This is a genomic window from Nonomuraea cavernae (assembly GCF_040655715.1).
In the GTDB taxonomy this organism is placed as follows: Bacteria; Actinomycetota; Actinomycetes; order Streptosporangiales; family Streptosporangiaceae; genus Nonomuraea; species Nonomuraea cavernae_A.
On sequence record NZ_JBFAKL010000028.1, the window covers coordinates 1 to 56,755 of the forward strand.

Below are 56,755 nucleotides of genomic sequence, written 5' to 3' on the forward strand. Positions count from 1 at the left end.
ATGCCCGCAATGCTCCAGCAACGCCGCCTCCTGGGCAGGCGAGGGCTGAAGCCGGAAGCGGGACACGCCGACCAACCTACCGACCACCACCGACAGAAACAGGAAACACAAGTGCCCGACCATACCGCGTTCCCTCCCCACCCTGAAGGACGGGGCATCCACGCTGTAGGTGCTTGGTGACGGCTTGTTCGGAAAATCGCGCCGGGTGAGGTCATCTCTCCTCCTCTCTCGTTTCCACCATCCCACCCAGGTCATCGTGACCGGGTTCGGCGCCGCCGTGCTGGTGGGTACCCTGCTGCTGGCACTGCCGGTCGCGACCACGACGGGCGAGTCCGCGGGCTGGCTGACCGCGCTGTTCACCGCCACGTCCGCCGTGTGCGTGACCGGCCTGGTGATCGTGGACACCGAGGCGCACTGGTCGATGTTCGGCGAGGTCGTCATCGCCGGGCTGTTCCAGGCCGGCGGCCTGGGCATCATGACCCTGGCCACCGTCTTCGCCGTGCTGGTCGCCGGCCGGCTCGGCCTGCGCGCCCGCCTCGCGGCGCAGACCGAGACGCGCACGCTGAGCATGTCGGACGTGCGGCAGGTGCTGCGCAAGGTGCTGGTGTTCAGCCTGGTGTGCGAGACCGTGACGGCGGTGGTGCTCACCGTCCGGTTCATGACGGGCTACGGCGAGCCGTTCGGCCGTGCCGCCTACCTCGGGGCGTTCCACGCGGTGTCGGCGTTCAACAACGCCGGGTTCGCCCTGTGGCCCGACAGCCTGATGCGGTTCGTCGCGGACCCGTGGATCTGCCTGACGATCGCGGCGGCCGTGATCGTCGGCGGGCTCGGCTTCCCCGTGGTGTTCGAGCTGGCCAGGTCGTGGCGGCGGCCCAGCCGCTGGTCGGTGCTGACCCGGATCACCGTGTCCGTCACCGTGATCCTGCTCGCCGCGGGCACACTGGTGTTCCTCGGCGCCGAGTGGCACAACCCCAGGACGCTCGGGCCGCTCGACGACGGCAGCCGGCTGCTCGCCGCCTTCTTCGCCTCCGTCATGCCCCGTACGGCCGGCTTCAACAGCCTCGACATCACCGCGATGACCCCGTCCAGCTGGCTGGCCACGGACGTGCTGATGTTCATCGGCGGCGGCAGCGCGGGCTCGGCCGGCGGGATCAAGGTGACCACGTTCGGGCTGCTGGCGTTCGTCATCTGGGCCGAGCTGCGCGGCGAGAGCCGCGTCAACGTCGGCCACCGCCGCGTCCCCGAGTCGGCCCAGCGCCAGGCGTTGTCGATAGCCGCGATCAGCGTGTTCCTGGTGGCGACGTCGACCTACGTGCTGCTCGTGCTGACCCCGTACAGCCTGGACCAGGTGCTGTTCGAGGTGATCGCGGCGTTCAGCACGACGGGCCTGTCCACCGGGGTCACCGGCGAGCTGTCGCCGGTCGGGCACGTCCTGCTGCTGTTGCTCATGTTCGTGGGCCGGATCGGCCCGCTGACGCTCGGCTCCGCGCTCGCGTTGAAGGAGCGCCAGCGCCGCTACGAACTACCCGAGGAGCGGATCATCGTTGGCTGACAAGAGAAGCGACCCGGTCGTGGTGATCGGGATGGGCCGGTTCGGCACCTCGCTGGCGCTGGAGCTGGCCCGGCACGGCACCGAGGTGCTGGCCATCGACCAGCGTCCCAAGGTGGTGCAGTCGCTGGCGGGGCAGATCACGCAGATCGCCGTCGCCGACGCCACCGACATGGAGGTGCTGCGCCAGCTCGGCGTGCCCGACTTCTACCGCGCGGTCGTGGCCATCGGCGGCGATCTGGAGGCCAGCATCCTCACCGCGTCGCTGCTGGTGGAGCTGGAGATCGACGACATCTGGGCCAAGGCGGTCAGCAAGCAGCACGGCCGCATCCTCAGCCGGATCGGCGCCCACCACGTGGTGCTTCCCGAGCACGACATGGGCGAGCGGGTGGCGCACCTGGTGAGCGGGCGGATGCTCGACTACATGCAGGTCGACGCCAATTTCGCGCTGGCCAAGACGCGGCCGCCGAAGGATTACGTGGGCGCCCCCCTGGGCGAGTCCAACCTGCGCCGCAAGCACGGCATCACCGTCGTCGCGGTCAAGAGCCCCGACGAGGAGTTCACCTACGCCACGGCTGAGACGGAGCTCACGTACAACGACGTCATCATCGTGTCCGGCCGCACCGAGGACGTGGAACGCTTCGCTGAGCTGTAGGTCCGGCGCCTGCGGCGATCCGGAAAGAAATCCGACCAAGATGGTTGGGTCGCCCTGAGGCGGGAAGGGCAGGCAATTCATGTACGTCGACCGTGAGGAGGAGCCGTAGTGCTCACCCTGACCGCCAACGCAGCCCAGGCCATCCGTGACCTGACCGCGTCCGCACCTGAGCCTGAGCAGGGCGGCATCCGCATCTCGTCGCAGGGAGAGGGCTCGGGTTCGCTCACCCTTTCGCTGGCGACGCAGCCGGAACCCGCCGACGAAGTGGTCGAGACCGAAGGCGCCCGCGTCTATCTCGACCCTGTGGCCGCCACCGTCCTGGAGGACAAGTCCCTGGACGCCGGCGCCGACGACAAGGGGGCCGTGTCCTTCCTGGTGACCGAACAGAACGTCTGACCGCCGATCGCCGGGCCCGGCGCGGCGGAGGGGTCGTGCCGGGCCGGCGGCGACCGGCTGTCCGGATCAGCCGCCCGAGAGTAGCTTGCGCAGGTAGCGGAGCTGCTCCTCACGCTGGTATCCCGAGCCGCCCTCGTGGCCGTTCCAGGGCCAGACCGTGATCTCCTTCGGCCCCTGCCAGTGGTTGTAGGCGCCGAAGACCGTGGACGGCGGGCACACGTCGTCCATCAGCGCCACCGAGTACAACGCGGGCACCCGGCCGCGCGCGGCGAAGTTGAGCCCGTCGAAGTAGGCCAGCGTCGCGAACACCCGCTCGGCGCCGTCCCTGCGCGTGGCCAGGAAACGCACGATCTCCTGGTACGGGTCGCGGTCGGTGATCTCGACGGCCCGCCGGAAGTCGGTCAGGAACGGCACGTCGATGAGCGCCGCCTTGACCGAGGGGCGCAGCGCGGCCGTGGCCTGGGCGATGCCGCCGCCCTGGCTGACGCCCGACACCACGATGCGCGCGGCGTCGACGGCCGGATGGGCGGCGGCCGCGTCGACCGCCCGGACCGCGTCGGTGAAGACCCGGCGGTAGTAGTAGGTCTCGGGGTCGAGGATGCCGCGGGTCATCATGCCCGGCGCCTGGGCGTGATCGCCGCCGTGCGGGTCGCCCGTCACGCCGGGGCGCCCCGGGTTGGCGCCGCCGTGACCGCGCGTCTCCATGACGAACACCGCGTAGCCGGCGGCCGGCCAGAGCAGGTGGTCGTGCGGGAAGCCGCGGCCTCCGCTGTAGCCGATGTAGTGCATGACGCAGGGCAGTGGCCCGTCCGCGCCGCGCGGGGTCAGGAACCAGCCGTTGACGCGGTGCCCGCCCCATCCGGCGAACGACACGTCGTACACCTCGACGGCGGGCAGCGGCAGATCGTATGGGGTGAACGTGGCGGCCAGGTCGAACTCGCCCGCCTCGGCCAGGGTGCGTGACCAGAAGTCGTCGAAGTCGGCGGGGTCGTCCCGGTCGGGACGGTGGGCACGGAGCCGCTCGATCGGCAGGTCGAAAAGCGCCACGACACACTCCAGTCAGTCGATGAAATGCTGCCATTTCATCGCATGTCGTGATGTAAGCGCTATCCATTTCTCTGCGGCGCCCGCTCGTGGGTAGGTGCCGCAGCATGAACGATCAAGTGGTGCAGATCGCCCATCCCCGGCTTCACTCCGACCTGGTCATGGAGGTCCCGCCGGATCCCGGCGACTTCCTGCTGCTGTTCACCGACGGTTCCGAGTCCCGCGCGGCGGTGGTCGCCGACGAGACCGGCCGGCCGACGCTCAAGGCCGGCGCGTACATGACGCCCGACGGCGGGGTGGTCGACGCGTGCGTGTGGAGCGTGCGGGAGACCGTGCGGCAAGGCGAACGGGTCACCCTGCGGCTGGGCCGCCCGCTCACGTGATACCGCCCCCCGGGGAGAGCTTTGTACTAGTTTCGCCGTGTGCGTGTTCTCGCCCGGTGGGTCGTCCGGCTGCTGACCGGGCTCGTGGTGCTGGCGCTGGCGCCGGTCCTGGGCCTGGCGGCGCTGGCCGGGACGGCGATGCTCGGCACCGGCCCGGACGTCTTCACGACGGCCGGGCTGGCCGTGTTCGGCGCGGTGTTCTTCGTCGGCCTGCTGCGCTGCGTGCCCCGGCCCCAGGCCGCCTGGGGACGCTGGGTGCGCGCCGTGGCCGTCCTGGCCGTGGAGGCGGTGGTGGTCTGGCAGGTCACGGCCGCCCTCACCCACCCTCCCCCACCGGACGCCGCGCCGTCCCGGGTGTCCGGGCAGAAGGAGTGGCGGCTGGACACGGGGTCCCGGTTGGCGTACGTGCGGGTGATGCCCAAGCGGGTGACCCGGGCGGAGCCGGTCGTGTTCCTGCACGGCGGGCCAGGGCGGGCCGACCTGGCCGGCGACTCGGCCTTCTACGGCGGGCTCGCCGCCGACGGCTCCCAGGTGTACGTCTACGACCAGCTCGGAGCCGGCCGGTCGGCGCGGCTGGCCGACCCGCGAGGCTACGGCCTGGAGCGTGACACGGCCGACCTGGAGGCGGCCCGCCAGGCCATCGGGGCCGAGCGGCTCGTCCTGATCGGCCACGGCCACGGGGCCCGGCTCGCCGCCGCCTACCTCGCCGCGCATCCGGACCGGGTGGCCCGGGTGGTCTTCGCCGATCCGGCGAGCCTCGACTCCCCCGCCGCCGACCGGTCCGCCGCCCTGCTCGGCCCGGCCGGGACCGGCGCCGGGCCGCCCTCGACGCGCATGCTCGCCGTCTACACGCTGCTGCGGGTCGACCCGGCCGCCGCGCACGCCTTCGCCGGGGACGACGAGCTGGACGCCCGCCTCCCCCGGCCCGCCGGACCGCCCTGTCGCGCCACCTCGCCGCCGCCCGGTGACCTCGGTGGGTACGCGCACCTGGCCGCACGGCCCCTGCCCCGAGGTGTGCGGCCTGGTCTCGCCGGGCTGTCCGTGCCCGCCCTGGTCGTCAAGGGCGGCTGCGACGAGCAGAGCTGGTCGTCGGCCGTGGATTATCGGGGGGCGCTGCCCGGCGCACGGCTCGTCCACCTGGACGGCCCAGGTCTGGGCCGGCCGTACCTGAACGTCCTGCGGTCGTTCCTGACGGGCAAGCCGGTGCGGGAGTACGCCGCCGACACCCCGCCGCCCGGGGCGGCGCCGACCGCCTTGTCCTGATCGCCGTTGCCCCCGCTCACCCCGATCGCGCCCACGACCTGGCCCTCGTGCACGATCGGGAAGCCGCCCACGAAGACTGCGAACCTGCCGGGATGCATGTGGCTGATCCCGAAGGCCTCGTTGCCCGGGAGCGCGGGCCCGTCCGCAGAACGGATTCCTGATGACGTTCGCGATCCTGATCGTGGGCATCATCACCGGCCTGGACGGCTCGGGCTTCTCGGGCCTGCCGCTGACCGGCTCCCTGTCCGGCGCGCTCGGCCCGGCCGTCGGGATGGACCCGGCGACGCTGGCCGCCGTGAGCCAGATGGGCGCCATCTGGTCCGGCGGCGGGGTGCTCGTCGCCTGGTCCTCGCTGATCGCGGTGGCCGGGTTCGCCCGGGTGCCGGTGCTGGACCTGGCCCGCAAGGCGTTCATCCCGGTGATGGCGGGGCTGCTCGTGGCGGCCGTGTTCGCGGTCATCGTCTACTAGGGACGCCCCTGCCCGGGGCCGCCGCCGTCCGGGCGCCGGTCCCGGGCACGAGGCCGGGAGTACGGTGGTGCGCGAAGTCCCCGCATCCGGCCACAGGAGTTCATCACGGTGACACACCGGCCCGAGGTGCTCGTCGTCATGGCGGGCGAGACGTACCAGCGGTTGTTCGACGAGCCGCGCCGGGACCGGCTCGCGCGGCTGGCGGCGGTGCGCGACCCGGTCCAGGTGGCCGAGCTGGAGTCGGCGCCGGCGCGCGAACGGCTGGCCGAGGCCGAGGTGCTCATCACCGGATGGGGCTGCCCGCCTCTGACGGCCGGGGTGCTGGCCCGCGCGCCGCGGCTGCGGGCGGTCCTGCACGCGGCCGGCACCGTCAAGGGCCACATCACGCCCGCCTGCTGGGACCGGGGCCTCATCGTGACCTCGGCGGCGGCGGCCAACGCGATCCCCGTCGCCGAATACACGCTGGCGGCCGTGCTGATGGCCGGCAAGCGCGCCCACCGCTTCGCCGCGCTCTACACCGGCCACCCGGGCGTCTGGGGGCCGTGGCGCGACTCGCCGCCGAACCCGTCCAACTACCGGCGCACCATCGGCATCGTCGGCCTGTCCCACGTGGGCAGAAGGCTCGCCGCGCTGCTCCGACCGTTCGACGTCCGCGTGCTCGCCACCGATCCGCACGCCTCGGCCGCCGGCGCGTCCGCTCTGGGCGTCACGCTGGTGGAGCTGGAGACGCTGCTCGGCGGCAGCGACACGGTCACCCTGCACGCGCCGGAGCTGCCGGAGACGCGCCACCTGCTGGACGGCAGGCGGCTGGCCCTGCTGCCGGACGGCGCGACCGTGATCAACACCGCCCGCGGCAGCCTGGTCGACACCGCCGCGCTGACCGCCGAGTGCGTCGCCGGGCGGCTGGACGCGGTCCTCGACGTCACCGACCCCGAGCCGCTGCCCGCCGGGTCGCCGCTGTACACGCTGCCCAACGTCGTGCTGACCCCGCACATCGCCGGGGCGATGGGCACCGAGACGCACCGGCTGGCCGACGCCGCGCTGGACGAGCTGGAAAGCTTCGCCGAGGGGGTTCCGCAGCGGCACCCGGTCGCCGGTGGCGACCTGACGCGCATCGCCTGACCGGGTCACCGGCGCCGGGTTCGGGGGCCGGGTTCGGGGGCCGGGGCCTCGCGGTGGCGGCCGGGCTCGCGGCTGTGGCCGATCAGACCAACCCACGGCGGCCCCTTGGGCTGATTCGACGATGCACCGCCGCAGGCCCGGACGGACACTCGCGACATGATCCGACGCCTGTTATGCGCGCTGGCACTGGTGGCGGTGGGCGTGGTGGCACCCGCCTCGACCGCCCAGGCCACGGGCTACACCGCGACCATCCGCTACACCGAGTACGGCGTGCCGCACATCACGGCCACCGGCTACGGCGACGCCGGCTTCGGCCAGGGGTACGCCATGGCCAAGGACAACCTCTGCACCCTCGCCAACGGGTACGTGACCGTGCGCGGCGAGCGGTCGCTGTTCTTCGGCCCCGACGGCGACGCGTTCGGCGTGAACTCCGAGCCGCTGCGCGTGCCCGCCACCAACGTGTACTCCACGGCGAGCAGGAACATCGACAGCGACGTCTTCTTCCGCGGCCTGTTCGCCACCGGGAAGCTGGAGGAGGTGCTCGCCAAGCCGTACCCGCTGGGGCCCAGGGCCGAGGTCCTGGAGATCATCCGGGGCTACGTCGCCGGCTACAACAAGCTGCTCGCCGGCGGCGGCATCACGGACCCGCGCTGCGCGGGCAAGCCGTGGCTGCGGCCGATCACCGAGAACGACGCCTGGAAGTTCGTCTACGCCCGGCTCATGTACGGCGGCCTCGGCCAGTCGGCGGTGGGCATCGCGCAGGCCGACGCGGCACGCGGCACCTCGACCGAGGAGACGACCGAGGAGGAGGCCGTCGCCGCCGCCCGGAAGATGGTCTCCGAGCGGCAGCTCGGCAGCAACGCGGTCGCGGCCGGATCCGCCCTGTCGGCGAACGGCCGCGGCCTGCTGCTGGGCAACCCGCACTTCCCCTGGCACGACGGCCTGCGCTTCTGGCAGTCGCACCTGACCATCCCCGGCACGCTCGACGTGTCGGGCGGCTCGCTGCTCGGCCTGCCGGGCGTCCAGATCGGCTACACCTCCGGCGTGGCCTGGAGCCACACGGTGAGCGCGGCCTACCCGTTCGTCGTCTACGACCTGAAGACGGTGCCGGGCTCGCCCACCTCCTACCTGGTCGACGGGCAGATCGAGCAGATGACCAGCCGGTCCCTCGCGGTGCCCGTGCTGGGCGGCGGCACCGTGACCCGCAGGCTCTGGTACAGCCGCTACGGACCGGTCACCACCCAGGTGGGGCCGCTGCCGCTGCCGTGGGGGGCGATGCTGGCCTTCTCCGTCGCCGACGCCAACATCGACAACCTGCGGGCGGTCAACGCGTGGTTCGACATGGACCACGCGCGGAGCACCGCCGACATCGACCGGGCCCTGCGCACCAACCAGGGCATCCCGTGGGTGAACACGGTCGCGGCCGACTCCGCCGGCAACGCCTACTTCGCCGACATCCAGGTCGTGCCGAACGTCTCCGACGCCAAGGCCGCCGACTGCCTCACGGTGCTGGGCCAGGCCGTGGCCGGCTACTACCTGACCATCCTGGACGGCACGCGCTCCTCGTGCATGCCGGGCAACGACCCGGACGCCCTGGTGCCGGGCACGTTCGGCCCGGCCAACCAGCCGTCGAAGACGGTCCGGACGTACGTGCAGAACTCCAACGACAGCCCGTGGCTGGTCAACCACCACGCCGCCGACTGGTTCACCACCCTGCCCAGGGCCATGGTGAAGACGAACATCGCGCAGGACCTGCGCACCAGGTACGGGCTGACGGCGATCCCGGCCCTGGGCGGGTCGCTGACCCGGGCGTCGATGGAGGGGCTGGTCTTCTCCAACAGGTCCCACGCCGCCACCCTGACCCTCGCCGACACGGTCGCGATGTGCCGCAGCATGCCGCTGGGCTTCGCCCCGTCGAACGCCGGTCCGATCGCGGTGGGCGACTCCTGCGACGTGCTGGCGAACTGGGACGGGCGCAACGACGTGAACAGCCGCGGAGCGCTGTTGTTCCAGCGCTTCTGGGAGCGGGCCACGCTCGGGGCGACCCTGGTCGAGCAGGCCACGAAGAACCCGTGGAAGAACCCGTTCACGGCCACCGACCCGATCGGCACCCCCAACGGCATGGCGGCGGCGACCGGGCACCGCATCGACTTCGGCAACGCCCTGCGGGACCTGGCGTCGGCCGGGATCGCGTTCAACGCCAGGTTCGGCGACCACCACTACGCCACGCGGAACGGCACGAAGATCCCGATCCACGGCGGCGGCTCGACCGGCGGCATCTACAACGTGAACATCGCCCAGTGGGACCCTGCCAAGGGCTACACCGAGATGCTGCACGGCTCCAGCTACGTCCAGGCGGTGTCGTTCGACGGCGACTCCTGTCCTGACGTGCGCGGGTTCCTCACGTACTCGCAGTCGGAGAACCCGAACTCACCGCACTACGCGGACCAGACCGTGGAGTTCTCGGCCAAGCGCTGGATCACGCAGCGCTTCTGCGAGGCCGACATCCTGGCCTCACCGGCCCTCAGGACGGTGACCGTCACCGGCTGACCCGGCAAGGGGCCGGAGGCGTGCCGCCTCCGGCCCCTTGCGACGCGGCTCGGTCAGTCCTTGTTGAGGACGTAGGCCCGCCCCGGATCGATGGTGACGGTGACGTTGGTGCCCTCGGCGAGCAGGCGCCGCGGCTCCGGGCCGGGCACCGTCACCGCGAGCGTCCCGGCGTTCGTCTCCACCTCGTAGTCGACGCTGTGACCGTGGAAGGTGGAGCGCAGCACCGAGCCGACGCCGCCCTCGGGCGCGGCGGCCAGCGAGAGGGTCTCCGGCCGCACCATGAGGTACGCGGCGCCGTTGGCGCGCACATCCGGGTGGGCCGCGACCGTCATCTCCCGGCCCAGGGCGCTGATCACCGTGCCGTCCGCGTCCATCCGCTCCGGGACGACCTCGATGAAGTTGGCCCGGCCGATGAAGTCCGCGACGAACACGGTCGCCGGGCGGAAGTAGATGTCGGCGGGGGCGGCCGCCTGCTCGATCCGGCCCTTGTTCATCACCACCACCCGATCGGACATGGTCATCGCCTCGTCCTGGTCGTGTGTGACGTACAGGCTGGTGATGCCGAGCCGGCGCTGGATGCGGCGGATCTCGGCGCGCATGGCGCCGCGCAACTTGGCGTCGAGGTTGGACAGCGGCTCGTCGAAGAGCAGCACCTTGGGCTGGACGACGAGCGCGCGGGCCAGCGCGACGCGCTGCTGCTGGCCGCCGGACAGCTCGTGCGGGCTGCGGTTCTCCAGGCCGAGCAGGTTCATGCTGGTGAGGGCGATCTTGATGGCGGCCTCGGTCTCGTCCTTGCCGCGCCGCTGGGTACGCAGTCCGTAGGCGATGTTCTCGCTCACGGTGAGGTGCGGGAACAGGGCGTAGCTCTGGAACACCATGGCCATCGGGCGGCGTTGCGCCGGCAACGCGTCGATCACGTCGCCGTCGAGCCGGACGTGCCCGCCGGTGGCCTCCTCCAGCCCGGCCACGATGCGCAGCGTGGTGGTCTTGCCACAGCCGGAGGGGCCGAGCAGGGTGATGAACTCGCCGGGCGCCACGTCGAGCGTGACCGCGTCGACGGCGACGACGGGCGCCGTGCCGCGGCTCTCGAACGTCTTGGTCAGCCTGTCCAGATGGAGGCGGCCGGCGCTCTCGGAATCGGTGGTGACGCGCGTGGCGGTCAACGTTTGTGCCTTTCGGTGGAGCCGGCGACCCGGTGAAGTGTGGCGTTGCGTCCGACCAGCAGCCGGATGACCCCGAAGCCCGCGAGCACGATGGCGGTCAGCACCGTGCAGTAGGCGAACGCCACGCCGTACCGGCCGGTGCTCGCGGCGCTGAGGATCTGCGAGGTGATGATGCGGGTGCCCGGGGTGACCAGCAGGATGATCGTGGAGATCGAGGTCATGCACCGGGCGAAGCTGTAGCTGAGGCCGGTGAGCAGGGCGGGGCGGATCAGCGGCAGGGTGACCTTGCGGAACGTGCGCATCGGCCCGGCGCCGAGGTCGGTGGACGCCTCCTCCAGGCTCGGATGCAGCTGGGACAGCGCCGCCGTGCCGGTGCGCAGCCCGGCCGGGACCGAGCGGACGATGTACGCCAGCACGATGGCGATCGACCCGCCGGCGACCGCGCTGCCGCCGACCAGGCCGGGCAGCACCAGGAAGTCGCCGGCGTACCGGTCGGGCCGGTAGGCGAGCAGGTAGCCGATGCCGAGCACGGTGCCCGGCACGGCCACGCCGAGCGTGCCGGCGAAGTCGAGCCAGCCTCCGGCGCGCGGCAGGTGCCGGACCGCGAGCCAGGCGATGACCAGGCCGAACACGCTGGCGATGGGGGTGGCGACGATGGCCAGCGTGGCCGTGTCCGCGATCGCCTCCCGGCCGACGCCGAGCAGCACCTCGTGCAGGTGGGCGAAGGTGAGCGTGTAGTCCACGCCGAACACCCGGGTGACGCCGCCGGCGATGACGGTGCCGTACAGGGCCACGATGACCAGCGCCACCAGCACGGCCAGTCCGTAGACGGGCCAGCGGACCCAGCCGGTGATCAGGTGCACGCTGCCCGAGGGCTTGCCGGTGATGGTGGTGCGGACCTTGCGGCTCAGCCAGTAGCGCTGCGCCAGGAAGACCCCGATGGACGGCACCAGCAGGATCAGGCTGTAGACCGAGGCGCTGGTGGTGTCGTACTCGCCGGTGATGGCCAGGTAGGCGCGGCTGGCCAGCACCGTGTAGTCGCCGCCGACCACGAGCGGGTTGGCCAGGTCGGCGATGGCCTCGACGAACAACAGCAGGAACGGCGCGGCCAGACCGGGCGCCAGCAGCGGCAGCATCACGGTGCGGAAGATCCGCCAGCGGGACGCGCCCAGGGTCATGGCGGCCTCCTCCATGGCCGGGTCCAGGCCGCGCATCATGCCGAGCAGGCCCAGGTAGGCCACCGGGAACAGGGACAGCGCCAGCACGAACACCAGGCCGTCCAGCCCGTAGATGTCGTACTCCAGGCCGAGCAGGTCGTGGGTGATCAGTCCCCGTCGTCCGAACAGCACGATGGTGGCGGTGGCCACCGCGAACGGCGGGCTGATCACCGGCACGAGCGCGATGAGGTGCAGCACCCGCTTGCCCGGCACGTCCAGCCGGGTCTGCACGAAGGCGAACAGGAAGCCGATCGCGGTGCCGGCCAGCCCGACCAGCAGGCCGAGGACGAGGGTGTTCCACAGGATGCGCAGATCCACCGCCGAGGTGAAGAACTCCGCGTAGCGTGGCATCGCCTCCGCCGAGAACGCCGACGCCAGGACCGCGCCGATGGGGAAGACGGTGCCGATGGTGACGAGCACGACGCAGGCGGCGATCGCCAGCAGCACGCTCAGTTCGCGGCGCCGGCGACGGGGCCGGCGTCCCGGGCCGGGCGGGCCGGGCGGGCCGGCGGCGCCGGTGAGCGGCGGCGGGTCGGAGGAGTGGGTCAGGGTGGTCATGGTGGTTCTCCCGCTGGTGGTGAACCGGCCGGGGACGGGCCCTCGTACCACCCCCGGCCGGGGCTGTCAGTCCTTGGGGGCTTGCGCCACTTCGGTGTCGAACCGCCGGGTCAGGACGGACTTGACGGCGCCCGCGGCGACGCTGTCGTACTCGACGAGCTTCAACGTCGTCAGGTCGACGGTCTTGTCCGACTTCTTCGCGCCGGGGTTCGTCGGCGCCTGGTAGGACTTGACGGACGGCCCGATCTCCTGGGCCGCGGCGGTGAGCGCCCAGTCGATGTACTTCTTCGCGCTGACCGGGTTGTGCGCCCCCTTCACCAGTGCGACGCCGCCCACCTCGTAGCCGGTGCCCTCGGCCGGGAAGGTGACCTCCAGGTCGGTGAAACCCTGCTCCCGGGTCGCGACGCAGTCGTGGGAGAAGACGACGCCGACGCCGATCTCGCCGCGCGCCACCTGCTGCGCGGGCGCGGCACCGGACTTGCTGTACTGCAGCACGTTGGGGTGCAGCTTCCTCATGTACGCCAGCGCCCCGTCCTTGTCGCCGCCGTTGAGCAGCACCTGGGTCCACAGCGCCGTGTAGGCGGTGCCGGAGGTGGAGGGATGGGCGATGCCGACGTTCTGCTTGAGCGCCGGGTTCAGCAGGCCCTGCCACGAGCCGGGCGCCGTCACCCCCTTCTCCCCCAGCACCTTGGTGTTGTTGCAGAAGCCGAGCACGCCCACGTAGACGCCGGTCCAGGCGCCCGTCCTGTCCTTGTACCGGTCGGGGATGGCGGCGGCGTTCGGCGACACGTAGTCCTCCAGCAGGCCCTGGTCGGACGCGGCGGCGTACCCGTCGGCGGGGCCGCCGTGCCACACGTCGAACTCCGCGTTGGCCCGGCCTGCCTGGATCCTGGTCAGCGCCTCGCCGCTGGACAAGCGGACGAACTCCGCCTTGACGCCCGTCGCGGTGGCGAAGCCCTCGGCCATCGCCGCGCACCACTCCTCCGTGGCTCCGCAGGCCACCGTCACCTTGCCGGTGTCCGCGGCGGCCGTGCCGGCCGGGCCGGTCGAGGTACGGGCGCAGCCGGTGACGGCCAGCGCGATCACGCCGGCCAGCGCCGGCAGCGACCGCCGGGCGCGGCCGTTGAGGGGTGGAGTCATGGGGGGCCTCCTGGGATCGACCGGCGCCGGGGCGGGCGGGCCGCTTGGTTGGTGTGTACCGACGGTAGGCCCGCCGCGCACGCCCCTCCGTAACAGCGCCGTGAGCGTTGGTAACAGCGCCGTCACCTGCGACGCGCCAGGGCCCGTCGCCCCCGGAGGGCAGGTGGGCGTCCCTTCGCCCGCCCTGCTAGGGCCCGTCGTCGCCGGGGGCCAGGTGCGGCATCATGTAGCCCACGCCGCGCACCGTCTGGACGTACCTCGCGGCATCGTCGCCCAGCGTGGCCAGCCGCGACCGCAGCCGATACACCGTGGTCTTGACCACGTCGCGGCCGCCCACCAGATCCGCGGTACCCCACACCGCGCGCAGCAGGTCCTGCCACGACTGCGGGCTGCCGCGCCGCGCCGCGAGATGGGCGAGCAGCTTGAACTCGGTGTACGGCAGCTCCAGCCGCCGGCCGGCCACCGTGACGGTGTGCGACGAGGAGTCGACGACCAGGTCCCCGACCCGCAGCACCGCTCCCTCTCCGCCGCCGCGGCGGCGCCGCACCAGCGCCTGCGCCCGCAGCGCGACCTCCCGCGGGTGGAACGGCTTGGTCACGTAGTCGTCGGCGCCGCGCTCCAGCCCGGCGATGATGTCCTCGTGCTGCGCCAGCGCGGTGAGCAGCATGATCGGCACGTCCGACCTGGCCCGGATCCGCTCGCAGAGCGCGAGCCCGTCGAGCGTCGGCATGAGCACGTCGAGCACCACCAGGTCCACGTCATAGGTGCGCAGCACGTGCATCGCGGTCGCCCCGTCGTGTGCCGTGTGCACCCTGAAGCCCTGCGTCTGCAGCGCGAACTCGACGATCGCCGTCATCTGCGGTTCGTCGTCGACGACGAGAGCGGTGGCCATCGCGTCCCCCTCAGCCGGGCAGGCTCAACAGAAAGGTGGTGCCGTGCATGGACGTGGTGTCCACCAGAATGGACCCGCCGTGCAACTCGACGATGGTCTTGGTGATGACCAGGCCGAGCCCGGTGCCGTCGGCCAGCGGGCGTCCCGTGGCGAACCGGTGGAACAATCGCCGGCGCTGCTCCCGCGTCATCCCGGCGCCGTCGTCGGTGACGTACACCGCGATCCCGACGTAGGTCCCGGTGTCGATGACCGCCACCCGCACGTCGATGCTGCCCCCGACGCTGGTGAACCGGCTCGCGTTGGACAGCAGGTTGGTCAGCGCCTGGGTGAGCAGCAGCGGGTCGGCGGAGATGTCGGGGGTGACCTGCGGGGTGTCCAGCGTGATCCGCTGCCGCCGCTCGGCGCACAGCGCGCGCATCGCGGTGACCACGTCGCGCGCGATCACGGACACGTCGATCCGCTCCAGGCGCGGCGTGAACAGCCCGGCCTCGATCTTCGCCTGGATGAGCAGGCTCTCGCACAGCGCGATCACATGCGCGCACTGCCGGTCCACCACGGTGAGGAACCGTTCCTGCGCCGTGGTCAGCGGCCCGGGTGTCCGTTCCACCAGCAGGTCCACGGCCCCCTTGATCATGCTGAGCGGGGTGCGCAGCTCGTGGCTGAGCGACGTCACCTGCTCGGCCCTCCGGTCGACCAGCTCGCCCAGCCGGTCCAGCTCGGCCTGCTGCGCGGCCACGATCCCGCGCAGCCCCGCCACGGCCAGCCCCGCCCCGCCGACGAACCCGGCGACCCCCGCCGCCACCGGCCACGGCCCGGCCAGCACCGCGGCGACGGCACCGGACGTGCCGGCGAGTCCGGTCAGCAACGGCAGCCGCGGGAAGCGGGACACGACTCGCCGCACGACTCGGGACAACCTGCCTGGTAGCGATGCTGATGTGATCTCCATGTCGCCTCGCAGCGAACATATCAGCACACTTCACCCAGCCAGCGGGCGTATGGACGAGCCCGTCACCGCAGAGCGTGATCTGCCGTTCTTCGCATCGTTCGAGGCCGAGCCGACCCTCGCTGGGCGGGATGAGGAGATTCTCCGCTCAGAGCTGGGGCGCTGACGTGCTCCTGTGCGGCACGGGTGTCCTTCTTGCCGCTGCTATCCGCCGACGCGTGGGTGGATCGTGGGCCACCAGCCGGGCACGGCCGCGCGGTAGCGCTCGTAGTCGGCGCCGAATCTGCGGCGCAGCGCCGGCTCCTCGTAGAAGCGGGCGAACAGCACCACGGGCACCGCCACGGCCACGGCGTAGAGCAGCAGCCGCCCGTCGCCGAACAGCATGGCCTGCCCGATGACGCAGCCGAGGACCGCCACGTACATCGGGTTGCGCACGTACCTGTAGAGACCGCCGACGACGAGCCGTTCGCGCGATTTTAGTCGCCGTGGTCGAGCTGCTCGTCGAGGGCCATGGCCGCGGCGACGAGCGCCAGGTGGGTGAACGCCTGCGGGAAGTTGCCCAGTTGCTCCCCCGACGGGCCGATCTCCTCGGCGAAGAGGCCGACGTGATTGGCGTAGGTGAGCATCTTGTCGAAGGCGTAGCGTGCCTGCCGCACCCGTCCCGCGCGGGCGAGAGCCTCGACGTAGAGGAAGCTGCACAGGTTGAACGTCCCCTCGGAGCCCTGCAGCCCGTCCGGGGAGGCGTCGGGATCGTAGCGGTAGACGAGGCTGTCGCTGACGAGCTCCTGATCCATGGCGTCGAGGGTGCTCAGCCAGGCCGGGTCGCGGGGGGAGACGAAGCCGACCCGGGGCATGAGCAGGAGCGAGGCGTCCAGGACGTCGGTGGCGTAGTGCTGGACGAACGCCTGCCGCCGCGCGTTCCAGCCGCGCCGCACGATCTGGTTGAAGACGGTGTCACGCGTGTTCGTCCAGCGGAAGACGTCGGCGGGCCGGGAGTAGGTCGTCGCCATGCGGATGCCACGGTCGAAGGCGACCCACGTCATCAGGCGGCTGTAGGTGAAGTCCTGGCGTCCGCCGCGAGTCTCCCAGATGCCCTCGTCCGGGCGGTCCCAGGTGTCGGCCAGCCAGTCCAGCAGCCGGACGAAGGACCGCCAGCCCTGGATGCCGCCGATGTCCTGGGCCTGGGCCAGCGCGTCGGCGGCCTCGCCGTAGATGTCGAGCTGGATCTGGTCGGCGGCGGCGTTCCCGGCCCGGACCGGGGCGGACTTCTGGTACCCCTCCAGATGGTCGAGGATCTCCTCGGTCAGGGCGGGGTCGCCGTCGATCCGGTACATGATCTGCAACGGCTCGCCGGAGGCCGTGCCGCCGGCGTCGAGGCGCTCACGCAGCCACCTGCGGAAGGCATAGGCCTCCTCGGTGAAGCCCAGGTCGATCAGGGCCCTGACGGACAGGGAGGCGTCGCGGATCCAGGTGTAGCGGTAGTCCCAGTTGCGCTCGCCGCCGATCTGCTCCGGCAGGCCCATGGTGGCGGCGGCGATCGGCGCGCCGGTGGGCGCGTACGTGAGCAGCTTGAGGGTGATCGCCGAACGGTTGACCATCTCCTGCCACCGCCCGCGGTAGCGGGAGGCGCGCAGCCAGTCGAGCCAGAAGTCGTGGCACGCCTCGATGCTGTCGCGCACCTCGGCGCCGGTCAGCGGGCTCGGGGTGTGGGCGCCGGTGCGGTCACCGGTCAGCGTGATCGCGGCCGTATCACCGGCCTGGAGGATGAAGTCGGCGACGACGTCGTCGCCGACGGCGCGCAGGGTGATGCGGTCGCTGGCCCTCAGGTGGAGGTCCATGCCGGGACCGTGGAAGAGGGCCGAGCCGTCGTCGAGCATGGTGAGGGTGTGTGTCGCCCGCGCGTAGTCGAAGCGGGGGCGGCAGGCGAGGGTGAAGGGCATGCTGCCACGGACGACCCGGGCGACGCGCACCAGGCGGTGCCGGTCGGACGGGGTGGCGGAGGAGTTCGGCTCCATGAAGTCGGCGACCTCGCCGATACCGCTCGGCGCCATGTAGCGGGTCACCAGGATCGCGGTGTCCGGCAGGTAAAGCTGCCGGACCGCCTCCCCGGCGATGATGTCGAGGTCGGCGGCGAACCGGAAGTGGCCGCCGCGCTCGCTGTCGAGGAGAGAGGCGAAGACGCTCGGGGAGTCGAAGCGGGGGGTGCACCACCAGTCGATGGTCCCCGTGCCGGAGACGAGGGCGGCGGTCTGCAGGTCTCCGATCATGCCGTGGTCCGCGATCGGCGGATAGTCGTTCATGGGTGCCTCCGTCCCTCGCCGTGAACCTCGGGTGGCTGCCTCCGGGCGTGCAGTGCGGCCGCCGAGGGGACGGAGCAACTGCTTCCAGGCTACTCCGCCCGGATATGGCCAGAACAGCCTCAACGCTCCGGTTCCGAACACCATGATTACCCAGCCCCAGAAAGGGACATATAGCTATTTCCAAGGATGTTTCTTCGGGCAGGGCTGTAGGTCCCCCCATGGGTACGCGTTTCCACCGGGACCGGCCCGGCGGCCTTTTCGCAACGCAATGGAGATTCGATGAACAGGGCGGACGTCGCGTCGTTGTCCCCCCGGAAGGGAAGGGACCGGGTCCGTCGTGGAACGGGGGCATGACGGCCACCGCGCGTGGCACGCACTCGACACAGCGACGGTGATCCAGGAGCTCGGCGTCCACCCCGACCGCGGTCTCAACGCCGAGGACGCGCGCGACCGCCTCCAATCCCACGGCCCCAACAAGCTGGAGAGCCGGAAGAAGGAGTCGGCCGTCCAGGCGTGGCTGCGCCAGTACCAGGACTTCATGCAGATCGTGCTGCTCGCCGCCGCGGCGATCAGCCTGGTCGTCACGCACGAGGTCGGGACCTCCGCCGTCCTCGCCGGGCTCACCGTCTTCAACGCGGTGGTGGGGCTCCGCCAGGAGGCCAAGGCCGAGGAGAGCGTGCAGGCACTGTCCCAGATGATGAGGACGGTCGCCCGGGTCCGCCGGGACGGCCAGGCCGTCGAGATCGACGCCGAGGAACTGGTGCCTGGCGACGTGGTGCTGGTGGAGGCGGGCGATCGGGTGCCGGCGGACGGCCGGATCTGCCTCGCCGCCGCTCTGGAGATCGAGGAGTCCACCCTGACCGGCGAGAGCGTGCCGGTCGCCAAGAGGACCGACCCTGTGCCCGGGGAGGACGTACCGCTCGGCGACCGCACCTGCCTGGCGTACATGAACACCTCCGTCACCCGGGGGCGCGGCGAACTCGTCGTCACCGAGACCGGGATGGGCACCGAGATCGGCCACATCGCCGGCCTCCTCGCCGCCACGGAGGCCGAGAAGACGCCGCTGCAGAAGCAGCTCGACGGCCTTTCCAAGATCATCGCCACGATCGCCGGGATCGCCCTCGCCCTCGTGGTCGTGCTCGGACTGCTCAAGGGAAAGCCGTTCGATGTCCTGTTCATCACGGGCGTGGCACTCGCGGTCGCCGCCATCCCGACGGGCCTGCCGGCGGTCGTGACGGCGTTGCTGTCGATCGGCACCCGTGAGATCGCCCGCCGCAACGCGATCATGAAGCGGCTGCCGGCGGTGGAGACCCTCGGCTCGACCTCGATGGTCTGCTCGGACAAGACGGGCACGCTGACGCTCAACAAGATGACGGCCCGGGAGATGGTGATCCCGGGGCTGAACCGCTACACCGTGTCCGGCGAGGGGTACGGCACCGCCGGGGAGATCAGGCACGTCGGCGGGGCGCACGTCGACCTCGACCCGTACCTGCTGCCGATGGTCCTGTGCGCGGACGCCGTCCTGGACGGCGAGAACCTCATCGGCGACCCGACGGAGGGCGCGCTGATCGTGCTGGCCGCCAAGGGCGGCCTCGACGTCGAGAGCACGCGGGGCGCCTACCCTCGTGTCGGGGAGGTCCCGTTCGACGCGGACTACAAATTCATGGCGACCTTCCACGAGATGACCGGCCCGGGCGGGAAGCCGGTCATCCGCTGCTACGTCAAGGGCGCCCCCGACGTGCTCATCGTCCGCGCCGCCTCCTACCGCTCCCCTGACGGGTCGCTCGTCCCGGTGACGGACGCCAACCGCCCGCTCGCGCTGGAGGCCAACGACCGCATGGCCGGGGCCGGCGAACGGGTCATGGTCGTGGCCCAGCGTGACCTCGACCCGGCGGCGTTCGACCCGGGCGGCGACCTGTTCGGCCTGGTGCGGGACCTGACGCTGCTCGCGATGGTCGGGATCGTCGATCCCCCGCGTCCGGAAGCCAAGGCCGCGATCGCCATGTGCGCGCAGGCCGGCATCCGGGTACGGATGATCACCGGCGACCACGTGACGACCGCAGGCGCCATCGCCGGCGAGCTCGGCATCCCCGGCCGGGCGATCACCGGCGCGGAGTTCGCGGCCATGAGCGACGACGAGCTGCGCGAGCGGATCGACGACATCGGGGTCGTCGCGCGGGTGGCCCCGGAGGACAAGCTGCGCCTGGTACGGCTGCTCAAGCAGACCGGCAACGTGGTCGCCATGACGGGCGACGGCGTGAACGACGCCCCCGCTCTGAAGGCCGCGGACATCGGCGTGGCGATGGGGATCACCGGCACCGAGGTGTCGAAGGAAGCCGCCGTCATGATCCTCACCGACGACAACTTCGCGACCATCGTCGGCGCCGTGGAGTACGGGCGCGCGCTCTACGACAACCTGCTCAAGTACCTGCGCTTCCAGATGTCCACCCTGGTCGCCTACATCGCGATCTTCATCGGGGCGGCGGCCTTCGGGATCGCCGGCGGCATCCCGCTCACCCCGCTGCAGATTCTGTGGGTGAACATGCTGGTGGACATACCGGTCGCGATCGCCCTGGGGTTCGACGAACCGACGCGGGGCCTCATGCGGCGCGCGCCCCGGCCGGTCGGCGCGCCGGTGCTCTCACAGGGGAACTGGGTGCGGCTGTGCGTCCAGGGGCTCGTCATGACCGCCGGGTCGCTGGCCGCGTACCAGATCGGGGCCCGGCAGGGCGGCGCCGTCGCGGGCGCCACCATGCTCCTGACGACGCTGTCGCTCTTCCACGTCGCGGCCGGGCTGCTGGCGCGCGACCAGGTGAACACGGCCTTCGCCCGCGCGTCGCTGCCGGGGCCGACCCAGCTGCGCCGGTACGCCCTCGCGCTGATCCTGATCGTCGCGGTCACCGAGATCGGGCTGCTGCGGCGCGTCTTCGGGACCACGGAGCTGAGCGTGGGCCAGTGGGCGACGTGCCTGGGGCTCGCGCTGAGCCTCGTGGTGATCGAAGAGCTGATCAAGTTCGTGCTGCGGCACCGCGTGCCCGCGGGCCAGGTCCCCTCGGTCCGCGGAGAGTCGATGCCGGTCACACCGGAGAGCCGGCCGTGACCAGCACTCCCACCGCCCCGGGCTCGGGCGCCTCGTCGCGGAGCCTGCTGGTGCCCCTCGCCCTCGCCCAGTTCGTCTGCAGCTTCGCCGGCTCGAACATGAACGTGATGATCAATGACATCAGCGAGGACCTCGGCACGACCGTGAAGGGCGTGCAGATCACGATCACGCTGTTCCTGCTGATCATGGCCATTTTCATGATCCCGGGGAGCAAGCTGACCGACCGCTGGGGTCGCAAGCGGTGCTTTCTCCTGGGCCTCCAGCTCTACGGCGCGGGTGCGGTGCTCAGCATGGTCGCGCCCGGTCTCGGGATCCTGATCCTCGGTAACTCGGTGCTGGAGGGTGTGGGCACGGCGCTGATGATCCCGCCTGTCTACATCTTCGCGACGCTCGCCTTCCGTGACACCGTGTCGCGGGCCCGGGCCTTCGGCGTGATCAGCGGGATGGGCGGCATCGGCGCCGCGGCAGGACCGCTGATCGGGGGGCTCATCACGACGGCCATCAGCTGGCGGGCCGCGTTCTTCTTCCAGACCATCGTCATCGCGGTGATCATCCTGCTCAGTCGCCGGATCGTCGATCCGATCGAGCCGAACGCGGACCGTCCCTTCGACACCATGGGGGCGGTCCTGTCGGCGGCCGGCATGTTCTTTGTCGTGTTCGGGATTCTGCAGGCTGACAACAACGCGGCGCTGATGGCGATCCTGCTCTCGCTCGGGGTGCTGTTCCTGCTGTGGTTCGTCGCGCACGTGCGCTCGTGGGAACGCGCGGGCAAGGAGCCGCTGTTGTCGTCCGGCCTGTTCAGGGATCGGACGTCCAATCTCGGCCTGGTGACGCAGAACATCCAGTGGACGCTCCTCATGGGCACGTCGTTCGTCGTCGCCGTCTTCCTCCAGACCGAGCGCGGCTACAACGCGATCGAGACGGGTGTGATCTTCACCCCGGCGACCGTGGGCGTGCTCGTCTCCTCGCTGGCGGCGGAGCGTCTCGCCGCCAGGCGCTCCCAGAAACTCCTGATCGTGACGGGCTTCGTCGTGACGGTGATCGGGATCGCGACTTTGCTCGCACTGGTCAGGGTCTCGTCGAGCGTGATCGCCTTCGGTCCGGGGCTGCTGCTGATCGGCCTCGGCCTGGGGGTCATGCTGACGCCCTCGGTCAACATCGTGCAGTCCAGCGTCCCCGAGAGCCGGCAGGGCGAGATCTCGGGGCTGTCGCGCAGCGTCTCCAATCTCGGCTCGTCGTTCGGGACGGCGATCGCCGGGACCATCCTCGTCGCCGACCTGGTCTCCGGGAACCGGTCCTATGTCCTGGCGATGGCCGCGCTGGCGGTCTTCGCCCTGATCGGCCTCGCCGCCGCCATCCGCCTTCCCTCGTCCACACGGCCCGGCCCGGCAAGGTGATCCGGACGTCGCTCAGCCCGGAGGCCGAGGCGCGGCTCTAGCAGCCGCCGGGCCTTCTTCGGGTGGGCGATCAGCGCAGCCTGGGGATCGAGTCCAGGAGAGTGCGGGTGTACGGATCCCGGGGGTCGGACATGACGGCGTCGACCGGGCCCTGCTCGACGATAAGGCCCTGGCTCATGACCGCCACCCGGTCGCTCACGTACCTGACCACGGCCAGGTTGTGCGAGATGAACAGCAGGGTGAGGCCGAGCTCCCGCTGAATCTCGCGCACCAGGTTGAGCACCATGCCCTGCACCGAGACGTCGAGTGACGAGGTGATCTCGTCGGCGATCACCACCTCGGGCCGCGCGGCGAGCGCCCGCGCGAGGGCCACCCGCTGGCGCTGCCCGCCGGACAGGTGCCGGGGCAACCGGGCGGCGTGCTCGCGCTCCAGGCCGACGAGTTCGAGCAGCCGCGCCACCTCACCGGCCGTCCGGCCGGACCGGGGCAGCGCCTCGGTGATGGCCGCGCCGATGCTCATGCGCGGGTCCAGCGAGGAGTACGGGTCCTGGAAGACGAGCTGGACGGCCCGCCTCCGCTCCGGCGAGATCCGGCCGGCGGCCAGCGGCACCAGCCCCACCGCCGCCCTGGCCAGCGTGGACTTGCCGCAGCCCGACTCCCCCACCAGGCCGACGACCGTGCCCGAGGGCACCTCCAGGTCGACCCCGCGCACCACCTCGACCGCGTGGCGGCCCCGGCCGAGCCGGACCCGCACGTCGTGGAACTCCAGCGCCGTCACGATCCCACCCCGTTCACCCTCAGATCGTCCCGGCCGGACTCCCCGGCCCGCACCGCGTCGCTCGCCACCGGCCGGTCCACCGGGTGCCAACAGCGCACCCCCGCCTCCAGGGCGGGCAGTTCCTCCCGGCAGTGCTCGTCGGCCCGTTCGCACCTCGGCGCGAACGGGCAGCCCGCCGCCGGGTCGGCCGGTGACGGCATCCGCCCGGGGATCGTGGCCAGCGGGAGCGAGCGGTCGGCCGCCATGTCCGGCACGGACGCCAGCAGCGCCCGCGTGTAGGGGTGGGCGGGCCCGGCCAGCAGCCGTTCGACGGTCAGGTCCTCCACGATCACCCCGGCGTACATGACGAGCACCCGCGAGCACAGCTGCGCCACCACGGCGAGGTCGTGCGAGATGAGCAGGATCGCCGCGCCGGTGGTGGAGCTGACCTCGCGCAGCAGGTCGAGGATCTGCTTCTGCACGGTGACGTCCAGCGCCGTGGTCGGCTCGTCGGCGATGATCACCCGCGGGCCGCCCATCAGGCCCATCGCGATCATCGCGCGCTGCCGCATGCCGCCCGACAGCTCGTGCGGGTACTGCGCGGCCACCCGCGCCGCCGCCGCGATGTGCACGTCGTCCAGCCGGGTCACCGCCCGCTCCCAGGCCGCCCGCCGGGCCAGCCGCCCGTGTACCCGGGCCACCTCGGCGAGCTGGGTGCCGACCCGCAGGGCGGGGTTGAGCGAGGTCATCGGGTCCTGGAAGACCATCGCGGTCTCGCCGGACGCGATCGAGCCGGACACCACGCCGGGTGGTTCGACCAGGCCGGAGACGGCCAGCGCGGTGAGCGACTTGCCGGAGCCGGACTCGCCGACGATGCCCACGCGCTCGCCCGGCGCGACGGTGAAGGACACGTCCTTGACCGGTACGGCGTCGCCGTACGAGACGCGCAGGCCGGTGACCGTGAGGGCGTCGCCGGGCACCGGCCGCGCCGAGCGGCCGGACGGGCGTGCGACGGCGGCGCGCCCGCCGAAGACCTGGGCGGCGAACTCGCCCAGCACGTTGAACGCCAGCCCGGCCAGCACGACCGCGATGCCGGGGGCGAGCGCGGCGGCGGGGTTGAGGTAGACGCGGTTGAGGCCCTCGTTGAGCAGCAGCCCCCAGTCGTAGTCGGGCGCCTGCACGCCGAGGCCGAGGAAGGACAGCGCGGCGAAGGCCAGCAGCGCGCCGCCCGCGCCGAGCGTGGCCTGCACGATCAGCGGCTCGCCGATGTTCGGCAGGATGTGCCGGACCAGCATCCGGACCCGGCCGACGCCGAGCACCCTGGCCGCGGCCACGAAGTCGCGCCCGGCGACGGAGGCGGCGAGCGTCTGCGTGAGCCGGGCGAACGCCGGCACGCTCGCCAGCCCGATGGCCAGCGCCGCAGACCGGCCGCCGGTGCCCAGCACCACCGCGAGCACCAGCGCGATCAGCAGACCGGGGAACGCCACGACCAGGCCGATGAAGCCGTTGACGAGCCGGCCGGCGCGCCGGCCGAGCACCGCGGGCAGGCCGCCGAGCAGCAGCCCGCCGGCGACGGCGACGGCCGTGGCGAGCAAAGCCAGGCCGATGGTGGAGCGCGCGGCGACCATCACCCTGGCCAGCACGTCGCGGCCGAGGCCGTCGGTGCCCATCGGGTGGGCGGCCGACGGCCCCTGGGTGAGCGCCAGCGTGTCGGTCCTGACCGCGTCGCCGGCCCAGATGACGGGGCCGAGGACGACGGCGAACAGCAGGAACGCCAGCGACACGACCGCCGCGACGCCCAGCGGGCTGCGGAGCCTGCGCATTCAGTCCTCCCGGATCGTGGAGCGGGGGTCGAGCCTGCCCAGGGCCACGTCGACGGCGAGGTTCACCAGGAGCACGGCGCCGCCGTACACGAGCACGACGCCCTGCACGACGGGGTAGTCCTTGGCCTTGATCGCGTCGACCAGGGCGCTGCCGAGGCCGGGCCAGGCGAAGACGTTCTCCACCAGGACGCTGCCGGCGATCAGCCCGGAGATCAGCAGGCCGCCGATGGTGAGGGCGCCGGTGAGCAGGTTGGGCAGGGCGTGCCGCAGGTGGATGAGCCGGGCGGGCAGCCGTTTGGCGCGGGCGGTGCGCATGTAGTCGGACGACAGCACGCCGAGCGCCTCGACCCGGACGATCCGGCCCAGCGCGGCGGCCGGGCCGACGGCCAGCGCCAGCGTGGGCAGCACGTAGAAGCGCGGCCCCATCTCGCCGGTGACGTCGGCGACCGGCAGCATCTCCAGCGTGATCGCGAACACCACGATCAGCGCGACGGCCAGCAGGAACTCGGGTACGACGGCCAGCAGGCCGCTGACCCCGGTGAAGAGCAGCTCCGCGCCGCGCCGCCGGCCGCCGCGCGTCCAGGCGGCCATCGCCATGCCGACGGGGATCGCGGTGATCATCACGACCACGAAGGCGACGAGGGCGAGCAGGGCGGTGTACGGCAGGCGGTCGGCGATGGTCTGGGCCACCGGCAGGCCGGAACCCATGGACTCGCCGAGGTCGCCGGTGAACAGGCCACCCAGGTAACGCGCGTACTGCTCCCAGAGCGGCAGGTCGAGGCCCAGCTCGTGGGTGCGGGCGGCGACCAGTTCGGGTGAGGCGGTGATGCCGAGCGCGGCCCTGACCGGGTCGCCCGGGATGAGGTGCACCATCGCGAACGTGGCCGTGATCAGTAAGGCCAGGGAGAGCAGGAAGCGGAGGAAGCGGCGGCCCAGGTACGCGGCCCAGGGGTGCCTCGGATGCACGGCCATGGCGGGCATCCTGCCATCCACCCCGCCGATGCGGAATCGTACGAATCGCCCAGTTAACGGGGCGAAGTATGTCCGCCCCCACAAGGAGTGGTCCAGATATACGGCGAAATTTCGTGGCTTTGTCGGATCCCACGATGACCAGGTAGGCCGCGAGTACCACGCTGGCCGATATCGCAACACATGGATAGGAGATGATATGCGCGCTCGCCTGCTCGGCGTGCTCTGCGCGGTGGCCCTGGCGACCGCGGCGTGCGGGAACTCCGGCTCCGGCTCCGGTGACTCCGGTGGGGAGGCCAAGCCCGCGGGCTCCGGCCGCTACGCCACGGGTGCCACCTTCACGATGGCCATCATGGAGCCCGGCGACCTGAACCCGCTGATGACCGCCCTGTCCGACCCCCGCGGCGTCGACTTCTTCCTCTACGACACCCTGGTCTCCTACAAGGACGACGGCACGGTGCAGCCCGGCCTGGCCTCGGCCTGGAAGGACACGGCCACCTCGGTCGAGTTCACCCTGGCCAAGGGGGTGACGTGCGCCGACGGCTCGCCGCTGACGGCCGCGGACGTGGCCGGCAGCGTCAACTTCATCGCCGATCCGAAGAACAAGTCGCAACTGCTCGGCCTGTTCGTGCCCACCGACCTCAAGGCCACGGCCGACGACGCGGCGGGCAAGGTGACGATGTCGGTCGAGACGGCCGACCCGTTCCTGCTGCGCAGGCTGTCGTCGGTGTTCATCGTGTGCGGCAAGGGCCTGACCGACCCCGGCGGGCTCAAGGCCGGCAAGCACGGCACCGGCCTGTTCCAGATCACCGAGTCGGTGGCCGACGACCACTACACGCTGGCCAAGCGCCCCGAGTACGCCTGGGGTCCCGGCGGCGTGACCGGCAAGGAGGAGGGCCTGCCGGACAAGGTCGTGCTCAAGGTCGTCAAGAACGAGACGACGGCCGCCAACCTGCTGCTGTCCGGACAGCTCAACGCCGCCCACGTGATCGGCCCGGACCGGGCCCGGATGGACGCCCAGAAGCTGTTCAAGAGCGAGATCCGGCTGATGTTCGGCGAGTTCACCTACAACCAGGCGAAGGGCCGGCCCACCCAGGACGAGCGGGTACGTCAGGCGCTCACCATGGCGCTCGACCTGAACGAGCTCCAGCGGGTGGCGACCAGCGGCACGGGCGCGACGCCGGAGGGCCTGAGCATGCAGCCCCGGGTCTGCCCGGACGTCACCACCACCGCGCTGCCCCAGCACGACCCGGCGAAGGCGGCGGCCCTGCTCGACCAGGCGGGCTGGACCAAGGGCGCCGACGGCGTCCGGGCCAAGGACGGCAAGAAGCTGAAGGTGACGTACGTCTTCCTCACCGAGCACGGCGACCCCGGCAAGTCGGCGGTCGAGCTGATGAAGCAGAAGTGGACGGAGCTGGGCGTCGACACCGAGCTGAAGCAGATCCCGAGCACCCAGCTGGCCGGCGTGAGCGACGGCTCGATGGACTGGGACGCGGGCTGGATCCAGGTCAACGTGCCGCTGCCGAGCATGATGGTGCCGTTCCTGTCCGGTGAGGGCCCGCCGAAGGGCGCCAACTGGTCGACCATCGAGAACGCCGACTACGACCGTCTGATCGGCGAGGCGGCCAAGGCGACCGGCGAGGAGAGCTGCGCCAAGTGGAACGAGGCCGAGAAGGCCCTGTACCAGAAGGCGGACATCGTGCCGTTCGCGGACACGACCACCCCGCTCTACGGCAACGGCGCGGAGTTCGCCCGGCTGGGCGGCTCCTTCGCCCCGAGCACCATCCGCATGCTGGCCAAGTGACCATCTGACGAGTGCCGCGCCCGGTGTGACAGGGCGCGGCACTCGCGCCCTGTCCCAGGGGGCTCGCCGTCAGGAATGCAGCCGCATCTGCAGGCTGACGGCGAGACGGGCGTCCGGGTCGTCGAGGTCCAGTCCGGAGATCGTGGCGAGCCTGCGCAGCCGGTAGCGGAAGGTGTTCTGGTGCACCTGCACCGCCTTGGCCGCGGCGTGCACGTTGCCGAGCGCGTCGAGGTACGCCTTCAGGGTGCCGACCAGGTCCGTGCCGTGCTCGGCGTCGTAGCCGACCAGCTTCTCGTACGGCCCGGCGGGCGGCTGCTCCTCGGCCGCGACCAGGTCGCCGAGCTGCAGCAGGAGCGAGTCGAAGTACACGTCGGCGTAGGCGGCGGCCACCCCCGACACCCCGCGGGCCCGCAGCACGCGCAGCGTCCGGGCCGCGTCGGAACGCGACCTGCCCACCTCGGCGAGCGTGCCGACCTGCCGTCCCACCCCGATCGCGGCCGGGAAGCGGCGCCCGGTCCTGGCCAGGAAGCTCTCCGCGACCCGTACCGCCCGCTGCTCGGCGTCGGCGGCCTGGGCGTGCAGGGGCAGCACCGCGTAGGCGACGCTGCCGATCAGCGCGGCGGCGGCGTGCGGGTGGATGGCGCCGACGTGCAGCGCGAGCGCGTCGCAGAACCGCTGCCGCTCCCCCTCGCGTCCGGCCACGTCGGCGAACGCGCTCTCGTCCAGCCCGGCGGCCAGCACGCAGACCCGCTCGGTGGCGATGCCGAGCCGGGCCGCCGCGTCGGCGGCGTCCCGCCCGCCCTCCAGCACCGTGGAGAGCAGGTCCGCGCGCAGGCGGCGCTGCGCGTCGGCTCCGGCGCGCTGCCGTAACAGGTGCAGCGCCACGATCTTGGCGGCGTCGCCGAACGCCCGGCGCCGGTGTTCGGGCAGCGGTCCCGGCACGGTCGCCCACATCGAGCCGAGGATCTCGTCCCCGGCGCGCACCGCGATGGCGGTCCTGGGCAGCATGCCGCCGCCGAGGTCGAAGAAGATCGGCTCGCGGCTCTGGTACAGCTCGCGGTAGATGCCGCGCTCCTCCTGCAGCCGCTGGTACTTCTCCGGCACCTTGCGCCCGAGCACGGTCTCCACCCGGGCCTGGTCGGCCTCGTCCTGCCGGCCGGAGAACGCCAGCACCCTCGACGACCGATCCTCGATCGTGATGGGCGCGTCCAGCAGCTCGCACACCGCGTTGGCCAGCGTGAACAGGTCGTCGCCCGACTCGGCCGGCTCGCCGGGGGAGCCCACGTCGCCCTCGGCCAGGATCGACCGGAGCAGCGCCGCCACCTGCGCCCACGACGCGGCCCGGGTCAGGCCGAGCAGCACCACCCCGGTCTCCAGGACCTTCGCGCGCACCGTCTCGTCCACGGCGACGGGCGACTTCACCACCAGGCCGGCCGCTCCCATCGGGCCGAGGGTGGTGAGCAGCTCGCGGATGCGGTCGGCGCCCTCGACGCCCACACCCAGCAGGATCGTGCCCGGTGGCACGCTCTGGTCGTCCAGCGGGTCGTAGATCTGCACGGTCGCCACCTCGACGTCCATCTCGCCCGGTGAGGCCACGATGTCGAGAAAGGTGGAGCCGAGATCGTCAAGAATGCGGCCAAGAGTGCTCAACCTAATTCTCATCTCCCAGGAGATACCAGCCATCTCGGGCAACGTCGACGATCACAAGTCCCAGTTCACGTGCTGTGAGGAGCGCCTCCCGCACACATTCGCGCCAGCGCTGGGCCGTGCCGGGCGCCATCGTGCGCAGCCGTTCGATGTCGTGCGGCATCGCGACCGCGAACCACCCGCCGCGTTCGGGGACCCGGCCGGTGCGGACGGGCTCGTCGCCGTCGCGGCCGACCAGCACGATCGCGTCACGCGGGTCGACGCCGGGGCGCGGCGGGGCCGTGAGGTCCCACACGACGTAGATCCGGTCGGTGGCCTCGCCCGCGTTGATCGCGTCGCGCATGGTGCCGTAGAAGTCCGGCAGGTAGGAGCCGGCGCGGGCGCCCAGCTTGTGGAAGTTCAGGTAGGCGTTCCGGCTGACGAGCGGGTCGAACGTCCACGACACCAGGCTCACGCCGCGGGCCAGCGCCCACTCCCGCTGGTGGCGTTTGAGAGCGTGGCCCGCTCCCCCGCGAGCCCCGGGCAGCACGCCGGTGATGTGCGAGTGCAGGTGGCCGTCCTGGGCGAAGAAGCCGATCGAGACGCCGATCAGCTCGTCCTGCGCCCAGGCGCCCGCGACGTACCCGCCGACGTGCGCGATCGTCCGGATCAGGCCCGGTTCCAGCAGCTCCCTGCCCCAGATCTTGGTGATCAGGCCGGCGGCCCGGTGGTGCTCGGCGACGGTGGTCAGCTCGGTGATGGTGAGGGTCACGAGATCTTCGGGGTGGAGCGCACACCGAAGTACAGGTACGGCGAGCCGTCCGCCAGAGTGTGGAACACCGCCTTGGTCCAGAGCCGGTCGCCCGAGCGGCGGGCGAGGAAGACGGAGTCCCCGGCGGGCACCAGCTCGAACTCCAGCGGGGCCTGGAGGTCGGCGTACTCGCCGGTCGACTCGTAGGTGAGCCGCAGGTCGCGCACGGTGATCCGGGCGCCGGTGCGCTCGTACACTCCGTCGTGCCGGCCCGCCTCCACCGCCACCGGGGTCTCGGGCGGCCGCGGCGGCGCCGGCGGCCGGACCCCGCACAGCGCGGGGAACAGCTCCTCGGCCACCGCCTGGATGAGGCCGTCGGTCTCACCGCCGTTGCACAGCAGCGCGACGACGACGTCCTGGTCCGGCAGCACCCAGAGCATCGCGGCCTGGCCGATCGTGTTGCCGCCGTGCAGCCGGACGGGCGTGCCGTCCCAGGTGTCGAGGATCCAGCCGAGCCCCCAGTGCGTGCCGTACACCCGGCCGGGCAGCTCGACCTGCGGCTCGGCCATGGCCTGGACGCTCGCCCGGCTGAGGACGGTGGGCTCGACGAATGCGCGGCCGAAGCGGACCAGGTCGCCGGCCGTGGCGCAGATCTGCCCGGCCGGGCTGTTGGAGCGGGTGATGCCCCAGACCCCGGTCGGCTCGCCGGCGTCGCCGAGGTGGCCGGTGGCGGCGCGGAAGCGGATCACGTCCTCGGGCAGCGTCCAGGTGTGGGTCAGGCCGAGCGGGTCGATCAGCTGCTCGCGCAGCGCCGTGTCCCACACCTTGCCGGTCAGCCGCTCGACGACCCGGCCCGCGACGGAGAAGGCGCCGTTGCTGTAGGAGTGGGTGGCGCCGACGGGGTGGGTGAGCGGCCGGCCCGCGATGGCCGTGACGTACTTCTCCAGGCAGTCGTCGCCCCGGCCCGTGTCGTGGAAGAAGTCGCCGTCGATCCCGCTGGTGTGCGAGAGCAGGTGCCTGACCAGCACGCCGCCGCCGATCTCGGGCAGCACCTCGGCCACCGGGGTGTCGAGCGTCAGCCTGCCCTCCTCGACCAGGAGCATGATCTGGGCCGTCGTCCAGACCTTGGTCACCGAACCGATCTGGAACAGGGAGTCCGGCGTGGCCGCCACACCGGTGTCCAGGTTGAGCAGACCCGCGACCTCGCAGTGGGTCTCGCCCTGGTGCCAGTAGGCCAGGGAGGCCCCGGGCACGCGGAACTCCTTGATCAGTTCTGCCAGCCGAATCGTCATGCTGGCACGCTAGGCGGTCCCTCGGCCGCCCCTCTTCGTCGCATCGGACCAACACGGGCCGCCTTGTTAGGTCATTCACGACAAGAATTTCCGGCATGTCAGGTGTTGGGTGGATCCATGATTGATCTGATCCTGCGCGGCGGCACGGTGCACGACGGGCTGGGCTCGGCTCCCGAGACGGCGGACGTGGCGATCTCCGGGAGCCGGGTGGTCGCCGTCGGCCCCGGCCTCTCGGGCGCCCGCCGGGAGCTGGACGTGGCCGGGCTGATCGTCGCGCCGGGCTTCGTGGACGCCCACGCGCATTCGGATCTGGTGCCGCTGATGGACGAGCCGCAGCCGTTCAAGCTGCTGCAGGGCGTGACGACCGAGATCAACGGCAACTGCGGCTACTCCTACGCGCCCGACGCCTCCCGGCTGGAGGAGCTGACCGGGGTCTCCGTGCCCGACTGGACCTTCGCCGCCTACCTGTCGGCCGTCGCCGTCGCCGGGCCGTCGAACCACGTGGCGACGCTGGTCGGGCACTCGACGTTGCGAGGCGCGGTGGCGGGGTTCGCCCCGGAGCTCGCCGAGGGCGACCTGGACCGGATGTGCGAGCTGGCCGCCGACGCCTTCGAGGCGGGCGCGTGCGGGCTGTCCAGCGGGCTGATCTACCCTCCCGGCAGCTACGCCGGCACCGGCGAGCTGGTCGCCCTGGCCCGGGTCGCGCACCGGTACGGCGTGCCGTACACGACGCATCTGCGCGATGAGGGCGCGGCGGTCGGGGAGGCGCTGGACGAGGCCATCGAGATCGCCCGGCGGGCCCGGGTGCGGCTGCAGGTGTCGCACTGCAAGGTCGCCGGCCGGCCCAACCACGGGCGGGCGTCCCTGCTGCTGGACAGGCTGCGCGCCGCGCGGGCCGCCGGCGTGGACGTGCGCGGCGACCAGTACCCCTACCTGGCGGGCGCCACCGTGCTGGCGGCGCTGCTCCCGCCGTCGGCGCTGGCGGGCGGCCGGCTGCGGGAGGTGCTCGCCTCCCCCTTCGAGCGCTTACGGCTCCGCTCCCTGGCCGAGGCCGGGGGGACGGGCTCGGGTCTCTGGGGCGACGCCGTACCGGCCGGGATCCTCGTCACCTCGCACGCCGACGCCTCCTTCACCGGCCGCACGCTGGCCGCCATCGCCGGGGAGCGCGACCCGTGGGAGGTCGCCTGCGACCTCGTCGCGGCGGACCCGGCCGCGCAGATGGTGATCGAGATGATGGCCGAGGAGGACGTGGCCGAGATCATGGCCGATCCGCTCATCGGCATCGGCTCGGACAACGGCCCGCCCACCGGCCTGGAGCATCCGCGCACGTGGGGCTGCTTCCCGCGGTTCCTCGGGAGCTACGTGCGGGAACGGGGCGTGGTCGGCTGGGCCGAGGCGGTGCGCAAGATGACCTCCGCCACCGCCGACCAGTTCGGGCTGCGCGGCAGAGGGTGGCTCGGCGCCGGGGCGTACGCCGACGTCTGCGTCTTCGACCCGGCCACGGTCGGCCACACGGGCACCTACACCGACCCGTCCGCCCGGCCGACGGGCATCGTGCACGTGCTGCTGGAGGGGCGGGTCGTCGTGGAGTCGGGTGAGTTCACCGGCGGCCGTCACGGGCGCGTCCTGCGCCCCTGACTCGCGTTAGCGTGAATGGGTGGAGATCTACTTAGAGACCGACCGCCTCATCCTGCGCCGGTTCACCGAGGCCGACGCCGACCTTCTGTTCGAGCTGCACAACGACCCCGACGTCATGCGCTTCCTCAACGGCGGCAAGCCGACCCCCCGTGACGTGATCGTGAACGAGACGCTGCCCCGCTACATCTCCTCGGGCTTCTTCGCCGCGATCGAACGCTCCACCGGCGCCTTCCTCGGCTGGTTCCACCTGCGCCCGCCCGAGGGGGGCGACCCCGCCGAGCCGGAGCTGGGCTACCGCCTGCACAAGGCCGCCTGGGGCAGGGGCTACGGCACCGAGGGCTCGCTCGCGCTGATCGGCAAGGCGTTCGGCGAGTTGGGCGCCCGGCGCGTCTTCGCCATGACCATGGCCGTGAACCGGGGGTCGCGCCGCGTCATGGAGAAGTGCGGGCTGCGCCACGTGCGCACGCACTTCGACCACTGGCCCGAGCCCATCGAAGGGGCGGAGGAGGGGGAGGTGGAGTACGAGATCCTCCGCTCCGACTGGGAGGCTCGCGTCCCGGCCCGGCCGGCCCGTGACGAGGCGTGAGATGGTCGCGAGGGCAGGGGTGAGCGTGCGGCATGACGACGAGCCCGGCGGGCCGGGCGGCGATGGGACGGGGGCGCCGGACGCGGGCGGCCCTGGGGGCGCGGACGTCTCGGTGGCCGAGGTCGAGCAGGTGTTCCGGCGGGAGTACGCGCGGGCGGTGGCCGTGCTGGTGGGCCGGTTCGGCGACATCGACCTGGCCGAGGAGGCGGTGCAGGACGCGTTCGCCGTGGCCGTGGACCGCTGGCCGGCCACCGGGACGCCGCCGAGCCCGGCCGGCTGGATCATCACCACGGCCCGCAACCGGGTGATCGACCGGCTGCGCCGCGAGGCGTCCCGTGACGACCGGCACGCCGCGGCGGCCCTGCTGCACGCCCCCGGCGAACCGCCCGAGCAGGGGGCCGTGCCCGACGACCGGCTGCGCCTGATCTTCACCTGCTGCCATCCGGCTCTCGCCGTCTCCGCCCAGGTGGCGCTGACCCTCCGGCTCCTCGGCGGGCTCGGCACCGGGGAGATCGCGCGGGCCTTCCTGGTGTCGGAGCCGACGATGGCGCAGCGCCTGGTGCGGGCCAAGGCCAAGATCCGTGACGCGCGGATCCCGTACCGCGTGCCGGCCGAGGCCGACCTGCCCGGCCGCGTGCGCGCCGTGCTGGCGGTGGTCTACCTCATCTTCACCGAGGGCCACACCGCGAGCTCCGGAGCCGACCTCGTCCGCGACGACCTGTGCGCCGAGGCCATCCGGCTCGGCAGGCTGCTGGCCGAGCTGCTGCCGGACGAGCCGGAGGTCGTCGGCCTGCTCGCGCTCATGCTGCTCCTGCACGCGCGCCGGGCGACCCGCGCCACGCCCGACGGGAGCCTCGTGCTCCTGGCCGCGCAGGACCGCCGCCTCTGGGACCACGACCTCATCGCCGAGGGACAGGACCTGGTCCGCGCGTGCCTGCGGCGCGACCGGCCGGGGCCGTACCAGATCCAGGCGGCGATCAACGCCGTGCACGCGGACGCGCCCCGCGCCGACGTCACGGACTGGGGGCAGATCCTGCGGCTGTACGACCAGCTTCTCGCGTGCGCCCCGACGCCGGTCGTGGCGCTGAACCGGGCGGTCGCGCTGGCCGAGGTGGCGGGCCCGGCCGAGGCGCTCACCGTGGTCGACGGTCTCGGGCTGGACGCGTACCACCTGTTCCACGCGATCCGCGCCGACCTGCTGCGCCGCCTCGGCCGCACCGCCGCGGCGGCACAGGCGTACGAGGAGGCCATCGCCCGCGCGGGCAACGCCGCCGAGCGCGCCTTCCTCCAGGGCCGCCGCGACGCGCTCTCCCCTGGAGAAGGGCGCTCAACCTGGTGCACTGGTCAGACCAGTCGCTAAGGTGACCCGCATGGGATATGACGCGTTGTTCCGCCTCGACGGGCGGCGGGCTGTGGTGATCGGCGCCGGGAGCGGCATCGGGCGGGAGTCGGCCCTGGCGCTGGCGGCCCACGGCGCGAACGTGGTGTGCGCGGACCGCGATCCGGGAGCCGCCGAGGAGACGGCGTCGCGCTGCGGCGGCACGACCCGGGAGCTGGACGTGCTCGACGGCGACTCCATCCGGGCGCTCGCCGCCGAGGCCCCCGCGGACGTGCTCGTGTTCACCCCCGCGACCAACGTGCGCAAGCGGCTGCTCGACTACTCCGCCGAGGAGTTCGGCCGGGTCGTCGACCTCAACCTGCGCGCCTCCTTCGACCTGGTGCGAGCGTTCGGGGCGGGGATGGTGGAGCGCGGGCGCGGGTCCATCATCGGGTTCGCGTCGATCCGGGCGTCGGTGACGGAGCCCGGCCAGGGCGTCTACTCGGCCACCAAGGCAGGGCTGGTGCAGTTGCTGCGCACGGCCGCCGCCGAGTTCGGGCCGCGCGGGGTGCGGGTCAACGCCATCGCGCCCGGGGTGGTGGAGACGCCGCTGACCAGCCAGATCAAGGCCGACCCCGCCTGGTACGACGCCTACGCGGCCAAGAGCGCGCTCGGCAGGTGGGCCCGGGCCGACGAGATGGCCGGGGCCGTGGTCTACCTGGCGAGCGACGCGGCCGGCTTCGTGACCGGCTCGGTCCTCTACGTGGACGGCGGCTGGACGGCGATCGACGGCCGCTTCGACCCGCCCAACTAGCGGCAGCCCATCACGCGAGCCCCTCGCTCACGCCTCCGTGGACTCGTCATAACCCTCGGCCTGACCGTGGACCTCCTCGTCGGGATCGCCCTCCGGCTGGTTGGCCGGGTCGGTGGGCGAGGGGCTGAACTCGTCGGCGAACTCGGGTTCGCCGTGGTCCTCTTCCGGGTCACGCCTGTCCGCCAAGGGTGCCGTCTCATCCGGCTGCGACATGCCGCTCCTCAAGTGATCGGGTCGGGTGAACGGGCCCGTGTCTCGGCACCGGACCCGCATCTCGCCTGCCACAGAGAACGCCGGGCAAACCACACCGGCCATCGTCCCGGTCGCGGCCGCCCCTGCCGCACCCGGCGCGCCTCGCGCTCCACCAACGCGCGCCGGGCATCCCGGAGCGGGAGGCGACAGGGGGAGATTATTTGGCGTTTGTGCAGGGTAGACGCCAGCAATGACTCGTCGAACGTCCGTCGTGGCAGCTCTGCTGACCGTCACCGCGGTCACCGCCGGTTGCACCGGCCTGACTTACGACTCCGAGGACGTCACCCGCATCCACGCACCGCAGAACGACGGCGCCAACGCGAGCGTCCGCACGATGCACCTGCGCAACGCCTTCCTGCTGGCCGGCGAACGCGACCTCGCGCTGTACGCCATCCTGGTCAACGACGGGAACCGGAGCGACATCCTGGAACGGGTCACCGCCGGGCAGGGGGTGCGGGTACGGCTCCCCACACCGGTGGACGTGCCGGCCAAGCGCCTCGTGGGCGCCGAGGGGCCGATCGCGACCGTCACCGGAGTGACCGGTTCGCGCTGGGTGCCCATGACGTTCACGCTGAAACGCGCCGGCGAGATGCGTGTCATGGTGCCGATCAAGGAACGGACGGGCCTGTACGCGACCCTGAGCCCCTCCGCGCCCGGCTCACCGACGCCCGCACCCGCGCCCACCTCACCCGCTCCGTCCGCACCCGGCGGCGCCACCCCGCCCACCCGAACTCCCTGACCCCGGTCCGGCCGGTGACGGCTTCGCCGTGCGCTCGACGGCGCGGCGAGTCGTCCGGCTGCTCTCACGCGCCCGGACCGGCCTTCCTCGCCCCCTTGACCGAGATAACTGATTTAGAGTATTGCTTTAAAGTGTGGCTCTAATGTAAGCGTCGTCTCCCTGAGGTCCTGGAGGTTTCCGATGGTCGTGCTGGGCGGATTCCATCACGTCAAGCTGCCCGTCTCCGACGTGCACAAGAGCCTTGAGTGGTATCGGCGGGTGCTCCGCCTCGACCTGGCGATCGAGTTCGTCGAGGACGGCGTGCTGCGCGGCGTGGCGCTGACCGACCCGGCACGGACGGTGACGCTGGCACTGCGCGAGGAGCCGCGGCTGGCCGCGCAGCTGAGCGGCTTCGACCCGGTCGCGCTCGGCGTGCCGACGCTGGAGGCGCTGCGGGCCTGGGCGGATCACCTCGACACCCTGGGCGAACGGCGTGGCGAGATCGCCGAGGGCAGCGTCGGGTGGCTGATCCCCGGCCTCATCGACCCCGACGGCATCGAGATCCGCCTCTACACCGTGCGAGAGCAGGGCGTTTCCTGATCACCAGAACCCTGGCCGTCATGACCGCGGCCTGATCCTCGCCACCGCGAACCAAAGTCGATCAGGGCACGCGATATCGGAACGCCACGTTGGGCGTAAGCCGGCCGCGACCCCGCCAGGCGGTCATGCCGAATGGGCGGTGACACTCACCCGGAAACGAGCGGAATTCTCACCGGAAAGCCCGGCGATTTTCGCCCCGGCACCTCCGGCCTGGCGATGAGCAGGATTTCCCGGGTCGCCTGTGAGATGTCAATTCGGCGTCCATCACCTTGCTAACGAAGCCTGCTGTGATGTGCGACGGACAAGGCGTGGCTACCTCGGGGGCGGGGCATCGCGCGCCGGGGCCATCCGAACATCATCGGAAATGAGGGACGCGAGCCATGGCAATGCCCTACAACCAGAACAATCACCAGCTGAATCCGAGCTCCAGGTGGAACGTGTACATCGACGGCGCCAATCTATACTACGGGATCTGCGACACGGCGGGTCTGGACCAGTGGCGCGTCGACGTGGTCAGGATGAGCAATCTGCTGCTGAGCGCCTGGAACGGCAAGCTCGGGCAGATCAAGTACTTCACGACCACCCTCAACGGCCAGGCCGGTTGGGACCAGAAGCGATTCGAGGACGACCACTTCCAGTGCTACAAGGATCAGTTCGTCACGTTCAAGGGGTTCAACAAGTACGACTCGAAGACCCAGAAGTTCAAGGAGAAGCAGACGGACGTCAGGCTCGCCGCCCAGCTCGTCGGCGACGTCTGCACCGGCAGATGTGAGGCCGCCTTGGTGGTGAGCTCCGACGCCGACATCGCCGTGGCGATCGAGGATGCCAAGTACTTCGCGCAGGGAAGGGTGACCGTCGTCGCCGCCTTCCCGGACGGACAGGATTCCCGCGCGTACCTCGCGCGGGCCGACAGTACCATCAGGATCACCCCGGAGATCTACCGCAAGTCCATGCTCGACTTCACGCTCAGCCGTAGAAGGCTCGTTTGAGCGAGCGCTCTCCGGGCCGGGTCAGGGGCGGATGACGGCCATCCGGGTGACGGTGAACTCCTCGATCGCGAAGCGCGGCCCCTCACGGCCGATGCCGGAGTCCTTGACCCCGCCATAGGGCATGTTGTCCGCCCGGAACCCCGGCACGTCGTTGACCACCACTCCCCCCGCCTCGATCCGCTCGATCGCGGCGAACGCCGTGGCCAGCGACCGGGTGAACACCGAGGCGTGCAGGCCATACCGTGAGGCGTTGACCGCCGCGAAGGCGGCGTCGAGGTCGGGCACCGAGCGCACGCACACGACCGGCCCGAAGATCTCCTCGTCCCAGGCGGCGGCCCCGTCGCGCACGTCGGTGAGCACCGTCGGCGTGAGGGCCCGCCCGTCGGCCGTGCCGCCCGCGACGAGGCTCCCGCCGGAGTCGCGCAGCCAGCCGAGCACCCGTTCGGTGGAGGCGGGGTCGATCAGCGGCGCGACCCGGGTATCCGGCGAGCGAGGGTCGCCCACGACCACGTCCTTGACCCGGTCGGCGAGCAGCGCCAGGAACTCCTCGCGCACCGGCTCCTCGACCAGCACCCGCTGCACCGAGATGCACGCCTGGCCGGAGGCGTAGTAGCCGCCCCGCACGACCGCGTCGGCGGCCGCCGGCAGGTCGGCGTCGGCGGCCACCACGAGCGCGGCGTTGGAGCCGAGCTCCAGCAGCACCTTGGTGGGCGCGGCGTTGCGGGCGATGACGTGGCCGGCGGCGGCCGAGCCGGTGAACGACACGGCCCCGATCCGCCGGTCCTCCACCAGGGTCCGGCCCACCTCGACGTCGCCGGTGACGAGCTGCACCGCGGCCGGGGGCAGCGCGCCCGTCGCGCGCAGCAGGTGGACCAGCCAGAGCGTGGCCAGCGGCGTGGTGGGGGCGGGTTTGACGATCACCGGGCAGCCGGCGGCCACCGCCGGCGCGATCTTGTGCGCGGCCAGCAGCAGCGGGTAGTTGTAGCCGGTGATCCCGACGACGACGCCGATCGGCCGGCGCGTCCAGAAGCCGACCAGCCCCTCACCCGCCGGCAGCAGGTCGAGCGGCACGGTCTCGCCGTGCAGGCGGGCCACCTCCTCGGCGGCGGTGGCCAGCGTGACCAGCGTCCTGGCCACCTCGACCCGGCAGTCGACCAGCGGCTTGCCGGTCTCCAGGACGAGCAGCCGCTCGAACTCCTCCCGCCGCCCGTCCAGCGCGTCGTGCGCGCCCATGAGCGCGGCGCGGCGGGCGTGCGAGGGCAGCGCGGCCATGGCCGGGGCGACGGCGAGCGCCTCGTCGACGGCCCGGGCGGCCAGCTCGGCGGTGCCGACCGGGGCGGCCGCCACCGCGGACCCGTCATAGGGGAAGATCACGTCGGACGTCTCGCCGGTCTCCACCCAGCGGTCGCCGACAGGGAGCCCGCCGGGCCACTCCCGGCCCGGCCGGCCCCCTTCGCGCGCGTCTGGTGCGGGTGCTCCGTCTTCTGCCGGTCGTGTCATGAGATGTCCCCCAGTGCGCTTGGAAACACGTCGAGGTACGCAGGTGCGTCCTCGCGCCCGGTCGCGGCCAGCACGGCGTGCGCGACGGCCCTGCTGAACACGTCGGCTCCCGCCGCGAGCAGGTCGTGCAGGTGCGCCGCTCCGGGTCCGGCCCCGCTGTCGGTGACCGTACGGGAGCCGTACACCCTCTGCTCGCCCTCCGGCATGGGCAGGGCGCAGGTGGCGACCGCGAAGATCGTGTCGCCGTCGACCATGGTGTGCGCGGGCCTGATCGCCCTGGCCAGCCCGTCGTGGGCGACCCCGGCGAGCTTGCCGCACTGGGCCTTGGTGAGCGTCAGATCGGTGGCGACGACGCCGATCGTGGTGTTGAACGAGGTCACCCCGGCCGGGTTCCAGGCGCCGACCTCCTCCGGCAGCGGCTCGCGGAGGTGGTCGAACTCCCCTGGCAGGCCGTACCTGGTGCCGGAGAGCCTGCCGCCGCCGGGGTCGAGCACGGACCCGGCGGCGTTGACCACGGCCAGCGCGGCCACGGTGACGCCCGAGGGCAGCACGACGCTGGCCGTGCCGACGCCGCCGGCCAGCCCGCCGGCGACCGCCCCGGTGCCCGCGCCCACCGACCCGTTCGCCGCTCCTCCGGTGCCCCCATCGCCGGCCCCGCCGTGCGGCCACAGGGCCCCGTCGGCACCGATCACGTCCGACGCGGCGGGGGCGCCGGTCGCGGCGTCGTAGGCCGCCGCGCCGAGGGCCGCGTCGGGGGTGGCGCGGAACCGGCCGCCGCGGCCGAGGTCGTAGATGACGGCGGCGGGGACGATGGGCACCACACCGCCTGCGACGGGGTGGCCGACGCCCGCGTCGGCGAGCCGCTCCATCACGCCGCAGGCGGCGCTCAGCCCGTAGGCGCTGCCGCCGGTCAGCACGATGGCGTGCACGCGTTCGACCAGGTTGCGGGGGTCGAGCAGCTCGGTCTCGCGGGTGCCGGGCGCGGCGCCGCGCACGTCCACCCCGGCCACCATGCCGCCCTCGGGCGCGAGCACGACGGTCGTCCCGGTGCGGTGGCCGTCGTCCAGCCGCCGCGCGTGCCCGACCCGGAGCCCGGCCACGTCGGTCAGCGAGTTGGCCGGCCCGGAGACCAGAACCGCGCCCCGCCCGGGAAGCGGCGAACTCCCGCCGGCCGCACCCGCGCCCTGAGCGGGAGGCGCCGAACTCCCACCGGCGGGGTCGGGAGTCACGCGGGCGTCCTGGTCAGGAAGCGGCGGGCGGCCTCGGCGAAGACGCGGGTGCACTGGACGATCTCGGCCACCTCGACGTACTCGTCGGCCTGGTGCGCGATCCACTTGCCGCCCGGCCCGTACACCACGGACGGAACGCCGCCCCAGTGCGTGAGGACGGTGCCGTCGGTGGAGCCGGGCACGCCGCCGTAGACCGGTTCGGCGCCGGTGACCGCGCGGTGCGCGCTGGCCAGGGCGACGACGACGGGATCGTCCACGGGCACCTCGACCGGCGGCCGGTCGACCAGGCTCGTCACCTGGGCGGCGATGCCGTCGGCGGCGGCCAGCACGGCCACCCGGTCGGCGACCTCCTTGTGGTCCAGCCCCGGGATGGTGCGCACGTCGACGAAGACGGACGCGACGGCGGGGATGACGTTGACCTGCTCCTCGGTGCCGGCCCGGACGACGGTCGGCGTCACGTACACCTCGCCGAGGTGTACGTGCGCGGGGTGGCGCAGTTGCAGCTCCCGCTCCAGCTCGCGCAGCGCGACGAGCAGGGTGCCGACGGCCTGGACGGGGTTGCGGCCGTGCTGGGGCATCGCGCCGTGGGCCATCTTGCCGGTGAGGTCGACGCGCAGCCGTAGCGCGCCCTTGGCGACGGCGCAGATCTCGCCGGCCTCGGGTTCCGCCACGATGGCGCCGTCCACGCCGGCGGCCAGCCCCTCGGCGACGAAGTGGTGGGCGCCGAGCATCAGGCCCTCCTCGTCGGCCAGCGCGCACACCTTGATCCGTCCCGGGAACGGTCCAGCGAGCTGCAGCGCCCGGGTGGCGTAGAGGGTCGCGGCCAGGCCCGATTTCATGTCGGCGCTGCCCCGGCCCCACAGCCTGCCGTCGCGGATCTCGCCACCGAACGGGTCGACGGTCCAGGTCGACAGGTCGCCCTCGGTCACCACGTCGGTGTGGCCCTCGAACATCAGCGTCGGCCCGTCACCGCCGCCGCCCTCGACGACGGCCACCACGTTCGGCCGGCCGGGCGCGGCCTCGGAGACGACCGGCTCCCAGCCCCACTCGCGCATCTTCGCGGCGACCAGCTCGGCGGCGGGCCGCTCGCTGCGGCCGAGCGCCGGGTCGTTGGTGCTCGGGACCCGGACCAGCGCCTGGGTGAACTCCACCACTCCCTGGGCGTCGACGTCGATCACAGCAAACCCTCCAAAGTCGGTACGGCCTCCAGCAGCGTTCGCGTGTAGGCGTGACGCGGCGCGGCCCACACGTCGTCGACCGGGCCGGTCTCGACGATCTCACCGCCGTTCATCACCGCCACGGTCTCGCAGACGTGCCGGACCACGGACAGGTCGTGCGAGACGAAGACCAGGGTGAGGCCGAGCTCGTCGACGAGGTCGGCCAGCAGGTTGAGGATCTGGCCGCGTACGGACACGTCGAGCGCGCTGACGGGCTCGTCGGCGACCAGCACCTTGGGGCGGGGCGCGAGCGCGCGGGCGATCGCGATGCGCTGGCGCTGGCCGCCGGAGAACTGGTGCGGGTAGCGGTCGGCGGCCGAGGCGGGCAGGCCGACCTCATCGAGCAGCTCGGCGACCCGGCCGCCGACGGGCTCGCCGAGGGCGACGAGCGGCTCGGCGACGAGGTCGCGCACCCGCATGCGGGGGTCGAGCGAGCTCATCGGGTCCTGGAAGACGATCTGCAGGCTGCGGCGCAGGAAGCGCAGCCGCCGTTCGGACCTGCCGGCCAGGTCCTGCCCGTCGAACCGGATGACGCCGCTGGTGGGCTGGTCGAGCGCGCACAGCAGCCGCAGCAGGGTCGACTTGCCGGAGCCCGACTCGCCGACGATGCCGAACCGCTCGCCCCGGCGGACGGTGAGCGACACGCCGTTCAGCGCGTGCACGGCCTCGCCGGGCCGGGTGAGCGAGGTGCGGGGACGGCGGTAGACGCGGGTGACGTCGCGGGCCTCGATCAGCGGCCCGGTCTCCGCCCCGGCAGCCGGGGAGCCGGCGGGCCCGGGACCCGGGGAGCCGCCGGGGCCGGGATCCGCGTCAGGCAGCGGGGTGCCGGCATGCGAAGGCATGGCCGTCTCCTGTCAGGGTCGGCTCGGTCTCGCAGGCGGAGTCGGCCTGCGGGCAGCGGTTGCGGAACACGCAGCCGTCGGGGAACCGGCCCGCGGGCGGGACACTGCCCTGGATCGTGGGCAACCGGGTGCCGCGCGGGGTCAGCCGGGAGGCGGCCAGCAGGCCCTCGGTGTAGCGGTGGCGGGGCCGGGCGAACACCTCGCGGATGGGGCCGGACTCGACGACCCGGCCACCGTACATGACCAGGACCCGCTCGCAGATCGAGGCGACCACGGCCAGGTCGTGCGTGATGAACAGCAGCGCGGGCGCGACCTCGGCGATCAGCTCCAGCATCTGCTTCTGCACCGTGACGTCGAGCGCGGTGGTGGGCTCGTCGCAGATGAGCAGGCCGGGCTCGTTGGCCAGGGCGATCGCGAGCATGACGCGCTGGCGCTGGCCGCCGGAGAGCTGGTGGGGGTAGGAGCGGGCGATCTGGCCGGGCCGCGGCAGGCGTACCCGGCCAAGGAGCTCGACGGCGCGCTCACGCGCCCGCGCGCCGGGCTCGCCGTGCAGGGTCATGACCTCGGCGACCTGGGCGCCGACCCGCATGAGCGGGTTGAGCGCGGTCATCGGCTCCTGGAACACCATGGAGACGTCCCGGCCGCGCAGCCGCTTGAGCCGGCGTTCGGGCACGCCGACGAGGTCGTGCTCGCGCAACCTGGCCGTGCCGGTGGCGGTGACGCCCTCCGGGAGCAGGCCCATCAGCGCCAGCGCGGTCAGCGACTTGCCGGAGCCGGACTCGCCGATCAGGCCGACGCGTTCGCCCGGCGCGATGCCGAACGACACCTCGCGCACCAGCCGTACCGACTCGGCGCTGACGCTGAGACCCTCAACGCTCAGCACGGATCCTCCTGAGCTTGGGGTCGAGATGGTCGCGCAGGCCGTCGCCCAGCAGGTTGAACCCGAGGACGGCCAGCGCGATCGCCAGTCCCGGCCACAGCGCCAGGCGTGGCGTGGAGAACAACAGCTCCTGCGACTCCTGCAGCATGCGGCCCCAGGAGGGGGTCGGCGGGCGGGTGCCGAAGCCGAGGAACGACAGCGCCGCCTCGGCCAGGATGGCGATCGCGAAGGACACCGACGCCTGGACGATCAGCATGGAGCCGATGTTCGGCAGCACGTGCCGGAACGCGATGGCGGTGCCGCGTCGTCCGGCGGCCCGGGCGGCGAGGATGTAGTCGGTCACCATGACCTGCAGCGTGGCGGCCCTGGCCACGCGGGCGAACGCTGGCACGGTGGCCACGCCGATGGCGATCATGGCGGTGAGCGTCCCGGCCCCGTAGACGGCGCCGAGCATGACGGCGAGCAGCAGCGCGGGAAAGGCGAACACGAGGTCGTTGACCCGCATGACGAGCTCGGACAGCCAGCCGTACGGGGTCATCCCGGCGATCACGCCGAGCGGGGTGCCGAGGAGCGCGGCGATGCCGACGGCCACGATGCCGACGTAGAGCGTGGTGCGCGCGCCGACCATGAGCTGGCTGAGGGTGTCGCGGCCGAACTTGTCGGCGCCCAGGAGGTAGCCGTCGCCGGGGTCGCGCAGCTTGCCGGCCGCGTCGACGAGCGTGGGGTCGTGCGGCGTCCACACGAACGACACCAGCGCCGCCAGCACGACGAGCCCGACGAGGACGGCTCCGGCGACCAGACCGGCGTTGACCCGGACCCTCATCGCGCCCCCCTGAGCCGGGGGTCGAGCGCGGCGTAGGCCACGTCCACCACGAAGTTGATCAGCAGCACGGCCACCACCAGCACCATCACCACCCCCTGGACGAGCAGCAGGTCGCGCCCGGCGACGCCGTTGAGCAGCAGGTCGCCCAGGCCCGGGATGACGAACACCCGCTCGACCACGACCGCGCCGATGAGCAGCGTGGCCAGTTGCAGGCCGAGCACGGTGACCACGGGGACGGAGGCGTTGCGCAGCCCGTGACGCCACAGGGCGCCCATCCGGCCCCTGCCCTTGGCACGCGCGGTGCGCAGGTAGTCCTCGCGCATCACGTCGAGGACGGCGGAGCGGACGTACCTGGTCAGGACGGCTCCCTGGACGAGGCCGAGCGACAGCCACGGCAGCAGCAGGCCGCGCAGCCACTCGCCCGGGCTCTCGGCGAAGGGCACGTAGCCGCCCGACGGCAGCGCCTGGGCCTGCACCGCGAACACGAAGACGAGCAGGATGCCCGCCAGGAAGGCGGGGATCGCGATGCCGATCTGGCTGGCGGCGCTGATCGCCGCGCCGAGCGGGTCGCGGTGGTGGACGGCGGCGAAGACGCCGAGCGGGACCGCGATGAGCAGCGCGATCACCATGCCACCGAGCACGAGCGTCACCGTGACGCCGAGCCGGTCGGCGACCTGCGGCCCGATGGGCGAGCTGGTGACGTAGGAGGTGCCGAAGTCGCCCTGGGCGAGCCCGCCGAACCAGTCGGCGAACTGCGCCGCGGCCGGCCGGTCGGTGCCGAACTGCCGCCGCAGCTCCTCCAGCGCCTCGGGGGTGGCGTTGACGCCCAGCGCGATCTCGGCCGGGTCGCCGGGCAGCAGGGCCATGAACCCGAAGACCACCACACCGGCGACGGCGGTGCTCACGACGAGCACCGCCAGCCGCTTGACGAGATAGAGGATCACTGCTTGGCGAGCGCCGTGAAGTCGAAGGCCTCCGCGATGCCGTTCTTCGGCAGCCCGGTGATGCCCTTCTTGGCCACGATCAGGTTGGGGAACAGGAACAGCCAGTCGGCCGTGGCGTCGTCGGAGAGCATCTGGGCGGCCTTCTTCAGGTCGTCGACCTGCTGCTGCTCGCTGCCCTGGTCGGCGGAGGTGAGCAGCTTGCCGAACTCCGGATTGTCGTACCGGAAGTAATAGGACTTATCGGCAAAGATGCTCATGTCGTGGGGCTCGACGTGGTTGATGATGGACAGATCGTAGTCGGCCTTGGTGAACACCAGGTCCAGCCAGCGAGCCGGGAACTCCAGGGGCTCGATCTCGGCGTTGATGCCCACCTGGGCCAGCTGCGACTTGACCACCTGGGCGCTCGCCACCGCGTAGGGCAGGTTGGGGATGCGCATCTTGACGTCGTACGTCTTGCCGCCGAGCAGTTCCTTGGCCTTGGCGACGTCGTAGGGGTAGTCGCCGGTGCGGTCCTCGTACCAGGGGTCGGTGGGCGGCACCATGGAGCCGATCAGCCCGCCGCGACCGGCCCAGGCCGTGTCGAGCAGCGCCTTGTGGTCGATCGCGTGGCGCACCGCCTGGCGCACCTTCTTGTCGTTGAACGGCGCGCGGCCGTTGTTCATCGACAGCACCACCTCGCCGTTGGTGGTGCCCTCGACCGTCTCGAAACGGCCGGGATCGGCGAACTGCTGCAGCGACTCGGGCGCCTGCACACTGGAGATGACGTCGATGCCGCCGGTCAGCAGCGCGTTGTTCATCGCCGTGGCGTCCTTGAAGTACTTCAGCGTGACGGCCGTGACCTTGGGCTTGGCGCCCCAGTAGGCGTCGTTGCCGTCGAGCTGGATGGAGTCGCCGCGCTTCCAGGAGCCCAGCGTGTAGGGGCCGGTGCCGACGGGCTTGTTGGCCAGGTCGTCGACGCCGGAGCGGCTGAACATCGCGCCCAGCCGGGTCGTCAGCGTGTAGAGAAAGCCGTTGCTCGGCTGCTTGAGCGTCACGATGACCGTCGACTCGTCGTCCTTCTCGACCTTGTCCACCGAGTCGAGCTGCGACTTGATCTTGAGCTTCCAGTCGGACTTGACCCGGTCGAACGAGAAGATCACGTCGTCGGCGGTGAACGGGGCGCCGTTGCTGAACGTGACGCCCTTGCGCAGCGAGAAGGTGTAGGTCTTGCGGTCGGGCGAGACCTCCCACTTCTCGGCGAGCAGCGGCTGGATCGAGCCGTCCTGGCCGAGCTTGACGAGCCCCTCGTAGACGTTGACCAGCAGCGCCTGCGGGATCGCGGCACCCTCGGTCGACGTGAAGTCGAGGTTGGCCGGCTCGGCCACGAACCCCACGGACAGCGTCTGGCTCTTGGCCGCCTGCCCCGCGGGCTCGTCGCCGCCGCCACCACAGGCGGTCGTGCCCAGCAGGAGACCGCCCACGGCGATCCAGATGCCGATGCGCCTCATGTCCAACAGCCTCCTGGATAGTGCACTGGTCCGACCAGTAGGCTGCACATTGCCAGTCGGTGGCGGCTCGGGTCAAGGGGGCGAAATGGGTGGTCCACGGTTCGAGCCGGTGCGCACCGTACGTGCCTACGAGCGCATCGTCGAGCAGGTCGAGGAGGCCATCGAGAGCGGCACGCTCCGCCCCGGGCAGCGGCTGCCCAGCGAGCGCGACCTGATGGGACAGTTCTCGGTGAGCCGCTCCACGGTCCGCGAGGCACTGCGGGTGCTGCAGGCCCGCGGCCTGGTCCGGTCCCGGCCGGGCGACCCCCATGGCGCCGAGGTCCAGCCGTTCACCCCCGTCGAGCTGCACAAGTCGATGACCATGCTGGCGCGGGTCGACGGGCTGTCGCTCGGGGAGCTGGTGCAGTTCCGCATGGTGCTCGACTCCTCGGCCAACCTGCTGGCGGCCCGGCTGCGCACCGACGAGCAACTGGCCGAGATGGACACGGCCATCGCCGCGATGCGGGCCGCCGTCGAGGTGGGTTACGACGAGTTCAGCGCGGCCGACGTGGCCTTCCACGACGCGGTGGCGCGGGCCAGCAGGAACAAGCTCATCCAGATCTGCACCGAGGTGGTCCGCTCGATCGTGCTGGGCCTGATCGCCGGCAAGATCGCCGCCGCGCCCGACCGCGTGGCGTTGATGCGCCGGAGCATCCGCCACCACGAGGAGGTCCTGGCCGCCGTCCGCGCCGGCGACGGCCCGCTCGCCGCCCGGCTTTCCCGGCGGACCATGTACGACTACTACGAGGAGTACGTCCCCACCAGCGAACGTCCGGCGCTCCGGGCACTGCTGGAGTAGCCATAACATCCGCTTTGGCGGTGTATGTTGCAGCCGTGGCCCGCGAGGAACAGGACGGGCTTGCGGAGGCGTTCCTGCGTGAGCCCCGTCGCTACACCAGCCACCAGGTCGCCGACATGGCCGGGGTGCCGGTCTACCGTGCGCGCCGGTTCTGGCGCGCGCTGGGTTTCCCGAACGTCGCCGACGACGCCGTCGAGTTCACCGACTCCGACGTGGAGGCGCTCAGAACACTGGTCGGCATGGTGAGCGACGGCGTCTACGACGAGGAGCACGTCCTGCTCATCGCCCGCTCGCTGGGCCGGGCCTCCACCCGGCTGGCCGAGTCGCAGGCGCAGCTCGGTGCCGAGGCGCTCGACCAGGCGGGCGTGCCGCTGGCCGAGCGGCCCAGAGCGTGGCGTAGACGGGCCGAGCGGGTGGTGCCCGACCTGGCGAAGCTGCTCGTCTACTCCTGGCAGCGCCAGCTCGCCGCCGCGGCCGGCCGGATGGCCGTCCAGGAGCGGAGCGCCGCCCGGCTGGCCGTCGGGTTCGCCGACCTCGTCGGGTTCACCAGGCTGAGCAGACAGATCACCGAGCGGGAGCTGGCCGAGCTGGTCGACAGCTTCGAGGGGCGTTCCTCCGACATCATCACCTCCTCCGGCGGGCGCGTGGTCAAGACGCTCGGCGACTCGGTGCTGTTCGTCGCCGGCAAGGCGCACGAGGCGGCCGAGATCGCGCTGCGGCTGGTCGAGATCCACGCCAAGGTCAGGGGCATGCCCGAGCTGCGCGTCGGCCTGGCGGCCGGGCCGGTGATCTGGCGGATGGGCGACGTGTTCGGCACCACGGTCAACCTGTCCAGCCGGCTGACCGCGCTCGCGCTGCCCGGCACGATTCTGGCCGACCCGGAGATGGCCGAGGAACTGGAAGGCGACCGGGCCTTCCAGCTGCGCCCGGTCGACCGGCTGTCGGTGCGCGGCCTGGGCGAGCTGGCCCCGTTCACGGTGATCCGCGCCACCCGGGCAACCTGAGGCGTCGCCCGTCGCGTCACTACCGTCAGGAAACCTGACGAGAGGCGATTCAGTGGCGGATCGGGCGCTTTATCAAGACTTCGTGGTGACACGGTCCGATCGGCTGTTACGCACCGCCTACCTGCTGACCCGCGACTGGGCGCTGGCCGAGGATCTGCTGCAGGAGTCGCTGACCAAGGCCTGGTTCGCCTGGGCACGCGTGGACGAGCCCGAGGCGTACGTGCGCCGGGTTCTGGTCACCACCTACACGTCGTGGTGGCGCCGGAAATGGCGGGCCGAGCTGCCCGCCGCTGATCTGCCCGACACGCCCTCCCACGACACGACGGGCAGGCTGGGCGAGCGCGACACGCTCTGGGAGGCCGTCGGCAGGCTCCCGGCCAGGCAGCGCGCCGTGGTGGTGCTGCGCTTCTACGAGGACCTGCCGGTGACCGAAGTGGCCCGGCTGCTGGGCTGCCAAACCGGCACCGTCAAAAGCCAGACAGCCAAGGCCCTGGCCAAGCTGCGCGTGGACGAACTGATCGCGGAGGAACTGCACCGATGACCGTACAAGACCTGCGGGACGTCCTACACGCGCACGCGGAGAGCCCCGCTCCCGCCAACCCGGCCCGTCACGAGCAGATCCAGCAGCGCATCCGCGTGGTCCGCCGCCGCAGGCGGCTCGGCGCCGGCACGGCCGTGATGGCGATCGCCGCACTGGGTTTCCCCTTGCTGTCCGGTACGGCGCAGCCGCCCTCCGAGATCACGGTCGCCACCCAGCCGTCCGGGGCGCCCGGGACCACCGAACTGCCCGAGAAGTTCACCTCCCCGGACGGCACCGAGTACCGGCGCCTCGCCCTGACCCATATCGAGAAGTCGGGCAGCCACACGGCCAAGGTCACGATCCCGGTCACGGGCAAGCCGCTGGACGTGGCCGGGATCTGCACGTCCGGCAGCAGGATGGGCGGCAGCCCCCACGTCAAGATCGACGGGGGGATCGCCGTGGGGGGCGGCTTCGGCCCCTGCGGGAAGGAGATGAGCCTCCTGCCGCTGACCCTGCCGCCGGGTGCCCACGACCGGATCACGATCACCTTCGACACGAAGACCAGTGGCACGGCCTGTGTGCGGGCCGACGGCAAGGGCCCCTGTGAGCCGGTGAAGCCCGAGCGGGCCGCCTGGACGCTGGCCGTGTACGAGTGGACACCGCCGGAGCGGCCGGTCGAGCCGGAGGCGCCCAGGGACCTGCCCCGCCGCCTCGACGGCTACACCCTGGCCGACTCCGCCACCGGCACCTGGCCCCGGGACAGGTCCGCGACCTTCCGGGTCCTGGGCGACGGCCACCCGCTCGGCATCGACCACATCTGCACCGGCGACCTGGCCGACCGGCTGTGGATCGGCTACCGGGTCGGCGGGAAGGACAGCCCGTCCAGCGGTGCGTGCGGGGTGTGGAAGAAGGGGTCGTTCCCCATGGCCATGACGAAGTTCACCGTGCCGAAGGGCAAGCGGGTGACCATCACGGTGACGCTGCGCATGAGCGGCGAGGCCACGAACCGCCCGGTCCGCTGGTCGGTCGGCCTCTTCCGGAGGTGACGGCCGACGCCGGGGCGGGAGGGCCGGCGCCCGACCGAGGGGACAACCGACGCCGGGACGGGAGGGTGCCCGCCGGCGAACGGCGGGCCCCCGCTTCGTGAGACGCGCGGTCAGTGCGGCCCCAGGGCGAGCGCCACCTGCGCGATGATCGCGACGGCCCCCGCGCCCAGCGCCGCGATGGCGAGGAGCACGAGCAGCGCGCGGAGCAGGACGGTGACGACTTTGGACACCTGCCGGACGGCGAGGATGAGAGCCCAGAACGAGACCGCGGCGAAGAGGTAAAGGGCGCCGCGCGCCGCGGCGACGCCCTCAGGGCTGGCGACGACGGTTGCCAGGCCGGTGGGGAAGACTATGGTTGCGAGCATCGAGGTTCCCGGTGTGTGACGCGCCGATGGGGCCTGTACGAGTGCGGGCACTCCTGGTGATCGTTTGCGCCGACCCGGGGGTGCCTGCCTGTTCGTGGGTGCTAGCCCGCGCCTCAAGGCGTACTCGGCGGATCCCTGATGCTCACGGTAAATCCTCCGCAATGAACTTCAGTTAACCTTCAGCAGACTTACAACAAGTCCTGAAGATGAGATGCCCACACCCGACTTCCCCTAATCACATGCCTAAGTCTGGGCCGTAGTCCTACAATGAAGCATTCGTCGCGGCGCGATCCGTCTGGCGACGCTGGCCTGGCCAAATATGCTCGCATCTGAGCATCAGTAGAGGTTTACTGAAAATACTGAAGTTCAGATGAGGAGTGTCATCATGGTGGATTCCGGCCGGGCCTTAGCACAACGGCTACGCTCGCTGCGCGATCGGCAGTGGCCGGACACCCGCGTCACCCAGCCACAGCTGGCCCGCGCCCTCGACGTGAGCGTCCCGCTCATCTCGTCCTGGGAGTCTCCGACCGCGCCCAAGGTCCCGCCGGTCAACCGACTGGAAGCCTACGCGACCCTCTTCTGCACGATCCGCTCGCTGCGCGACGGCTCGCCAGCCCTGCTGCCGGACCACGAGCTCGACCCTGATGAGCTGCAGACACGTGAGGATCTCCGGCAGGAGCTGCTGACCCTCCGCGCCGCCGCGCTCGGCCAGGTCGTCTCCGTTTCCGAGACGGTCCGCAATCCGTGGGACTTCGGCGACGACAAGCCCGTCACACTGGTCTGCGGCCGCCTGCCGCAGGAACTGCTCGACCGCATGCCGTACGTCAAGCCCCACGATCCCGACTACATCGAGCTGTACACCTATGCCGACCTGGACGCGCTCTTCGAGCTGCACGGCCACATCCGGGCCTTCAACCCGTCGAGCGAGGTCCGCCGCCACACACCCAACGAGCTGGTCCCCGACGATCTCACCACGCATCTCGTGTTGCTCGGTGGAGTCGACTGGAACGAGCTCACCACCAACGTCATCCATCAACTCGGCCTGCCCGTCAGGCAGATCAACGACTGGGACGCCTCGGCCGGTCCCTACTTCGAGGCCGGATCCGAGCGCCACCATCCCAGGCTGCGCGACGACGGCGAGCTCCTCGAGGATGTCGCGCTGTTCTACCGGGGGCCCAACCCGCTCAACCGCAAACGCACCCTCACGATCTGCAACGGCATGTACGGCCGCGGCACCTTGGGCGCGGTCCGGGCGCTGACCGACAGCCGGTTCCGCGACAGGAACGCCGCCTACGTACGCGACCGCTTCGGCGACAAGAAGTCGTTCGCCCTGCTCACCCGGGTCTCCATCCTGAACGGCCTGGTGGTGACCCCCGACTGGACAGAAGAGGAATCAAGGCTGCACGAGTGGCCTGGCAACCCATGACGACCACCGAATCCGACGACCATCACGGCTCGCACCTGCAGCACCTGCTGCCGGTGCCGGACGCTCCCGTGAGCGACGCCACGATCAACGCCATCATCGTGCCGACCGTTCGTCACCCTCACCATCTGCTGCCCGCCGTCAGGCTGGCGCGGCAGCTCCGATGCCCGCTGCTGGCGATCTGCAGTGGCAAGTACACCGGCACTGGACAGATCACCGCGTCCGGCGGACTTAGCGGACTCAGCGGCCTCGGCGGCCTCGGCGCCGAGGTGATCGCCGTCGACTTCGCCGGCAGCCGTGCGCTGACCCTGCCACGCTTCGAGACGTCCTCGATCCTGCCGCCCCGGTTCCGCCGCAAGACCGACACGGCGGCGAAACGCAACCTCTCGCTGGCGCTCGCCAGAATGCTGGGGTGGGAGCGGATCGTGTTCCTCGACGACGACATCGAGGTGGGCGCGCCCGACGACCTGCGCAGGGCGGCCGGGCTGCTCGACACGTTCAGCGCCGTCGGGCTCTTCGTGGGGGGATTTCCCGACAATTCAGTGGTTTGCCATGCATATCGTGCCGTTGGCGGCGCGCAGGAATCGTTCGTGGGGGGTGGCGCGCTCGCGGTGGAAACCGTCCGAAATGTTTCTTTTTTTCCGGATATATACAACGAAGACTGGTTTTATCTTCTTGAGGCGGATGGCCTGCGGCCGCTCGCCGTGACGGGGGTGGTGACACAGGTTCCCTACGATCCCTTTCGCACCCCCGACCGCGCGAGAAACGAAGAGTTCGGCGACGTGCTCGCCGAAGGCATCTTCTGGTTGCTGGACGAGGGCAAGACGATCGACCACGCGCACCTCGGCCACTGGAAGGACTTCCTGGCCAGGCGCCACCGGTTCGTCCTCGGCGTGCTGACCCGCGCGGGAGAGGCGAAGCTGGAGCCGGCGGAGAAACGGCGCATGGAGGAGGCACTCAGGGCGTCGCTGGGCCGCCTGGCCCTGATCACGCCCGAGATGTGCCTGCACTACCTCGACGCATGGCGAGCCGACCTGAAGTCGTGGCGCGACTTCGTGGAGGTCCAGAGCCCCTCCGGGTCCATCGACGAGGCGCTGCGCCGGCTCACGGCTCCAGGCTACGCACCGTTCACCACCGTGCGCCTACCGCCGTGAACTTCTGCCCAAAGGCACCGGATCCTTCGTGGTCACCTGACAGAACTTGACTCACCAGCTTGTGATGCAGCGTTTTGTCCCCCGATCGTAGATGTCATGCGACATGTCCGGATCCGGGCTGCTTGTCAGACGGACCTGCCCTCGCTGGTCGGCGCGCTGGGGCAGGAACCGTACTTCGTCACTCAGCTCGCCCGGCAACGGGCCGGGCATGGCGTGCTGCTGGTCGCATGGCAGGCGTTCACCCCGGTCGGTGACGTGTATCTGTGGCTGGACTCGGCCGAGGAGCCCGAGGTCCGCGACCGGCTGCCGGGGGTGCCACTCCTGACCCACCTCGAGGTCACGCCCGAGCACCGCAACCACCGGATCGGCACCCAGCTGATGGACGCGGCCGAGGCGCGGCTGCGCGACCTCGGCCACTCCCGGGTGGCGCTCGGCGTGGACCTGGACAACCATCGCGCGCGCTCGTTGTACCGGCGGCTGGGCTACCGCGAGTGGCCGCACCCGCCGGTCCCGACCACCCGCCAGGTGTATCGCGCGGACGGCCGGGTCGAGCAGGTGGCCGACGTGTGCCGCATCCTGGTCAAGGATCTGCGCGAGGCCCAGGCCCGATGAAGAGCCGATGACCGGACGTGCTCCGGTGACGGCCGAGGACGTGCCCCGGAACTCACTTGCCCAGCAGATCCGCGGCGACCTCCCGGACCACGCAGACGATCGGCTTCTCCAGCCCCTCCCGGTCGAGGTGCGCGACGACCGCGCACTCGCCGACCGACTCGTGCTCCAGCAGCCTGGCCTCGACCTCCATCGGGGAGACCCAGACGCCGCCCACCTTGATCATGTCGTTGGACCGGCCAAGGCACTGGAAGAAGCCGTCGGCCTCGCGAACGTAGGTGTCGCCGGTTCGAGGCGTCACCAGGTGAGTGCCGAGGTGCTGCTCGCGCGGCTCGTGACGGGCGGGTCCGGACATGGGAAGGCCCCGGTCGGCGAGCGACCGGGGCCTCGGGGGCCGGACGTCAGTCGGCGCAGATGGCGAAGACGCTGATGCCGACGTCGCGGTAGGCGTTCTGGCGGCCGATGCCGATCCAGCCGCGCCCGTCATCGGTGGGGAACGAGCCGACCAGGATCGCGTCGTTGCCCCGGGCCTCGGCCCCGCCGCCCAGGACCCTCTTCGAGCCGGGGCAGTAGAGGGTGCGGCGCTGGAAGTTCGGCACGTTCGCGTTGGGCAGGGTGACGAGCTGGTAGCCGGGAGGCAGCGCGCCGGCGTGCTGGACCACGGCCGCGGGCGCGGTGTTGGCGGACGTGGCGTTGGCGGACGTGGCGCTGGCCGCGGCCGTCGTCAGGCATGCGCCGCCGAGAAGGACGGCGAGGGTGAGCGCGGTGGACCTCTTCGAATGCATCGCTCTCCTTACGGTGTTCCCTGACCCGGGTCCGCCCGTGGACGGCACGTAGCCGCCGGTGGTGCGGAAGTGATCAGAGAAGCGGGGGTTACACGAAGAGTATCCATGCCACTACTCTCCGTGTCGATAGGCAATTTCGAGACCCCCACGCGCGACCGTCAGGCTGTCCCGGCCCTGGCCGTGGATGCCCGCGGTCTCGTGACCTCGCGCACGTCGGTCAGCTTTCGCCGGGCCACTCGTGCAGCGTGAACGGCACCCGCCCAAGCACCTCGGCGACGGCGGCCGCGGCATAGCCGACGGTGTCGCCGGGCAGCCGGTCGAGCGGCCACCAGCGCACCTCAGAGCACTTGTGCGGCTCCGCGTTGCGCGGCTCGCCCTGCCACTCGCGGGCGACGAAGAACAGGTCGAGCCGGTCGGGCGCGCGGTGCATGACGTGCGCGAAGGTCAGGTCGCGCGGCTCGATGCCGACGCCGAGCTCCTCCCGCGCCTCCCGCACGGCGGCACGCACAGCCGACTCGCCCGGCTCCAGATGGCCCGACGGCAGGTGCCACATGCCGTCGGCCCAGCCGGTGCCCGCCCTTCTGCCGAGCAGCACCTCCTCGCCCCGCACGACCAGCACGTGCACGGCCACGACGGCCCGGAACCGCTCCTTCCCTGCCGGGATCGCCTGATCCGCCGCATCGGCCGGAAGCCTCTGATCCGGCGCATCGGTCGGAAGCCTCTGATCCGCCGGACCGGCGAGGCCGGTTTGGGCCGCCAGGCCGGGAGGGGACGTCGGGCGGGAAGGGGGCGCCAGGCCGGGAGGGTGTGCCTGGCCGGGAGGTGCCTGGCGGCGGTCGATGGCTTGGGCCCACTTGACGGCCACGGCGGCCACCTGGATCAGCTCCTCGCGCAACCGCCCGGCCTCGCTCTCCGCGAACGCCTCCAGGACCTCCTCGTGCAGGATGTGCCGCCAGGTCAGCTCCCCCGCGGCAGCGGCTTCGGCGACCGCCCGCTTGGCCTGGTCAGCGGCGGCCACCGCGCCGTCGGGGCCGGCGCCGTCGGGGAACTCCTGGATGCCCCATCGCGCGTCCTGCGCGACCCGCTCCGCCAGCACCTCGGCCAGCACCCTGGCCAGCGAGCCCGGCACGCCCGCGTCACCGTCGTGTGTCATCGGGAACCTCCGAGGAGACCCCCGCCTTCAGACGGGGGAGGAATCGGACCCCTGTGGAGCAGGGCAGGGGCAGGCGATCCGCCGCCAGGCGGACCGCCATCAAAACGCCGCACGACACCGCACGGTTCGGTCGTGCGTTCGACGGTGACGATGACCAAGCCACCGGACGAACGATCGGCAACACCCTCGCCGCAGGGCTTGCGGAGAGGCGAAACGCCTGTGGAGCCGGTGTAAGACCTCAACGAGAGTCCTCTCTCGGGCGGGCGACCGGCAGTGAAGCAGGAAGCCCAACCGGCGACGGTTGGAATCCCGGTTCTTCAGAACCGGGAGGATGTCAAGGCCTCCGAGTGTGCCCGACGCCACCGACGAAAACGGGAACCCGGGAGGGAGCGCACACGCGGAACCGGCCGGACCGGGGCGAACGGGAACGCCCCGAGCCGGCCGGCTCGCAGGTCGGTCAGAACGGCTGGTTGTCCAGCGTGTTGACCTTGATCGCGGTGATCTTCGCCTGCTGCATCCGTACCGTGGAGGTCCCGTCCGGCTTGGTGCACGCGAAGGTCGGCTGCCCTGTGCTCGTGAAGTTGTGCACCACGTTCAGGACGACCGACTGGGTCGCGTTCGGCGCCGGCGTCACGGGTGCGACGTCGGTGTCGGCGCCGCCCTGGGCACTGAGGATGCAGGAATAGCTGATCGTCGAGCTCCCCTGGCTCGCCGCGGAGAGCTTCGCGGTGATCGTGTACGCCCCGCTGGAGAGGAACATGCTGAAGCCGGGGCTGACGGAGGTGGAGTGGACCGGCTCGTTGTTCCAGCGGCTGATCACTCCGGTGGTGCCGCCTCGGGCCTGGGTCACGTTCCCCG

52 protein-coding genes and 2 pseudogenes (1 of these 54 cut by a window edge) are annotated in these 56,755 nt (G+C 71.7%); 25 read left to right on the forward strand and 29 right to left on the reverse strand.

Translation table 11 applies throughout. From position 1 onward, the window contains the following. Positions 1–205 precede the first annotated feature (205 nt). The 3 genes from AB0I38_RS31955 to AB0I38_RS31965 all read left to right on the forward strand — a co-directional run bounded on the left by AB0I38_RS31955 (position 206) and on the right by AB0I38_RS31965 (position 2,600). Positions 206–1,552 (forward strand): TrkH family potassium uptake protein, encoded by a 1,347-nt coding sequence (locus AB0I38_RS31955; RefSeq protein ID WP_358488273.1) that lies wholly within the window; start codon positions 206–208, stop codon positions 1,550–1,552. Beyond that, complete coding sequence (locus tag AB0I38_RS31960) at positions 1,545–2,204, forward strand: potassium channel family protein (RefSeq protein WP_358488278.1); 660 nt, start codon at positions 1,545–1,547, stop codon at positions 2,202–2,204. The genes AB0I38_RS31955 and AB0I38_RS31960 overlap by 8 nt, the downstream gene beginning before the upstream one ends. A gap of 108 nt (positions 2,205–2,312) precedes the next feature. Continuing rightward, positions 2,313–2,600: a HesB/IscA family protein gene (locus AB0I38_RS31965; RefSeq protein WP_358488284.1), complete on the forward strand. Its 288-nt coding sequence runs from the start codon at positions 2,313–2,315 to the stop codon at positions 2,598–2,600. Between the two features lie 66 nt (positions 2,601–2,666). On the opposite strand, the gene AB0I38_RS31970 is transcribed toward AB0I38_RS31965, so the two are convergent. Continuing rightward, positions 2,667–3,647, reverse strand: a complete 981-nt coding sequence (locus AB0I38_RS31970) for an acetylxylan esterase (protein ID WP_358488288.1) — start codon at positions 3,645–3,647, stop codon at positions 2,667–2,669. A 104-nt stretch (positions 3,648–3,751) separates the two neighbouring features. Between AB0I38_RS31970 and AB0I38_RS31975 the strand changes: the two genes are divergently transcribed. Then, positions 3,752–4,027, forward strand: a complete 276-nt coding sequence (locus AB0I38_RS31975) for a hypothetical protein (protein WP_358488290.1) — start codon at positions 3,752–3,754, stop codon at positions 4,025–4,027. A 39-nt stretch (positions 4,028–4,066) separates the two neighbouring features. After that, a complete protein-coding gene (locus AB0I38_RS31980; protein WP_358488294.1) occupies positions 4,067–5,290 on the forward strand; it encodes an alpha/beta fold hydrolase in 1,224 nt (407 codons plus the stop codon). 38 nt (positions 5,291–5,328) lie between these two features. Here the strand turns inward: AB0I38_RS31980 and AB0I38_RS31985 are convergent. After that, positions 5,329–5,388: pseudogene (locus AB0I38_RS31985) on the reverse strand (hypothetical protein); the annotation flags it as partial. Positions 5,389–5,450: 62 nt separating this feature from the next. Here AB0I38_RS31985 and AB0I38_RS31990 point away from each other — a divergent pair. From AB0I38_RS31990 to AB0I38_RS32000, 3 genes are all read left to right on the forward strand, one after another. Then, positions 5,451–5,759 (forward strand): hypothetical protein, encoded by a 309-nt coding sequence (locus tag AB0I38_RS31990; RefSeq protein ID WP_358488297.1) that lies wholly within the window; start codon positions 5,451–5,453, stop codon positions 5,757–5,759. A 108-nt stretch (positions 5,760–5,867) separates the two neighbouring features. After that, complete coding sequence (locus AB0I38_RS31995) at positions 5,868–6,881, forward strand: hydroxyacid dehydrogenase (RefSeq protein ID WP_358488299.1); 1,014 nt, start codon at positions 5,868–5,870, stop codon at positions 6,879–6,881. Between the two features lie 156 nt (positions 6,882–7,037). Next, complete coding sequence (locus AB0I38_RS32000; protein ID WP_358488302.1) at positions 7,038–9,431, forward strand: penicillin acylase family protein; 2,394 nt, start codon at positions 7,038–7,040, stop codon at positions 9,429–9,431. A gap of 53 nt (positions 9,432–9,484) precedes the next feature. Here the strand turns inward: AB0I38_RS32000 and AB0I38_RS32005 are convergent, their stop codons facing one another. The 7 genes and pseudogenes from AB0I38_RS32005 to AB0I38_RS32035 all read right to left on the reverse strand — a co-directional run bounded on the left by AB0I38_RS32005 (position 9,485) and on the right by AB0I38_RS32035 (position 17,644). After that, the gene (locus AB0I38_RS32005) at positions 9,485–10,594 is read right to left on the reverse strand and encodes an ABC transporter ATP-binding protein (RefSeq protein ID WP_358488306.1); all 1,110 of its coding nucleotides are present in this window, start codon (positions 10,592–10,594) and stop codon (positions 9,485–9,487) included. Then, complete coding sequence (locus AB0I38_RS32010) at positions 10,591–12,369, reverse strand: ABC transporter permease (RefSeq protein WP_358488312.1); 1,779 nt, start codon at positions 12,367–12,369, stop codon at positions 10,591–10,593. Before AB0I38_RS32010 ends, AB0I38_RS32005 begins: the two co-directional genes overlap by 4 nt. 66 nt (positions 12,370–12,435) lie before the next feature. Next, positions 12,436–13,509: an ABC transporter substrate-binding protein gene (locus AB0I38_RS32015; RefSeq protein WP_358488316.1), complete on the reverse strand. Its 1,074-nt coding sequence runs from the start codon at positions 13,507–13,509 to the stop codon at positions 12,436–12,438. Between the two features lie 187 nt (positions 13,510–13,696). Next, positions 13,697–14,401: a response regulator transcription factor gene (locus AB0I38_RS32020; protein ID WP_358488320.1), complete on the reverse strand. Its 705-nt coding sequence runs from the start codon at positions 14,399–14,401 to the stop codon at positions 13,697–13,699. A 10-nt stretch (positions 14,402–14,411) separates the two neighbouring features. Then, entirely contained in the window at positions 14,412–15,302 is an 891-nt protein-coding gene (locus AB0I38_RS32025; RefSeq protein WP_358488324.1) for a sensor histidine kinase, read from the reverse strand. Between the two features lie 246 nt (positions 15,303–15,548). Then, a pseudogene (locus AB0I38_RS32030) lies at positions 15,549–15,803 on the reverse strand (methyltransferase family protein); the annotation flags it as partial. 17 nt (positions 15,804–15,820) lie between these two features. Next, positions 15,821–17,644 (reverse strand): glycoside hydrolase family 15 protein, encoded by a 1,824-nt coding sequence (locus tag AB0I38_RS32035; protein WP_358488326.1) that lies wholly within the window; start codon positions 17,642–17,644, stop codon positions 15,821–15,823. 337 nt (positions 17,645–17,981) lie between these two features. Here AB0I38_RS32035 and AB0I38_RS32040 point away from each other — a divergent pair, with 337 nt between their 5' ends. Both AB0I38_RS32040 and AB0I38_RS32045 read left to right on the forward strand, forming a co-directional pair. Continuing rightward, complete coding sequence (locus AB0I38_RS32040; protein ID WP_358488329.1) at positions 17,982–20,744, forward strand: cation-translocating P-type ATPase; 2,763 nt, start codon at positions 17,982–17,984, stop codon at positions 20,742–20,744. Beyond that, positions 20,741–22,141: an MFS transporter gene (locus AB0I38_RS32045; protein ID WP_358488332.1), complete on the forward strand. Its 1,401-nt coding sequence runs from the start codon at positions 20,741–20,743 to the stop codon at positions 22,139–22,141. Before AB0I38_RS32040 ends, AB0I38_RS32045 begins: the two co-directional genes overlap by 4 nt. A gap of 70 nt (positions 22,142–22,211) precedes the next feature. Here AB0I38_RS32045 and AB0I38_RS32050 read toward each other — a convergent pair whose 3' ends face one another. From AB0I38_RS32050 to AB0I38_RS32060, 3 genes are read right to left on the reverse strand one after another with little or no spacing between them, the layout of a single operon-like run. Further along, positions 22,212–22,919 carry an ABC transporter ATP-binding protein gene (locus tag AB0I38_RS32050; RefSeq protein WP_358488337.1) on the reverse strand — a complete coding sequence of 236 codons (708 nt, stop codon included), beginning with the start codon at positions 22,917–22,919 and terminating at the stop codon, positions 22,212–22,214. Then, on the reverse strand, positions 22,916–24,721 hold the full coding sequence (locus tag AB0I38_RS32055; protein ID WP_358488342.1) for a dipeptide/oligopeptide/nickel ABC transporter permease/ATP-binding protein: 1,806 nt from the start codon (positions 24,719–24,721) through the stop codon (positions 22,916–22,918). Before AB0I38_RS32055 ends, AB0I38_RS32050 begins: the two co-directional genes overlap by 4 nt. Further along, positions 24,722–25,693: an ABC transporter permease gene (locus AB0I38_RS32060; protein WP_358488346.1), complete on the reverse strand. Its 972-nt coding sequence runs from the start codon at positions 25,691–25,693 to the stop codon at positions 24,722–24,724. 196 nt (positions 25,694–25,889) lie between these two features. Between AB0I38_RS32060 and AB0I38_RS32065 the strand changes: the two genes are divergently transcribed. Continuing rightward, complete coding sequence (locus AB0I38_RS32065; protein WP_358488353.1) at positions 25,890–27,494, forward strand: ABC transporter substrate-binding protein; 1,605 nt, start codon at positions 25,890–25,892, stop codon at positions 27,492–27,494. Between the two features lie 69 nt (positions 27,495–27,563). On the opposite strand, the gene AB0I38_RS32070 is transcribed toward AB0I38_RS32065, so the two are convergent. The 3 genes from AB0I38_RS32070 to AB0I38_RS32080 are packed head-to-tail and all read right to left on the reverse strand — an operon-like array spanning position 27,564 to position 31,163. Next, positions 27,564–29,144 carry a PucR family transcriptional regulator gene (locus AB0I38_RS32070; RefSeq protein WP_358488358.1) on the reverse strand — a complete coding sequence of 527 codons (1,581 nt, stop codon included), beginning with the start codon at positions 29,142–29,144 and terminating at the stop codon, positions 27,564–27,566. A 1-nt stretch (position 29,145) separates the two neighbouring features. Continuing rightward, positions 29,146–29,892: a GNAT family N-acetyltransferase gene (locus AB0I38_RS32075; protein WP_358488361.1), complete on the reverse strand. Its 747-nt coding sequence runs from the start codon at positions 29,890–29,892 to the stop codon at positions 29,146–29,148. Further along, positions 29,889–31,163 carry a serine hydrolase domain-containing protein gene (locus AB0I38_RS32080; protein WP_358488364.1) on the reverse strand — a complete coding sequence of 425 codons (1,275 nt, stop codon included), beginning with the start codon at positions 31,161–31,163 and terminating at the stop codon, positions 29,889–29,891. The genes AB0I38_RS32075 and AB0I38_RS32080 overlap by 4 nt, the downstream gene beginning before the upstream one ends. A gap of 117 nt (positions 31,164–31,280) precedes the next feature. On the opposite strand from AB0I38_RS32080, the gene AB0I38_RS32085 reads away from it, so the two are divergent. From AB0I38_RS32085 to AB0I38_RS32100, 4 genes are read left to right on the forward strand one after another with little or no spacing between them, the layout of a single operon-like run. Continuing rightward, on the forward strand, positions 31,281–32,801 hold the full coding sequence (locus AB0I38_RS32085) for an N-acyl-D-amino-acid deacylase family protein (RefSeq protein ID WP_358488368.1): 1,521 nt from the start codon (positions 31,281–31,283) through the stop codon (positions 32,799–32,801). 19 nt (positions 32,802–32,820) lie between these two features. Continuing rightward, a complete protein-coding gene (locus AB0I38_RS32090; RefSeq protein ID WP_358488372.1) occupies positions 32,821–33,387 on the forward strand; it encodes a GNAT family N-acetyltransferase in 567 nt (188 codons plus the stop codon). Between the two features lie 25 nt (positions 33,388–33,412). Further along, the gene (locus AB0I38_RS32095) at positions 33,413–34,747 is read left to right on the forward strand and encodes an RNA polymerase sigma factor (RefSeq protein ID WP_358488376.1); all 1,335 of its coding nucleotides are present in this window, start codon (positions 33,413–33,415) and stop codon (positions 34,745–34,747) included. Between the two features lie 10 nt (positions 34,748–34,757). Beyond that, complete coding sequence (locus AB0I38_RS32100; protein WP_358488380.1) at positions 34,758–35,519, forward strand: SDR family NAD(P)-dependent oxidoreductase; 762 nt, start codon at positions 34,758–34,760, stop codon at positions 35,517–35,519. Between the two features lie 27 nt (positions 35,520–35,546). Here the strand turns inward: AB0I38_RS32100 and AB0I38_RS32105 are convergent, their stop codons facing one another. Further along, positions 35,547–35,732, reverse strand: a complete 186-nt coding sequence (locus tag AB0I38_RS32105; RefSeq protein WP_358488383.1) for a hypothetical protein — start codon at positions 35,730–35,732, stop codon at positions 35,547–35,549. A 229-nt stretch (positions 35,733–35,961) separates the two neighbouring features. Here AB0I38_RS32105 and AB0I38_RS32110 point away from each other — a divergent pair, with 229 nt between their 5' ends. From AB0I38_RS32110 to AB0I38_RS32120, 3 genes are all read left to right on the forward strand, one after another. Beyond that, positions 35,962–36,510, forward strand: a complete 549-nt coding sequence (locus AB0I38_RS32110) for a hypothetical protein (protein ID WP_358488386.1) — start codon at positions 35,962–35,964, stop codon at positions 36,508–36,510. 180 nt (positions 36,511–36,690) lie between these two features. Further along, positions 36,691–37,089: a VOC family protein gene (locus AB0I38_RS32115; RefSeq protein ID WP_358488389.1), complete on the forward strand. Its 399-nt coding sequence runs from the start codon at positions 36,691–36,693 to the stop codon at positions 37,087–37,089. 380 nt (positions 37,090–37,469) lie between these two features. After that, complete coding sequence (locus tag AB0I38_RS32120; protein ID WP_358488392.1) at positions 37,470–38,078, forward strand: NYN domain-containing protein; 609 nt, start codon at positions 37,470–37,472, stop codon at positions 38,076–38,078. Between the two features lie 21 nt (positions 38,079–38,099). On the opposite strand, the gene AB0I38_RS32125 is transcribed toward AB0I38_RS32120, so the two are convergent. The 8 genes from AB0I38_RS32125 to AB0I38_RS32160 are packed head-to-tail and all read right to left on the reverse strand — an operon-like array spanning position 38,100 to position 47,000. Beyond that, positions 38,100–39,578 (reverse strand): aldehyde dehydrogenase family protein, encoded by a 1,479-nt coding sequence (locus tag AB0I38_RS32125; protein WP_358488397.1) that lies wholly within the window; start codon positions 39,576–39,578, stop codon positions 38,100–38,102. Beyond that, positions 39,575–40,807, reverse strand: a complete 1,233-nt coding sequence (locus AB0I38_RS32130; RefSeq protein ID WP_358488400.1) for a P1 family peptidase — start codon at positions 40,805–40,807, stop codon at positions 39,575–39,577. The genes AB0I38_RS32125 and AB0I38_RS32130 overlap by 4 nt, the downstream gene beginning before the upstream one ends. Beyond that, positions 40,804–41,985, reverse strand: a complete 1,182-nt coding sequence (locus AB0I38_RS32135) for a M20 family metallopeptidase (RefSeq protein ID WP_358488403.1) — start codon at positions 41,983–41,985, stop codon at positions 40,804–40,806. The genes AB0I38_RS32130 and AB0I38_RS32135 overlap by 4 nt, the downstream gene beginning before the upstream one ends. Then, positions 41,982–42,866, reverse strand: a complete 885-nt coding sequence (locus AB0I38_RS32140; protein ID WP_358488407.1) for an ATP-binding cassette domain-containing protein — start codon at positions 42,864–42,866, stop codon at positions 41,982–41,984. Before AB0I38_RS32140 ends, AB0I38_RS32135 begins: the two co-directional genes overlap by 4 nt. Further along, positions 42,835–43,749: an ABC transporter ATP-binding protein gene (locus AB0I38_RS32145; RefSeq protein WP_358488410.1), complete on the reverse strand. Its 915-nt coding sequence runs from the start codon at positions 43,747–43,749 to the stop codon at positions 42,835–42,837. The genes AB0I38_RS32140 and AB0I38_RS32145 overlap by 32 nt, the downstream gene beginning before the upstream one ends. After that, positions 43,736–44,569: an ABC transporter permease gene (locus AB0I38_RS32150; RefSeq protein WP_358488415.1), complete on the reverse strand. Its 834-nt coding sequence runs from the start codon at positions 44,567–44,569 to the stop codon at positions 43,736–43,738. Before AB0I38_RS32150 ends, AB0I38_RS32145 begins: the two co-directional genes overlap by 14 nt. Then, positions 44,566–45,513, reverse strand: coding sequence for an ABC transporter permease (locus tag AB0I38_RS32155; protein WP_358488419.1), 948 nt, complete (start codon positions 45,511–45,513; stop codon positions 44,566–44,568). Before AB0I38_RS32155 ends, AB0I38_RS32150 begins: the two co-directional genes overlap by 4 nt. After that, positions 45,510–47,000 (reverse strand): ABC transporter substrate-binding protein, encoded by a 1,491-nt coding sequence (locus AB0I38_RS32160; RefSeq protein ID WP_358488422.1) that lies wholly within the window; start codon positions 46,998–47,000, stop codon positions 45,510–45,512. The genes AB0I38_RS32155 and AB0I38_RS32160 overlap by 4 nt, the downstream gene beginning before the upstream one ends. A gap of 85 nt (positions 47,001–47,085) precedes the next feature. Between AB0I38_RS32160 and AB0I38_RS32165 the strand changes: the two genes are divergently transcribed. The 4 genes from AB0I38_RS32165 to AB0I38_RS32180 are packed head-to-tail and all read left to right on the forward strand — an operon-like array spanning position 47,086 to position 50,408. Continuing rightward, positions 47,086–47,838 carry a FadR/GntR family transcriptional regulator gene (locus tag AB0I38_RS32165; protein ID WP_358488427.1) on the forward strand — a complete coding sequence of 251 codons (753 nt, stop codon included), beginning with the start codon at positions 47,086–47,088 and terminating at the stop codon, positions 47,836–47,838. A 35-nt stretch (positions 47,839–47,873) separates the two neighbouring features. Further along, positions 47,874–48,842, forward strand: a complete 969-nt coding sequence (locus tag AB0I38_RS32170; protein ID WP_358488431.1) for an adenylate/guanylate cyclase domain-containing protein — start codon at positions 47,874–47,876, stop codon at positions 48,840–48,842. A gap of 52 nt (positions 48,843–48,894) precedes the next feature. After that, positions 48,895–49,383, forward strand: a complete 489-nt coding sequence (locus AB0I38_RS32175) for a SigE family RNA polymerase sigma factor (RefSeq protein ID WP_358488435.1) — start codon at positions 48,895–48,897, stop codon at positions 49,381–49,383. Further along, positions 49,380–50,408, forward strand: coding sequence for a hypothetical protein (locus tag AB0I38_RS32180; protein ID WP_358488437.1), 1,029 nt, complete (start codon positions 49,380–49,382; stop codon positions 50,406–50,408). Before AB0I38_RS32175 ends, AB0I38_RS32180 begins: the two co-directional genes overlap by 4 nt. Before the next feature lie 110 nt (positions 50,409–50,518). Here AB0I38_RS32180 and AB0I38_RS32185 read toward each other — a convergent pair whose 3' ends face one another. Further along, positions 50,519–50,773, reverse strand: a complete 255-nt coding sequence (locus AB0I38_RS32185) for a hypothetical protein (RefSeq protein ID WP_358488439.1) — start codon at positions 50,771–50,773, stop codon at positions 50,519–50,521. Positions 50,774–51,158: 385 nt separating this feature from the next. On the opposite strand from AB0I38_RS32185, the gene AB0I38_RS32190 reads away from it, so the two are divergent. The 3 genes from AB0I38_RS32190 (at position 51,159) to AB0I38_RS32200 (ending at position 53,962) form a co-directional block, all read left to right on the forward strand. After that, positions 51,159–52,199, forward strand: a complete 1,041-nt coding sequence (locus AB0I38_RS32190; protein ID WP_358488442.1) for a helix-turn-helix domain-containing protein — start codon at positions 51,159–51,161, stop codon at positions 52,197–52,199. Between the two features lie 68 nt (positions 52,200–52,267). Beyond that, the gene (locus AB0I38_RS32195; RefSeq protein WP_358488444.1) at positions 52,268–53,350 is read left to right on the forward strand and encodes a hypothetical protein; all 1,083 of its coding nucleotides are present in this window, start codon (positions 52,268–52,270) and stop codon (positions 53,348–53,350) included. A gap of 96 nt (positions 53,351–53,446) precedes the next feature. Beyond that, positions 53,447–53,962: a GNAT family N-acetyltransferase gene (locus tag AB0I38_RS32200; RefSeq protein ID WP_358488451.1), complete on the forward strand. Its 516-nt coding sequence runs from the start codon at positions 53,447–53,449 to the stop codon at positions 53,960–53,962. Between the two features lie 52 nt (positions 53,963–54,014). Here the strand turns inward: AB0I38_RS32200 and AB0I38_RS32205 are convergent, their stop codons facing one another. From AB0I38_RS32205 to AB0I38_RS32220, 4 genes are all read right to left on the reverse strand, one after another. Next, complete coding sequence (locus tag AB0I38_RS32205; protein ID WP_358488455.1) at positions 54,015–54,314, reverse strand: hypothetical protein; 300 nt, start codon at positions 54,312–54,314, stop codon at positions 54,015–54,017. Between the two features lie 46 nt (positions 54,315–54,360). Further along, entirely contained in the window at positions 54,361–54,744 is a 384-nt protein-coding gene (locus AB0I38_RS32210; protein WP_358488458.1) for a hypothetical protein, read from the reverse strand. A gap of 217 nt (positions 54,745–54,961) precedes the next feature. Then, complete coding sequence (locus tag AB0I38_RS32215; RefSeq protein WP_358488461.1) at positions 54,962–55,897, reverse strand: NUDIX hydrolase; 936 nt, start codon at positions 55,895–55,897, stop codon at positions 54,962–54,964. Between the two features lie 457 nt (positions 55,898–56,354). Continuing rightward, positions 56,355–56,755 carry the 3' portion of a hypothetical protein gene (locus AB0I38_RS32220; RefSeq protein WP_358488463.1) on the reverse strand. It continues 88 nt past the right edge of the window, so 401 of the gene's 489 nt are visible here — the last part of the coding sequence; the start codon falls outside the window, past its right edge; the stop codon is at positions 56,355–56,357.

Bases quoted from the DNA above. Each gene is read 5' to 3' on its own strand.
- AB0I38_RS31975 (WP_358488290.1), top strand. From the start codon at position 3,752: ATGAACGATCAAGTGGTGCAGATCGCCCATCCCCGGCTTCACTCCGAC.
- AB0I38_RS31990 (WP_358488297.1), top strand. From the start codon at position 5,451: ATGACGTTCGCGATCCTGATCGTGGGCATCATCACCGGCCTGGACGGC.
- AB0I38_RS32000 (WP_358488302.1), top strand. From the start codon at position 7,038: ATGATCCGACGCCTGTTATGCGCGCTGGCACTGGTGGCGGTGGGCGTG.
- AB0I38_RS32010 (WP_358488312.1), bottom strand. From the start codon at position 12,369: ATGACCACCCTGACCCACTCCTCCGACCCGCCGCCGCTCACCGGCGCC.
- AB0I38_RS32015 (WP_358488316.1), bottom strand. From the start codon at position 13,509: ATGACTCCACCCCTCAACGGCCGCGCCCGGCGGTCGCTGCCGGCGCTG.
- AB0I38_RS32020 (WP_358488320.1), bottom strand. From the start codon at position 14,401: ATGGCCACCGCTCTCGTCGTCGACGACGAACCGCAGATGACGGCGATC.
- AB0I38_RS32035 (WP_358488326.1), bottom strand. From the start codon at position 17,644: ATGAACGACTATCCGCCGATCGCGGACCACGGCATGATCGGAGACCTG.
- AB0I38_RS32055 (WP_358488342.1), bottom strand. From the start codon at position 24,721: ATGCGCAGGCTCCGCAGCCCGCTGGGCGTCGCGGCGGTCGTGTCGCTG.
- AB0I38_RS32060 (WP_358488346.1), bottom strand. From the start codon at position 25,693: ATGGCCGTGCATCCGAGGCACCCCTGGGCCGCGTACCTGGGCCGCCGC.
- AB0I38_RS32065 (WP_358488353.1), top strand. From the start codon at position 25,890: ATGCGCGCTCGCCTGCTCGGCGTGCTCTGCGCGGTGGCCCTGGCGACC.
- AB0I38_RS32080 (WP_358488364.1), bottom strand. From the start codon at position 31,163: ATGACGATTCGGCTGGCAGAACTGATCAAGGAGTTCCGCGTGCCCGGG.
- AB0I38_RS32085 (WP_358488368.1), top strand. From the start codon at position 31,281: ATGATTGATCTGATCCTGCGCGGCGGCACGGTGCACGACGGGCTGGGC.
- AB0I38_RS32100 (WP_358488380.1), top strand. From the start codon at position 34,758: ATGGGATATGACGCGTTGTTCCGCCTCGACGGGCGGCGGGCTGTGGTG.
- AB0I38_RS32105 (WP_358488383.1), bottom strand. From the start codon at position 35,732: ATGTCGCAGCCGGATGAGACGGCACCCTTGGCGGACAGGCGTGACCCG.
- AB0I38_RS32110 (WP_358488386.1), top strand. From the start codon at position 35,962: ATGACTCGTCGAACGTCCGTCGTGGCAGCTCTGCTGACCGTCACCGCG.
- AB0I38_RS32115 (WP_358488389.1), top strand. From the start codon at position 36,691: ATGGTCGTGCTGGGCGGATTCCATCACGTCAAGCTGCCCGTCTCCGAC.
- AB0I38_RS32120 (WP_358488392.1), top strand. From the start codon at position 37,470: ATGGCAATGCCCTACAACCAGAACAATCACCAGCTGAATCCGAGCTCC.
- AB0I38_RS32125 (WP_358488397.1), bottom strand. From the start codon at position 39,578: ATGACACGACCGGCAGAAGACGGAGCACCCGCACCAGACGCGCGCGAA.
- AB0I38_RS32140 (WP_358488407.1), bottom strand. From the start codon at position 42,866: ATGCCTTCGCATGCCGGCACCCCGCTGCCTGACGCGGATCCCGGCCCC.
- AB0I38_RS32150 (WP_358488415.1), bottom strand. From the start codon at position 44,569: ATGAGGGTCCGGGTCAACGCCGGTCTGGTCGCCGGAGCCGTCCTCGTC.
- AB0I38_RS32160 (WP_358488422.1), bottom strand. From the start codon at position 47,000: ATGAGGCGCATCGGCATCTGGATCGCCGTGGGCGGTCTCCTGCTGGGC.
- AB0I38_RS32165 (WP_358488427.1), top strand. From the start codon at position 47,086: ATGGGTGGTCCACGGTTCGAGCCGGTGCGCACCGTACGTGCCTACGAG.
- AB0I38_RS32180 (WP_358488437.1), top strand. From the start codon at position 49,380: ATGACCGTACAAGACCTGCGGGACGTCCTACACGCGCACGCGGAGAGC.
- AB0I38_RS32185 (WP_358488439.1), bottom strand. From the start codon at position 50,773: ATGCTCGCAACCATAGTCTTCCCCACCGGCCTGGCAACCGTCGTCGCC.
- AB0I38_RS32190 (WP_358488442.1), top strand. From the start codon at position 51,159: ATGGTGGATTCCGGCCGGGCCTTAGCACAACGGCTACGCTCGCTGCGC.
- AB0I38_RS32200 (WP_358488451.1), top strand. From the start codon at position 53,447: ATGCGACATGTCCGGATCCGGGCTGCTTGTCAGACGGACCTGCCCTCG.
- AB0I38_RS32205 (WP_358488455.1), bottom strand. From the start codon at position 54,314: ATGTCCGGACCCGCCCGTCACGAGCCGCGCGAGCAGCACCTCGGCACT.
- AB0I38_RS32210 (WP_358488458.1), bottom strand. From the start codon at position 54,744: ATGCATTCGAAGAGGTCCACCGCGCTCACCCTCGCCGTCCTTCTCGGC.
- AB0I38_RS32215 (WP_358488461.1), bottom strand. From the start codon at position 55,897: ATGACACACGACGGTGACGCGGGCGTGCCGGGCTCGCTGGCCAGGGTG.